The 55,454-nt window shown below is 43.9% G+C and carries 70 protein-coding genes and 3 pseudogenes (1 of these 73 only partly in view); 39 read left to right on the top strand and 34 right to left on the bottom strand.

Features of this window, described 5'->3' with window-relative positions; all coding sequences use genetic code 11:
• Positions 1-212: 212 nt before the first annotated feature.
• The 12 genes from F0316_RS18590 (at position 213) to F0316_RS18525 (ending at position 7,884) form a co-directional block, all read left to right on the top strand.
• Positions 213-848 carry a hypothetical protein gene (locus tag F0316_RS18590; protein WP_095474051.1) on the top strand — a complete coding sequence of 212 codons (636 nt, stop codon included), beginning with the start codon at positions 213-215 and terminating at the stop codon, positions 846-848.
• Between the two features lie 142 nt (positions 849-990).
• Positions 991-1,356, top strand: coding sequence for a hypothetical protein (locus F0316_RS18585; RefSeq protein WP_000969534.1), 366 nt, complete (start codon positions 991-993; stop codon positions 1,354-1,356).
• A gap of 206 nt (positions 1,357-1,562) precedes the next feature.
• Positions 1,563-1,805, top strand: coding sequence for a hypothetical protein (locus tag F0316_RS18580; protein ID WP_149560818.1), 243 nt, complete (start codon positions 1,563-1,565; stop codon positions 1,803-1,805).
• A 295-nt stretch (positions 1,806-2,100) separates the two neighbouring features.
• Positions 2,101-2,334, top strand: coding sequence for a DUF3709 domain-containing protein (locus F0316_RS18575; RefSeq protein WP_042990080.1), 234 nt, complete (start codon positions 2,101-2,103; stop codon positions 2,332-2,334).
• Positions 2,335-2,733: 399 nt separating this feature from the next.
• Positions 2,734-2,970: a DUF3709 domain-containing protein gene (locus tag F0316_RS20350; protein ID WP_059261233.1), complete on the top strand. Its 237-nt coding sequence runs from the start codon at positions 2,734-2,736 to the stop codon at positions 2,968-2,970.
• 271 nt (positions 2,971-3,241) lie between these two features.
• Positions 3,242-4,063 carry a hypothetical protein gene (locus F0316_RS18560; RefSeq protein ID WP_114773437.1) on the top strand — a complete coding sequence of 274 codons (822 nt, stop codon included), beginning with the start codon at positions 3,242-3,244 and terminating at the stop codon, positions 4,061-4,063.
• Positions 4,064-4,450: 387 nt separating this feature from the next.
• On the top strand, positions 4,451-5,059 hold the full coding sequence (locus tag F0316_RS18555; protein ID WP_149560817.1) for a hypothetical protein: 609 nt from the start codon (positions 4,451-4,453) through the stop codon (positions 5,057-5,059).
• Positions 5,060-5,205: 146 nt separating this feature from the next.
• The gene (locus F0316_RS18550) at positions 5,206-5,490 is read left to right on the top strand and encodes a hypothetical protein (protein WP_119781300.1); all 285 of its coding nucleotides are present in this window, start codon (positions 5,206-5,208) and stop codon (positions 5,488-5,490) included.
• Positions 5,491-5,636: 146 nt separating this feature from the next.
• Positions 5,637-6,320, top strand: a complete 684-nt coding sequence (locus F0316_RS18545) for an FRG domain-containing protein (RefSeq protein ID WP_000582687.1) — start codon at positions 5,637-5,639, stop codon at positions 6,318-6,320.
• 293 nt (positions 6,321-6,613) lie between these two features.
• A complete protein-coding gene (locus tag F0316_RS18535) occupies positions 6,614-6,796 on the top strand; it encodes a DUF645 family protein (protein WP_149560814.1) in 183 nt (60 codons plus the stop codon).
• Between the two features lie 178 nt (positions 6,797-6,974).
• On the top strand, positions 6,975-7,280 hold the full coding sequence (locus F0316_RS18530) for a hypothetical protein (protein WP_229380538.1): 306 nt from the start codon (positions 6,975-6,977) through the stop codon (positions 7,278-7,280).
• Between the two features lie 151 nt (positions 7,281-7,431).
• A complete protein-coding gene (locus F0316_RS18525; protein ID WP_032469029.1) occupies positions 7,432-7,884 on the top strand; it encodes a hypothetical protein in 453 nt (150 codons plus the stop codon).
• Positions 7,885-8,025: 141 nt separating this feature from the next.
• Here F0316_RS18525 and F0316_RS18515 read toward each other — a convergent pair whose 3' ends face one another.
• Both F0316_RS18515 and parS read right to left on the bottom strand, forming a co-directional pair.
• Positions 8,026-8,496, bottom strand: coding sequence for an RES family NAD+ phosphorylase (locus F0316_RS18515; RefSeq protein WP_000784954.1), 471 nt, complete (start codon positions 8,494-8,496; stop codon positions 8,026-8,028).
• Complete coding sequence (gene parS, locus F0316_RS18510; protein ID WP_000024294.1) at positions 8,496-8,948, bottom strand: type II RES/Xre toxin-antitoxin system antitoxin; 453 nt, start codon at positions 8,946-8,948, stop codon at positions 8,496-8,498. The genes F0316_RS18515 and parS overlap by 1 nt, the downstream gene beginning before the upstream one ends.
• Positions 8,949-9,174: 226 nt before the next feature.
• Here parS and F0316_RS18500 point away from each other — a divergent pair, with 226 nt between their 5' ends.
• Positions 9,175-9,708, top strand: coding sequence for a GNAT family N-acetyltransferase (locus F0316_RS18500; RefSeq protein WP_055035881.1), 534 nt, complete (start codon positions 9,175-9,177; stop codon positions 9,706-9,708).
• 116 nt (positions 9,709-9,824) lie between these two features.
• Here the strand turns inward: F0316_RS18500 and F0316_RS18490 are convergent, their stop codons facing one another.
• Both F0316_RS18490 and F0316_RS18485 read right to left on the bottom strand, forming a co-directional pair.
• Positions 9,825-10,124, bottom strand: coding sequence for a type II toxin-antitoxin system RelE/ParE family toxin (locus F0316_RS18490; protein WP_000802136.1), 300 nt, complete (start codon positions 10,122-10,124; stop codon positions 9,825-9,827).
• Positions 10,121-10,363: a type II toxin-antitoxin system ParD family antitoxin gene (locus F0316_RS18485; protein ID WP_001107719.1), complete on the bottom strand. Its 243-nt coding sequence runs from the start codon at positions 10,361-10,363 to the stop codon at positions 10,121-10,123. The genes F0316_RS18490 and F0316_RS18485 overlap by 4 nt, the downstream gene beginning before the upstream one ends.
• Before the next feature lie 210 nt (positions 10,364-10,573).
• Between F0316_RS18485 and F0316_RS18480 the strand changes: the two genes are divergently transcribed.
• From F0316_RS18480 to F0316_RS18380, 17 genes and pseudogenes are all read left to right on the top strand, one after another.
• Positions 10,574-11,131, top strand: coding sequence for a hypothetical protein (locus F0316_RS18480; protein ID WP_149560813.1), 558 nt, complete (start codon positions 10,574-10,576; stop codon positions 11,129-11,131).
• A gap of 167 nt (positions 11,132-11,298) precedes the next feature.
• Positions 11,299-11,898: an outer membrane beta-barrel protein gene (locus F0316_RS18475; protein WP_000777735.1), complete on the top strand. Its 600-nt coding sequence runs from the start codon at positions 11,299-11,301 to the stop codon at positions 11,896-11,898.
• A 160-nt stretch (positions 11,899-12,058) separates the two neighbouring features.
• A complete protein-coding gene (locus F0316_RS18465; protein ID WP_027694820.1) occupies positions 12,059-12,475 on the top strand; it encodes a lysozyme inhibitor LprI family protein in 417 nt (138 codons plus the stop codon).
• 158 nt (positions 12,476-12,633) lie between these two features.
• Positions 12,634-12,948, top strand: a complete 315-nt coding sequence (locus F0316_RS18460; protein ID WP_000248690.1) for a DUF4144 domain-containing protein — start codon at positions 12,634-12,636, stop codon at positions 12,946-12,948.
• A 152-nt stretch (positions 12,949-13,100) separates the two neighbouring features.
• On the top strand, positions 13,101-13,754 hold the full coding sequence (locus F0316_RS18455) for a hypothetical protein (protein WP_057573342.1): 654 nt from the start codon (positions 13,101-13,103) through the stop codon (positions 13,752-13,754).
• Positions 13,755-13,904: 150 nt separating this feature from the next.
• Entirely contained in the window at positions 13,905-14,297 is a 393-nt protein-coding gene (locus tag F0316_RS18450) for a nuclear transport factor 2 family protein (protein WP_055052334.1), read from the top strand.
• Between the two features lie 349 nt (positions 14,298-14,646).
• Positions 14,647-14,709: pseudogene (locus tag F0316_RS20090) on the top strand (DUF645 family protein); the annotation flags it as partial.
• The gene (locus tag F0316_RS20085; RefSeq protein WP_230078617.1) at positions 14,699-14,797 is read left to right on the top strand and encodes a Tfp pilus assembly protein; all 99 of its coding nucleotides are present in this window, start codon (positions 14,699-14,701) and stop codon (positions 14,795-14,797) included. The pseudogene F0316_RS20090 and the gene F0316_RS20085, both read left to right, overlap by 11 nt.
• Positions 14,798-14,967: 170 nt before the next feature.
• Positions 14,968-15,360: a nuclear transport factor 2 family protein gene (locus tag F0316_RS18435; RefSeq protein ID WP_055052334.1), complete on the top strand. Its 393-nt coding sequence runs from the start codon at positions 14,968-14,970 to the stop codon at positions 15,358-15,360.
• A 137-nt stretch (positions 15,361-15,497) separates the two neighbouring features.
• Positions 15,498-16,190, top strand: a complete 693-nt coding sequence (locus F0316_RS18430) for a DUF4145 domain-containing protein (protein ID WP_142629042.1) — start codon at positions 15,498-15,500, stop codon at positions 16,188-16,190.
• Positions 16,191-16,410: 220 nt separating this feature from the next.
• A pseudogene (locus tag F0316_RS20405) lies at positions 16,411-16,464 on the top strand (hypothetical protein); the annotation flags it as partial.
• Positions 16,461-16,640 (top strand): DUF3709 domain-containing protein, encoded by a 180-nt coding sequence (locus F0316_RS18420; RefSeq protein WP_149560810.1) that lies wholly within the window; start codon positions 16,461-16,463, stop codon positions 16,638-16,640. The pseudogene F0316_RS20405 and the gene F0316_RS18420, both read left to right, overlap by 4 nt.
• 336 nt (positions 16,641-16,976) lie before the next feature.
• Positions 16,977-17,420 (top strand): GNAT family N-acetyltransferase, encoded by a 444-nt coding sequence (locus F0316_RS18415; protein ID WP_011150490.1) that lies wholly within the window; start codon positions 16,977-16,979, stop codon positions 17,418-17,420.
• A 133-nt stretch (positions 17,421-17,553) separates the two neighbouring features.
• Entirely contained in the window at positions 17,554-18,003 is a 450-nt protein-coding gene (locus tag F0316_RS18405) for a GyrI-like domain-containing protein (RefSeq protein WP_001026799.1), read from the top strand.
• A gap of 152 nt (positions 18,004-18,155) precedes the next feature.
• Positions 18,156-18,467, top strand: coding sequence for a hypothetical protein (locus F0316_RS18400; RefSeq protein ID WP_149560809.1), 312 nt, complete (start codon positions 18,156-18,158; stop codon positions 18,465-18,467).
• A gap of 89 nt (positions 18,468-18,556) precedes the next feature.
• On the top strand, positions 18,557-19,597 hold the full coding sequence (locus F0316_RS18395; protein WP_057569038.1) for an IS481-like element ISVvu4 family transposase: 1,041 nt from the start codon (positions 18,557-18,559) through the stop codon (positions 19,595-19,597).
• Positions 19,598-20,419: 822 nt separating this feature from the next.
• On the top strand, positions 20,420-20,719 hold the full coding sequence (locus F0316_RS18380) for a hypothetical protein (RefSeq protein ID WP_057563739.1): 300 nt from the start codon (positions 20,420-20,422) through the stop codon (positions 20,717-20,719).
• A 70-nt stretch (positions 20,720-20,789) separates the two neighbouring features.
• Here F0316_RS18380 and F0316_RS18375 read toward each other — a convergent pair whose 3' ends face one another.
• The 11 genes from F0316_RS18375 to F0316_RS18310 all read right to left on the bottom strand — a co-directional run bounded on the left by F0316_RS18375 (position 20,790) and on the right by F0316_RS18310 (position 28,475).
• Positions 20,790-21,830, bottom strand: coding sequence for an IS481-like element ISVvu4 family transposase (locus tag F0316_RS18375; protein WP_057569038.1), 1,041 nt, complete (start codon positions 21,828-21,830; stop codon positions 20,790-20,792).
• 250 nt (positions 21,831-22,080) lie between these two features.
• Positions 22,081-22,710 (bottom strand): type B-5 chloramphenicol O-acetyltransferase CatB9, encoded by a 630-nt coding sequence (locus F0316_RS18365; protein WP_001009012.1) that lies wholly within the window; start codon positions 22,708-22,710, stop codon positions 22,081-22,083.
• Between the two features lie 142 nt (positions 22,711-22,852).
• Positions 22,853-23,029: a GNAT family acetyltransferase gene (locus F0316_RS18355; RefSeq protein ID WP_149560806.1), complete on the bottom strand. Its 177-nt coding sequence runs from the start codon at positions 23,027-23,029 to the stop codon at positions 22,853-22,855.
• Positions 23,030-23,100: 71 nt separating this feature from the next.
• Positions 23,101-24,021, bottom strand: a complete 921-nt coding sequence (locus F0316_RS18350) for an IS5-like element ISVch8 family transposase (RefSeq protein WP_149560805.1) — start codon at positions 24,019-24,021, stop codon at positions 23,101-23,103.
• A 520-nt stretch (positions 24,022-24,541) separates the two neighbouring features.
• Positions 24,542-24,901: a VOC family protein gene (locus F0316_RS18340; protein WP_149560804.1), complete on the bottom strand. Its 360-nt coding sequence runs from the start codon at positions 24,899-24,901 to the stop codon at positions 24,542-24,544.
• A gap of 211 nt (positions 24,902-25,112) precedes the next feature.
• Complete coding sequence (locus F0316_RS20400; protein ID WP_149560875.1) at positions 25,113-25,271, bottom strand: DUF645 family protein; 159 nt, start codon at positions 25,269-25,271, stop codon at positions 25,113-25,115.
• Positions 25,272-25,576: 305 nt separating this feature from the next.
• Positions 25,577-26,143: a hypothetical protein gene (locus tag F0316_RS18330; RefSeq protein WP_000551289.1), complete on the bottom strand. Its 567-nt coding sequence runs from the start codon at positions 26,141-26,143 to the stop codon at positions 25,577-25,579.
• A 185-nt stretch (positions 26,144-26,328) separates the two neighbouring features.
• Positions 26,329-26,580 (bottom strand): hypothetical protein, encoded by a 252-nt coding sequence (locus tag F0316_RS18325; RefSeq protein WP_001128284.1) that lies wholly within the window; start codon positions 26,578-26,580, stop codon positions 26,329-26,331.
• Positions 26,581-26,728: 148 nt separating this feature from the next.
• On the bottom strand, positions 26,729-27,262 hold the full coding sequence (locus F0316_RS18320) for a GNAT family N-acetyltransferase (RefSeq protein ID WP_033932142.1): 534 nt from the start codon (positions 27,260-27,262) through the stop codon (positions 26,729-26,731).
• 140 nt (positions 27,263-27,402) lie between these two features.
• Entirely contained in the window at positions 27,403-27,969 is a 567-nt protein-coding gene (locus F0316_RS18315; RefSeq protein WP_113629343.1) for a hypothetical protein, read from the bottom strand.
• A gap of 245 nt (positions 27,970-28,214) precedes the next feature.
• Positions 28,215-28,475 (bottom strand): DUF3709 domain-containing protein, encoded by a 261-nt coding sequence (locus F0316_RS18310; RefSeq protein WP_172626084.1) that lies wholly within the window; start codon positions 28,473-28,475, stop codon positions 28,215-28,217.
• A 325-nt stretch (positions 28,476-28,800) separates the two neighbouring features.
• Here F0316_RS18310 and F0316_RS18300 point away from each other — a divergent pair, with 325 nt between their 5' ends.
• The gene (locus F0316_RS18300) at positions 28,801-29,007 is read left to right on the top strand and encodes a hypothetical protein (RefSeq protein ID WP_149560803.1); all 207 of its coding nucleotides are present in this window, start codon (positions 28,801-28,803) and stop codon (positions 29,005-29,007) included.
• On the opposite strand, the gene F0316_RS18295 is transcribed toward F0316_RS18300, so the two are convergent.
• From F0316_RS18295 to F0316_RS18285, 3 genes and pseudogenes are all read right to left on the bottom strand, one after another.
• A complete protein-coding gene (locus F0316_RS18295) occupies positions 28,985-29,224 on the bottom strand; it encodes a hypothetical protein (RefSeq protein ID WP_149560802.1) in 240 nt (79 codons plus the stop codon). The genes F0316_RS18300 and F0316_RS18295 overlap by 23 nt on opposite strands.
• Positions 29,225-30,005: 781 nt before the next feature.
• Positions 30,006-30,187 (bottom strand): annotated as a pseudogene (locus tag F0316_RS18290) (DUF645 family protein).
• A gap of 309 nt (positions 30,188-30,496) precedes the next feature.
• The gene (locus F0316_RS18285) at positions 30,497-31,120 is read right to left on the bottom strand and encodes a DUF1349 domain-containing protein (RefSeq protein WP_162810208.1); all 624 of its coding nucleotides are present in this window, start codon (positions 31,118-31,120) and stop codon (positions 30,497-30,499) included.
• 234 nt (positions 31,121-31,354) lie between these two features.
• Between F0316_RS18285 and F0316_RS18280 the strand changes: the two genes are divergently transcribed.
• Positions 31,355-31,585, top strand: a complete 231-nt coding sequence (locus F0316_RS18280) for a PAS factor family protein (RefSeq protein WP_000838533.1) — start codon at positions 31,355-31,357, stop codon at positions 31,583-31,585.
• Between the two features lie 183 nt (positions 31,586-31,768).
• Here the strand turns inward: F0316_RS18280 and F0316_RS18275 are convergent, their stop codons facing one another.
• The 4 genes from F0316_RS18275 to F0316_RS18260 form a co-directional block, all read right to left on the bottom strand.
• The gene (locus tag F0316_RS18275; protein WP_033930540.1) at positions 31,769-32,029 is read right to left on the bottom strand and encodes a TIGR03643 family protein; all 261 of its coding nucleotides are present in this window, start codon (positions 32,027-32,029) and stop codon (positions 31,769-31,771) included.
• A gap of 198 nt (positions 32,030-32,227) precedes the next feature.
• The gene (locus F0316_RS18270; RefSeq protein ID WP_000686204.1) at positions 32,228-32,797 is read right to left on the bottom strand and encodes a flavodoxin family protein; all 570 of its coding nucleotides are present in this window, start codon (positions 32,795-32,797) and stop codon (positions 32,228-32,230) included.
• A gap of 153 nt (positions 32,798-32,950) precedes the next feature.
• Positions 32,951-33,502: a hypothetical protein gene (locus tag F0316_RS18265; RefSeq protein WP_000672156.1), complete on the bottom strand. Its 552-nt coding sequence runs from the start codon at positions 33,500-33,502 to the stop codon at positions 32,951-32,953.
• Between the two features lie 137 nt (positions 33,503-33,639).
• Positions 33,640-34,245: an HAD family hydrolase gene (locus tag F0316_RS18260; RefSeq protein ID WP_149560873.1), complete on the bottom strand. Its 606-nt coding sequence runs from the start codon at positions 34,243-34,245 to the stop codon at positions 33,640-33,642.
• A 291-nt stretch (positions 34,246-34,536) separates the two neighbouring features.
• On the opposite strand from F0316_RS18260, the gene intIA reads away from it, so the two are divergent.
• The gene (gene intIA, locus F0316_RS18255; RefSeq protein WP_149560801.1) at positions 34,537-35,499 is read left to right on the top strand and encodes an integron integrase IntIA; all 963 of its coding nucleotides are present in this window, start codon (positions 34,537-34,539) and stop codon (positions 35,497-35,499) included.
• Positions 35,500-35,580: 81 nt separating this feature from the next.
• Here the strand turns inward: intIA and rplT are convergent, their stop codons facing one another.
• The 6 genes from rplT to F0316_RS18225 all read right to left on the bottom strand — a co-directional run bounded on the left by rplT (position 35,581) and on the right by F0316_RS18225 (position 41,048).
• Positions 35,581-35,934: a 50S ribosomal protein L20 gene (rplT, locus tag F0316_RS18250; RefSeq protein ID WP_001138366.1), complete on the bottom strand. Its 354-nt coding sequence runs from the start codon at positions 35,932-35,934 to the stop codon at positions 35,581-35,583.
• A gap of 41 nt (positions 35,935-35,975) precedes the next feature.
• On the bottom strand, positions 35,976-36,170 hold the full coding sequence (rpmI, locus tag F0316_RS18245) for a 50S ribosomal protein L35 (protein WP_001885060.1): 195 nt from the start codon (positions 36,168-36,170) through the stop codon (positions 35,976-35,978).
• Between the two features lie 103 nt (positions 36,171-36,273).
• Positions 36,274-36,762 (bottom strand): translation initiation factor IF-3, encoded by a 489-nt coding sequence (infC, locus tag F0316_RS18240; RefSeq protein ID WP_217633082.1) that lies wholly within the window; start codon positions 36,760-36,762, stop codon positions 36,274-36,276.
• A gap of 66 nt (positions 36,763-36,828) precedes the next feature.
• Positions 36,829-38,757: a threonine--tRNA ligase gene (gene thrS, locus F0316_RS18235; RefSeq protein WP_001121787.1), complete on the bottom strand. Its 1,929-nt coding sequence runs from the start codon at positions 38,755-38,757 to the stop codon at positions 36,829-36,831.
• Positions 38,758-39,050: 293 nt separating this feature from the next.
• A complete protein-coding gene (gene gcvT, locus F0316_RS18230; RefSeq protein WP_000139210.1) occupies positions 39,051-40,181 on the bottom strand; it encodes a glycine cleavage system aminomethyltransferase GcvT in 1,131 nt (376 codons plus the stop codon).
• 243 nt (positions 40,182-40,424) lie between these two features.
• Complete coding sequence (locus F0316_RS18225) at positions 40,425-41,048, bottom strand: helix-turn-helix domain-containing protein (protein WP_001287801.1); 624 nt, start codon at positions 41,046-41,048, stop codon at positions 40,425-40,427.
• Positions 41,049-41,435: 387 nt separating this feature from the next.
• Here F0316_RS18225 and F0316_RS18220 point away from each other — a divergent pair, with 387 nt between their 5' ends.
• The 3 genes from F0316_RS18220 (at position 41,436) to gcvP (ending at position 46,168) form a co-directional block, all read left to right on the top strand.
• Positions 41,436-42,743, top strand: coding sequence for a serine hydroxymethyltransferase (locus F0316_RS18220; RefSeq protein WP_148520683.1), 1,308 nt, complete (start codon positions 41,436-41,438; stop codon positions 42,741-42,743).
• 36 nt (positions 42,744-42,779) lie between these two features.
• Complete coding sequence (gene gcvH, locus F0316_RS18215; RefSeq protein WP_000361811.1) at positions 42,780-43,160, top strand: glycine cleavage system protein GcvH; 381 nt, start codon at positions 42,780-42,782, stop codon at positions 43,158-43,160.
• Between the two features lie 143 nt (positions 43,161-43,303).
• Positions 43,304-46,168 (top strand): aminomethyl-transferring glycine dehydrogenase, encoded by a 2,865-nt coding sequence (gene gcvP / locus F0316_RS18210; RefSeq protein ID WP_148522946.1) that lies wholly within the window; start codon positions 43,304-43,306, stop codon positions 46,166-46,168.
• Positions 46,169-46,448: 280 nt separating this feature from the next.
• Here gcvP and F0316_RS18205 read toward each other — a convergent pair whose 3' ends face one another.
• On the bottom strand, positions 46,449-47,168 hold the full coding sequence (locus F0316_RS18205; protein ID WP_114736123.1) for a carbonic anhydrase: 720 nt from the start codon (positions 47,166-47,168) through the stop codon (positions 46,449-46,451).
• 216 nt (positions 47,169-47,384) lie between these two features.
• Between F0316_RS18205 and F0316_RS18200 the strand changes: the two genes are divergently transcribed.
• A complete protein-coding gene (locus F0316_RS18200) occupies positions 47,385-47,819 on the top strand; it encodes a hypothetical protein (RefSeq protein ID WP_000439044.1) in 435 nt (144 codons plus the stop codon).
• A 94-nt stretch (positions 47,820-47,913) separates the two neighbouring features.
• Here the strand turns inward: F0316_RS18200 and F0316_RS18195 are convergent, their stop codons facing one another.
• The 5 genes from F0316_RS18195 to F0316_RS18175 all read right to left on the bottom strand — a co-directional run bounded on the left by F0316_RS18195 (position 47,914) and on the right by F0316_RS18175 (position 54,280).
• A complete protein-coding gene (locus tag F0316_RS18195) occupies positions 47,914-48,261 on the bottom strand; it encodes a helix-turn-helix domain-containing protein (RefSeq protein ID WP_000422463.1) in 348 nt (115 codons plus the stop codon).
• A 177-nt stretch (positions 48,262-48,438) separates the two neighbouring features.
• Positions 48,439-49,575 (bottom strand): D-alanyl-D-alanine carboxypeptidase family protein, encoded by a 1,137-nt coding sequence (locus tag F0316_RS18190; RefSeq protein WP_000752355.1) that lies wholly within the window; start codon positions 49,573-49,575, stop codon positions 48,439-48,441.
• A gap of 198 nt (positions 49,576-49,773) precedes the next feature.
• Positions 49,774-51,447 (bottom strand): pyridoxal phosphate-dependent decarboxylase family protein, encoded by a 1,674-nt coding sequence (locus tag F0316_RS18185; RefSeq protein ID WP_002052632.1) that lies wholly within the window; start codon positions 51,445-51,447, stop codon positions 49,774-49,776.
• 15 nt (positions 51,448-51,462) lie between these two features.
• Positions 51,463-53,373, bottom strand: a complete 1,911-nt coding sequence (locus F0316_RS18180; RefSeq protein ID WP_162796741.1) for a methyl-accepting chemotaxis protein — start codon at positions 53,371-53,373, stop codon at positions 51,463-51,465.
• Positions 53,374-53,899: 526 nt separating this feature from the next.
• Complete coding sequence (locus tag F0316_RS18175) at positions 53,900-54,280, bottom strand: hypothetical protein (protein ID WP_000181107.1); 381 nt, start codon at positions 54,278-54,280, stop codon at positions 53,900-53,902.
• 197 nt (positions 54,281-54,477) lie between these two features.
• Here F0316_RS18175 and F0316_RS18170 point away from each other — a divergent pair, with 197 nt between their 5' ends.
• Together F0316_RS18170 and F0316_RS18165 are read left to right on the top strand one after the other, a co-directional pair.
• A complete protein-coding gene (locus F0316_RS18170; RefSeq protein WP_233447426.1) occupies positions 54,478-54,840 on the top strand; it encodes a hypothetical protein in 363 nt (120 codons plus the stop codon).
• Between the two features lie 91 nt (positions 54,841-54,931).
• Positions 54,932-55,454, top strand: partial view of a TolC family protein gene (locus F0316_RS18165; protein ID WP_149560799.1) — the start only. 857 nt of this gene lie beyond the right edge of the window; the window shows 523 of its 1,380 coding nt (coding positions 1-523); the start codon lies at positions 54,932-54,934; its stop codon lies beyond the right edge, outside the window.

Genomic DNA, 55,454 nt, shown 5'->3' with positions numbered 1-55,454 from the left:
CGAAGTTTGGTCAATGATTTCAGTGGGTTATTCTTGAGTTGGTTCAAATGTAAAGTGTTGAAGCTTAAGCATAACAAACGCCTCAAGAGGGACTGTCAACGCGTGGCGTTTCCAGTCCCATTGAGCTGCGGTGATTACGGTTGTTGTGTTTGAGTTTAGTGGTTTGCGTTGTCAGCCCCTTAGGCGGGCGTTATGTTTATTAAGAGGTAAGAATGAGGTTCTTAAATAAAAACAATATTATGTGGGCTTGCTTATTGATACTAGTTTATTTGCTTAGCCATGGGATTGTTAACAGCGATATTGTTATTGATTATTATAAAGGAAGTCTTATCCCAGAATTTACGGGGATGTTTTTAGAGTTGCTAATAATATTGGCTATATTTAATAAGTGGCAAGAAAGAATTGACAATCAAAATAAAATAGATAAAGAGCGTGTCTTGCGAAAATATATAATTTTTACAATTAATAAATTAAGGGCTTTTGACTCTATTCCAACTTCTTTCAGTTTTTATGGAGAAAATCATAATGAAAATCATGCTACTTTAAATAGTCTGAGAGATGAGGTTAGAGCTTTGTCTGGAAATGATGTGTATGAAAAAGTTGGTGATGATTTCATAAAACATTGCAAAATTGATGTTGATGCTATCACGGCTCTATTGCCTGTGGCGGCAGATTTATCTAAAGAGCATTTTAAATCTTGGTCTAGATTGGTCTTTTTTGTGAAAAAGCTATCATTTGATGATGTGAAAAAAGAAGATGTAAAAGAGTATATTGTTAATTTAATAGAGTATATTCGGGATTTTGATGATGCATCATTTAAAAATAAAATCTATGACGGCGCAAAATAAACATAACAAACGCCTCAAGAGGGACTGTCAACGCGTAGCGTTTCCAGTCTCATTGAGCCGCGGTGGTTACGGTTGTTGTGTTTGAGTTTGGTGTTATGCGTTGCCAGCCCCTTAGGCGGGCGTTATAACTCACGGGTCAACTATGATGGACTGGAAAAGAGAGATTGAAAACCGAGCTTCTAACGAACGGTCGTATCTAAGTAATAAATCTGTATCAGAGTTGCTTGAAATGATCCGTTGTGAAAACTACGGTACTTACCACACAATTTGGGATGTGGTCACACGCAGAGGCTCTCTTAAGGATACTGGTTGGGTTCTGTTCGATGCTTTGAGCCGTTTGAACAACGGAACGGCAAGAGTTGCTTGTGCCTCTGCACTAATAACAACATTATGTGCAACTGGACTTAAAACTAAACCTTATCACTTTTTGGATGCGGTACAGGATCACAATGAACACCTTATAGAGCTAGAAAAAGCTCTTGAGCGCAGGATTGGGGGGAAGCCCTGAGTTATAACAAACGCCTCAAGAGGGACTGTCAACGCGTGGCGTTTCCAGTCCCATTGAGCCGCGGTGGTTTCGGTTGTTGTGATTGAGTTTGGTGTTAATGCGTTGCCAGCCCCTTAGGCGGGCGTTAGCTCTCTTTCAAAGTTTATCGCGGAGTCCAAAAAGCCAAGCTGGATTTGAAATTTTTTAGCAATATTTCAGGAGATAGTATGAGCACAAGGTTTTGTGAAAAGTGTGGGAAGAACACTGAACATAAAGAAGTGATGAAACAAAAGCCATCAAAGTACGGTAAGTCCAAAAGAGAGCAGTTCAAAGCATTTCTAGATGGATTTTTTAGTAGTTCGGTAGCCTCTTTACCTGGTGGCGTTTCGTTAGAATTAACAGATAGATATGTTGTTTGTGCTGTGTGTGGCAGCGCAACTTTAGAAAATCATGGTGAACAATTCCAGTAACCTATTCGCTAAGCAGAGAGCTAACAAACGCCTCAAGAGGGACTGTCAACGCGTGGCGTTTCCAGTCCCATTGAGCCGCGGTGGTTACGGTTGTTGTGATTGAGTTTGGTGTTATGCGTTGCCAGCCCCTTAGGCGGGCGTTATGCTTAATCCATAAAAATCAGCAGGTTGTGATTGTCAGTTCCTTTGGCATTTCGTTCAGGTTTTGTCGGCAATTCAATATTGTTTGTCGCTGCCTAATGAAGCGGTAATGTGTCTGGCGTTGTAAATTCTGAGTGATTGCCTCATTGGGTTTTTGCGTCCACGCGAGGTGAGTTTTGCTCTCTCAAGTCGCTTTGAGCAATTTGGTGCCTTTACTTATGGGCTGAAAGTCTGTCGGCAATTGAGCATTGTTTTTCGCTGCCTAATGAAACAGCAATGTGTCTGTCGCTTTAAGTTTCAGCATCATTGCCTCATTGAGTTGTTGTGCCCATGCGTGGTGAGTGAGTTTGTCGGAGAGGGTTTCCACATTGGCCTAGTTGCTAAATGAAAGCCTGCATTGGTCAGTTCATAGGTAAAAAATGAGCCAGTTCAAATTCAAGAAACTCGAAGTTTGGCCAATGATTTCAGTGGGTTATTATTGGTTTGGTTCAAATGTAAAGTGTTGAAGCTTAAGCATAACAAACGCCTCAAGAGGGACTGTCAACGCGTGGCGTTTCCAGTCCCATTGAACCGCGGTGGTTTTGGTTGTTGTGTTTGAGTTTAGTGGTATGCGTTGCCAGCCCCTTAGGCGGGCGTTATGCTTAATCCATTAAAATCAGTAGGTTGTGGTTGTCGACTCCTTTGGCATTTCATTCAGGTTTTGTCGGCAATTCAATATTGTTTTTCGCTGCCTAATGAAGCAGCAATGTGTTTGGCGTTGTAAATTCTAAGTGATTGCCTCATTGGAATGTTGAGTCTGCGTGGGGTGAATGTTGCTGGCTCAAGTCGTTTTGAGCAGTTTGGTGCCTTTACTTACAGGCTTAAAGTCTGTCGGCAATTGAGCATTGTTTTGCGCTACTTAATGAAACAGCAATATGTTTGTCGCTTTAAGTTTCAGCATCATTGCCTCATTGAGTTGTTGTGCCCATGCGTGGTGAGTGAGTTTGTCGGAGAGGGTTTCCACATTGGCCTAGTTGCTAAATGAAAGCCTGCATTGGTCTGTTCATAGGTAAAAGTTGCGCCAGTTCTAATTCAAGGAAACTCGGAGTTTGGTCAATGATTTCAGTGGGTTATTCTTGAGTAGGTTCAAATGTAAAGTGTTGAAGCTTAAGCATAACAAACGCCTCAAGAGGGACTGTCAACGCGTGGCGTTTCCAGTCCCATTGAGCCGCGGTGGTTTCGGTTGTGGTGTTTGAGTTTAGTGTTAATGCGTTGCCAGCCCCTTAGGCGGGCGTTAGGCTAATAGGTGTATATTTGTGCTAGTTTTTGAAGAAGAATATCGATTACTGTCGCAGGAAGGGCATTTAACTAAATCGAGTTTGCTCTCAGGTTTAGATGCTATCCGACGAGCAAATATCGATGATTATGGAAGAGGCTTTTTTTACTCGGGTTTGTTTGAACTGTCTATTGGTTTCGAACGATTAATGAAAATTGTAATTGTTCTACAACATAAGCTAGACAATAAAAATACTAATCCGACAAACAAACAGTTAAGAAATTATGGTCACAACATCATAGAGCTTTATAAGGTATGTTGCGAAGTTGCGTCCAAGCATGAGGTACAAACTGAAATAACAGATAAACAGCAAAAGATTCTAAATGTACTATCTACTTTTGGAACAGGCTCTAGGTACTACAATCTTGACCAAATAACAGATTCATCAAAGCATGATGACCCTCTAAAAATGTGGTCTCATGTACTTTCCTATCATATTTGGGGTTTAAAGCCTAATGTTAGGCAAAAACTCGAAACGGATGCTTTTGCGTACGTAGATAGAACTGGACAAGCTGATGCTTATTATCCGGGGCGAAATATTAATGGTGAGCCAATGCTAATGTCAGAGTACCACTATCTGTATCATGCTACTGAAAAGGCAAATTATCAGGTTGTATGGTCAATAATTTCTATGTTGGAACCATTTTATGACCTATTAAACGAGTTGTGTCATAAATTACATCAACTGGCTGATTCATTGGGTAACAAACAGACGGTGCCCTATATGTATGAGTTTTTCCCTTTCTTTTTAACGCCTAGAAGTATTGTAATTAGGAAAAAAAGATGGAGTGTCGAGTATTAGCCTAACAAACGCCTCAAGAGGGACTGTCAACGCGTGGCGTTTCCAGTCCCATTGAGCCGCGGTGGTTTCGGTTGTTGTGTTTGAGTTTAGTGGTATGCGTTGTCAGCCCCTTAGGCGGGCGTTATGTTGAGAAATGGCGTTTTAAAGTACAGTAAAAATCTAAGTGAGAATGAGTTTATGAGAGTAATAATTGTTTTGTTGGTTTCAATAATTAGTGCCTCTTGCAGTAACACGCCAAGGGAGTCCAAATATAGTTCAAATGATACCTCATTCAAAAAAACCTTTTTGTTTGGTTGTAACATTAAATATCCGAATTCTGAAAAGCTATGCGAATGTCGGGCTGACGTCATATATGAATCTACCCCACCGGAGGTTAGAAGTCGGTTCATGACTGATCCTTCCGGCACGCAAATGGAAGTGGTTTCTGTAATGTTAAAGAATACTGATAAATTAGAAGCTTGTGGAAAACCACCCACTAGTAAAAATAATGGAAAAGAGCCTATTCCAACGGTGTGTTACTCAGGCTCTGATAAGCCAGTATACTATCTTGGCGAGTCTGAATTAGGAAAGTTGTTATTAACTGAGGAGCAACTAAAGCTCATTAATAGTGTTGATCACAAGGTATCGATGGATGAACTAAAAAGTAACTTCTATTCTTCTGTATCAGAAGAAATGAAGGAGTTTAGTAATGCCATAGATTCGCAGTTGAACTCTGACAGTGAAAAAAAGAAACTTAACGTTAATAAAATATTTGCTAAAGCTGCAAGTAAATCGGTTCAGTGTACTGACGAAAATATACGGAAATTTTATACCACCGAAGAGGTTGAAGCATTATATAAACTACATTATGCAGGATACTCTAAGGAGGACGCCATGGAAGCCATTTTCCAGCAGGGGGTTCTGAGACGAAATCTAGATGGAGTTAGAGAGTCTCAGCAAAGAGAGGAGCTTGGCAAATACTTTAAATGTGAAATGACAATTTGCATGAGAAACTAAATCAACATAACAAACGCCTCAAGAGGGACTGTCAACGCGTAGCGTTTCCAGTCCCATTGAGCCGCGGTGGTTTCGGTTGTTGTGTTTGGGTTTAGTGGTATGCGTTGCCAGCCCCTTAGGCGGGCGTTATGTAGCAAGAGGAATTTATGAAAATCGATAGCACCAATATCAAGTACATAAATTTGTCAGATTGCCTCCATATGAAGATTAAGATTACTGGCAAATCAAATAGAAAAGGCAGTGGTAAAACCGCCGGTGGGAAAGAAAACTGCTCTGGATTTAACATTAATAAATATGTTTTCGACGGAATGTCAGTCAATGAATACCAAACGATGATAGCTAAAAGATTTCTCAAAGAAGACCCGCAGTTTTCACTGACAAAGCACTTAAAGTACGATATCGAAAATGGTTTTTACGAACTCCGTGATTAGCTACATAACAAACGCCTCAAGAGGGACTGTCAACGCGTGGCGTTTCCAGTCCCATTGAGCCGAAGTGGTTACGGTTGTTGTGTTTGAGTTTAGTGTTAATGCGTTGCCAGCCCCTTAGGCGGGCGTTATGTGAATGGAAGATATTAATGATTATCGAGGCTGCTGAGATTCAGGGCTTAGCAAATTACATCGAGTCAATGGAAATTGCTCCATTGTTCGGGAATAAGGTTTTATTTCGCGGTCAGCCAGTAAAAGGTAATTTGCTTCCGAGTGTGGCCCGCGAAGATAAAACCAAAGACACAACTGATTTTGAAAAATATGCTTTGGAGCAAATGCGCCTAATCGGTTCTAGTTTATTAAGCCCTAAAGATGAAGATGATTGGCATGCTATTGTAAAGGCACAACATCATGGCTTGAAAACCCGCTGTTTGGATTGGACATCAAATCCAATGGTTGCGCTATGGTTTGCATGTTCAAATAGTTCAGAAATCGACTCTTACGTTTATATGCTAGTTGCTGATCGTGCTGCTCTTCCTGACAAAACTAAATCACCTTTTGAGCAGGAGCATGTTTGTATATTGCAACCAAATTATGAAAGTCCAAGAGTTAGTGCTCAACATGGATGGCTTACTGTTCATAACTATTCAAATGGGCAATTTACACCTTTAGAAGATAGTGAAGACGAGCAGATGTGGCTGTGTGAGTATCTAATCCCACAGAGAATTAAAGCTGAAATTCTTATTAGTTTAGATCGATGTGGTATTAATCAAAGTACCATTTTTCCTGATTTAGACGGGTTGTGTGGATACCTTAATAGAAAATTCACATAACAAACGCCTCAAGAGGGACTGTCAACGCGTGGCGTTTCCAGTCCCATTGAGCCGCGGTGGTTTCGGTTGTTGTGTTTGAGTTTAGTGTTATGCGTTGTCAGCCCCTTAGGCGGGCGTTAGTTTCTCTCAGGAAAAGTCATCAGAAATTCAAGCGCAAGACTCTGAAAAATCAGCCTTTAGTGTTCAAGTCGTACAATTGGGCTTTTGAGTTTTGCTTGATGCTGATTTGGTAGAAAGCGTTGAAAGTTCAGCAGTTTCAAGGTCGCTGAGAACTAGCAAGCTTCGATGCTTCAATGTTGTTGGATGCTCAACACTGGAAGTTTGGTTTCACAAATAGCTGCATCATCGCTGTGATCTGGTTTTCTTTGTCGCCGAGTCTTAACCGTGGCCAACTTAACCTTGATCGTTTTAAGTTTTGGCTGCCAACTTCACAGCTTTTGGCGTTGGACATGTGCTTGTTCGATGCATTTGCGTAAAATGACTTTCAAGCAAATGTGTTAAAAAAGTCATTGCTAAACAATAGGCTACGAAACTAACAAACGCCTCAAGAGGGACTGCCAACGCGCGGGATTTCCAGTCCCAATGAGCCGTGGTGGTTACGATGTTGTGTTTGAGTTTAGTGGTAGTGCGTTGCCAGCCCCTTAGGCGGGCGTTATGAGTAATTTTGAGGACAGCAATAGACATATGGAACGAAAAAGGCAAATTGAGTGGTTAAAGATTCAAAAGAAAGGCTTTTTCAGGCACTTTTTAGGGTGTGGTTTAGGATTTAGTATTCCAGTCATTTTAGGTGGTGCATTTGTCCAAAATGATTTTTACCTAGATTTGTCTCCAATTGTGTCGTACCGAGTTTATTTAACGACGTTATTTGGTGCCGCTTTTTTTGCTGGTTGTGACTGGTTTTTCAAAAGTAGAGAGTACAAAAAATACAAAGAAAAACTATTGCGGAAAAATCACTCATAACAAACGCCTCAAGAGGGACTGTCAACGCGTGGCGTTTCCAGTCCAATGAGCCGCGGTGGTTGCAGTTGTTGTGTTTGAGTTTAGTGTTATGCGTTGTCAGCCCCTTAGGCGGGCGTTATGCGTCTTTGGAGTCCACAAGTAAGGAGGTATTGTGTTTATAGAAAAGTATCAGTGGTTCTATGCCGCTCTTTCAGGTTATTCAGCCACTTCACTATTGGTTCTTACTAACGTGAGTCCTGCTAACTTTGGTTTTTGGCTTGTACTGGCAACAATTGCGTTCGCGATATGCTTACCTGTATATGCCACATTTTCGATGACGTATTGGATATTTCTAAAGTACAAAGTTCCCCAAAAGAATGTAGCTCTGCTAATTAATAGCCCTAAAAGTCAGAAGGCAACAATTTACAGTATGTATTTAATTGCGTTTGGTTCTTTATCTTTAATCATCCATCTAAGTTATCTCGCTGGAGTTGCAGCTGCAATTGCCTTGTACTTTAGTAAAAAGTTTCAGTCATATTGCTTATACAAAGTAGGCATCACAAATCAGTGGTTGGATGCAATAGAAAGAAACCCAGGTAACGCACCCAATTTAGAACCTAACTAAAATACGCATAACAAACTGCTTAAGAGGGATTCGCAACGCGTGGCATTTTTACTATGCGTTGAATTTAGTGATTAAGGTAGTTTGCGGTGGCTTCGGTATTGCGTTGCTCACCCCTTAGCAGGGCGTTAGGGCTCAAATCTTCTACTTGAAGATCCGTTGATCAAAGCTGAAATCCAGTTTCTCGGCTTTGTTAAATATCTCGGGCATAAGTGGATGATTTGGATTAACGACATAGTTGCGGTCTCTGGGGGAGATCGTTGATGGAACTTGAAGTGCTGCAAATTCAGGGTTTTCTGCCTTTAAAAACTGGTCTCCAATCTCTTGGGTTTGTTCACTGGCGGGTATTGCCCTCCAGTTGTTTGGGAGATCCTCATTTTCTAGTTGCACAATCAGCTCATCAGGCACATCAATTCGATAAAGGTCATATTTATGAATGAGTTCCGGATCGTTGTTTATGTGAACAAACACCTCAAGAACACACAACGATTCCGACTCAGCAAAATAAAGCGCTTCAATCCCTTTTGAATTCCATCGTCCTCCGAATAGCTTTGCTCCCATAGGATTAAAAGGCGTATCTGCAAATTTCTTCTGAGTGAGCCTGTACATCTTCATTAAGAGAAGACTCCATGCTCAACACGACCAATGAGATCTTTAACGGTTTCGAAGTCGACAGTTGTTGCAATCATATCTAGTGGACGCTTTCCGTTAAGACCATAGACATTCTCACGCATCCATTCTAATGCGCGCTGTTCATTACCAAAAAGGTCAGTGGCAAGTTTGATAAGCATGGCAAGGCGATACATAACATCACTCTCTTGAGTGCTGAACCTCTCTTCATTCTTGAGTCTACGCTTTATTGTGCTGATTGGGATAAGAGTAACGTTATGAAACTCGCTCTGAGACAATTTGGCTTTCTCAACAATATTGCGATAGACAATGGGTTTAAAACCTTGATGTATAGCGGTATTCTTTGATGTGTCTTCATCTTCAATGCCAAGTGTATACCAAAAGTTAGGTTGGTAAGATGGCTTAGGTTTAAAGCTTTTGAGTGTAGTATTAGCCATAATAGTGATCCTTTTGGTTCATATGGTCCATACATATTGGCTCAATTGGTCCTTTGGGTCAACTTTAAAGAATTTGCGCCCTAACAAACGCCTCAAGAGGGACTGTCAACGCGTGGCGTTTCCAGTCCCATTGAACCGCGGTGGTTTCGGTTGTTGTGTTTGAGTTTAGTGGTGATGCGTTGTCAGCCCCTTAGGCGGGCGTTAGTTGCTCTTTGGAAAAATCACTATGAAACATGACTTATCAGTCGATGTTAGGCCAGCACAGGAAAATGAGTTAGAGCGTGTGTTTAAGCTGATGACTGAGCATAACGAATGGACTCGATTTAATGCTCCTTACTTTCCGTATTCTCATCCGACTTTGGCTGATTTTGCGGATTCAACCTTCCAACGGTTATTGGTTGGTTCAGATATGCAGTTAGTCATTTGTAATGAATTACCCGTTGGGACGGTGAGTTGTTATTGGGAATGTGAGGAAACCCGTTGGCTTGAAGCTGGTATTGTCATTTATGACGAAAGTTATTGGGGAAAAGGGATCGCATCAATAGCATTATCTCAATGGATTTCGTATCTGTTCGAAACACAAGAAATAGAGCGGGTAGGCATGACAACATGGTCGGGAAATGATCGCATGATGTCATTAGCGACAAAGCTAGGTTTGAAGCAAGAGGCACGGCTGCGGAAAGTTCGTTATTACCAAGGGATCTATTATGATTCAGTGAAATATGGTGTGATTCGAAGCGAATGGGAAGTACGCAACTAACAAACGCCTCAAGAGGGACAGTCAACGCGCGGCGTTTCCAGTCCCATTGAGCCGCGGTGGTTACGGTTGTTGTGTTTGAGTTTAGTGTTATGCGTTGCCAGCCCCTTAGGCGGGCGTTATGCGCCGAATATTGGGTTCACATCCATGCTCTTATGAAGAATTCGGATCACCCGAATTTGTTGGCTGCCGGTTTGCTGATAAAAGATGACGTGACTCCCTTGGGGAAATTTTCTGTATCCCTCTCGGATTTCATCGCATGATTTACCAATGTCGGGATTTTCCGCTAAAAGCCAAAAGGAATCATCGAATTGCTTTAAATAAACATTTCGCTGCTCTTTTCCCCAGCGTCGTTGAGTGAATAAAGCAATATCACGTAAATCGGCTTTGGCGGCGACGGTAAGATTAAATGGTTTCATCGAATGTTTTCACTATCGAGTTCATTGATGAAGCTATCAAGGTCATAATCAGCGTCACCACTTTGCTCTCCTTCAATAAGTAGTTGACGGAGTGACTGTAGTTTGGTTTCTTGGTTTTCGAGTAGACGTAGCGCAGAGCGAATGACTTCACTTGCTGAGCCGTAACGTCCACTTTGTATTTGGCTTGTAATAAAGCCATCGAAGTGTTCACCAAGAGTGATACTTGTATTTTTAGCCATGAGCTCATCTCCATAAATACCAAAAAGTACCTAATTATGGTATCAAATGGCATTTTGGGCAAGGCGCGCATAACAAACGCCTCAAGCGGGACTGTCAACGCGTGGCGTTTCCAGTCCCCAATGGGCTGCGGTGGTTACGGCTGTTGTGTTTGAGTTTAGTGGTATGCGTTGCCAGCCCCTTAGGCGGGCGTTATACAAACGGAGGTAACTTTGAATCTGGATGACTTGGGACTTGAAACGTTGCCACTTCAAAGAGAGCTGATTGAGTCTGTTTTATTCTCATTTATGCATGAAGAAAATGTGGTTGCAGGTGTTTTACTTGGTTCACTTGCAGCGGGTACTGGCGATAGAGTTTCCGATGCGGATGTTCTTATCTTTACTCAAAACAACTTTCATAATGACTCTAATCGCTGCTTTCAGACATTCGAGTCGGGAAAAGAGATTTTCTATTGTTTAAGCGGGGCTCACAACGAAAATGCTTATTTCAGAAAGTACATTTTTGGTGACCTGACAAGTGCTGAAATTCATTGTCTAGATTTAAGTGAGCCTTTCGAGATATCAAAACCATTTAAGGTGCTGTTTGATAAAACAGGAATGGTTGAAAGCCGATTAACCGACATTCCTGCGCCGAAGCACGAAGATTTCCCAACTTATGTTCATGATAACAAAGGTTTGATTTGGGAGCTTTTCGATTGCATCAAGTGGCTAAGCCGAGATAACAACCAATTGGCTAAAAACTATTTAAAAAAGCTATCAGAAAAACTGTGAATGTTTGTATAACAAACGCCTCAAGAGGGACTGTCAACGCGCGGCGTTTCCAGTCCCATTGAGCTGCGGTGGTTGCAGTTGTTGTGTTTGAGTTTGGTGGTAATGCGTTGCCAGCCCCTTAGGCGGGCGTTATGCCACCTTCAATTAACTTTTCTATAAGGAAATAAATGAAATTATCAAATTTGGCGTTTTTGAGTTGTATGGTTTTTACGCAAAATGTGTACGCGAGTGCGGAACCGAGTATCAACGAGCCAGAACGAGAGTTTTATATTGGTCTGGGGCTTTCATTTGCGAACACTATTATGTTGGAAAGTGGTGGCATATCACTTGAAGAAAATAGTGATTTTGGTAAGTCTGGTTTTGGGCTTTCTGCTGGATATGAATTTACGACTCACAAACAGGTTAGTATTGACGTAGAGGCTGAATATCGTCAGCTTGGTAAAGTGAATTATTCAAATATTCTAGATGTTTCGGGTAGTGGGGTGTTTGTTAACGTTAAACCGAAGCTATTTGTGAACTATGAATTTGGTGATGTTTATCTTGCTCCATTTGGTGGTGTTGGTTTAGTGAAAGTCGATGCCAAATCCCCCATAAACAATATTGCAGAGTCTGAAACCGAGTTAGGTTATCAATTGGGAATAGAGCTTGGTTTTAAAGTGAACAGGTCGATGGACATAATGATTGGCTATCGCTCAGCTCAGGTCGAAGTTGACAGCGTAACTACCAGTTTTGGCAGTGGTTATCTTGGTGGTAGGTATTACTTCTAAGTACGGAGTGGCGGTGGCATAACAAACGCCTCAAGAGGGACTGTCAACGCGCGGCGTTTCCAGTCCCATTGAGCCGCGGTGGTTGCAGTTGTTGTGTTTGAGTTTGGTTGTTATGCGTTGTCAGCCCCTTAGGCGGGCGTTATGTGCTTTGGAGAAAATAATGAAAAAGTGGCTGCTAGTTATGCTTGCAAGTTTTTCTAGTGTTGTAAGTGCTGAAAACGAGTCTCTTGATTGTAAGAATGCGATGAATACACTTGAGATTAATCAGTGTGCAAGTATGGCTTTAGATTCAGCTCAAGCGGAACTAACAAAATATCTTGAAGCGAGTTTTGAGCATAATGCGAATGATCCTGATTTGGTCAGTGCAATCCAAGTGGCTCAGAAAGATTGGCAAAGTTACATGTCTTCTCATTGCAATTCGGTATATACACAATGGCGGGATGGTTCAATTCGTGGTGTTTTGGCGATATCTTGCAAAACGCAGTTAACGAGACAGAGAACACATGAAATCTGGAAGAATTTCTTAACCTATATGGATAGCACGGCGCCGGTTTTGCCAGAGCCCAGTATGGAATAAATAGTCAAGCACGCACATAACAAACGCCTCAAGAGGGACTGTCAACGCGTGGCGTTTCCAGTCCCATTGAGCCGCGGTGGTTATGGTTGTTGTGTTTAAGTTTGGTTGTTATGCGTTGCCAGCCCCTTAGGCGGGCGTTATGTTTATCGGAGAAGTTCATGGTCAATTGGCCTTGTATTTTGAAATTAGATGGTGACGATGAGCTTGTTTATTTGGACTCTGAGGCTGATTTGAATTGCGAGTGTGTGGATCTGATCGTTAGTCCGAGCGATCGAGTCATTGATTCTGAAGGTTTTGTCTATTCAATAGTTTCAAATGACTCAGCAGTTAGCTTGATTGGAAGTTCAACCCAGATTTCAGCAGAGGAAGCGTCTAGGTTGATTCAACGTCATGAGTTTTGTTTAGCGGAAGTCTGTTTGACAAAAATTCAGTTTAAAACAGTCGCTGAAGCATTTAACTGTTTGAAATATTAGGCTAAATAAACATAACAAGCACCTCAAGAGGGACTGTCAACGCGTGGCGTTTCCAGTCCCATTGAGCCGCGGTGGTTTCGGCTGTTGTGTTTGAGTTTTGTGGTATGCGTTGCCAGCCCCTTAGGCGGGCGTTAGCTGTATAGGAGTCACAAGTGACTGATGTTTTTGATGAAACTTCTTTATGGGTTGTTTTGACCTCAATAATTGCTGTGTTCCTACCATTAATAAAACTCGCACATCACATATTGCATTCAAATAAATCTCATAAGGTACAAAGCTTAGATGTTTTATTTAGAGTTGCAGGTGAAAAAAACAATATAACTAACAAGTTTATAATGGAGCAGATTTTTGCCAATCAATTTAGAATGGATGTTGATTATGAAACCATAGAGGCTTTATTAAGTTGCCAATCACCCTCGGAAGCCATAAATCTTTATCGAAATTCTGTAAGATATTTAGAGTTGAAAAATGGTGAGTTTAAATTTAAAAACAAATACCAGTTTCGTACAAGAAGACGAATAGAATATTACATTCGACCTATAGTAAATCACTTACTATATTGGGTTTTTGGTATGGCGTCTGGATTTAGTGGTTTATACCTTTATCATTGCTTTAGTATTGATACATTTTTTGATGTAAAGTACTTTTTATTCAACGGAGTATATTGGATGATTGCATCAATTTTTAGTTTCTGTACAGCAATAATTGCGATTAGATTTCTTATAGATAAAGCAAGTGTCAAAAAAGCAGAAAAATTGATTCATATAACAAAGATGAACAAGATTAATAAAAAATGGTACTACTGAGCATACAGCTAACAAACGCCTCAAGAGGGACTGTCAACGCGAGGCGTTTCCAGTCCCAATGAGCCGCGGTGGTTTCGGCTGTTGTGATTGAGTTTTGTGGTAATGCGTTGTCAGCCCCTTAGGCGGGCGTTATGTGCTAATGGAGAAAATATGAATTCCAAGGATGTTGTATTGTCATTCTGGAATGCCATGAAAACCAATGACTTTGCCAAAGCAAGTGAGTGGTTAAGCTTGGATTTCGAAGGTTTTTGGCCTCAGTCAGGCGAATTGATTCTTGGCCGAGAGAATTTTGTAGCCATTAATGCGCACTATCCTGCAAATGGTCATTGGTTATTCAACATTCACTCTGTTGTATGTGAAGGCGATAGCGTTGTAACGGATGTATCGATAACAGATGGTGTGCAAAAAGCCAGAGCTATTACATTCCATACTGTTGAGAATGGATTAATCACTAAACAAAAAGAGTTTTGGCCTGACGAGATGCCACCTCAAGCATGGCGAGCTCAATGGGTTAAAATCGTATCGAATCAACCACGCACATAACAAACGCCTCAAGAGGGACTGTCAACGCGCGGCGTTTCCAGTCCCATTGAGCCGCGGTGGTTACGGCTGCTGTGTTTGAGTTTTGTGGTGTGCGTTGCCAGCCCCTTAGGCGGGCGTTAGCTTCTTAAAGCGAAAATCATCAAAATCTGGGTTTGATTGCTTTGAAAACTCAGTTTTTAGTATTCAAATTTCACAACTTGGCTTTCGAGTTTTTCTGATGCCGATTTGGTAGAAAGTGTTGAAAGTTCAGCAGGTTCAAAGCCGCTGAAAATCCACAAGCCTCGATGCTTCAAGGTTGTCGGATATTCAGTACGGCAAGTGTGGTTCCACAAAAGGCTGCATCATCGCTGTGATCTGGCTTTCTTTGTCGCGGACTCTTAACTGTGGCCAACTTAGCCTAGATCGTTTTAGGTTTTGGCAGCCAGCTTCACAGCTTTTGGCGTTGGACGTGTGTTTGTGTAATGCTTTTGCGTAAAATGGATTTCAAGCAAATGTGTTAAAAATCCATTGTTAAACAATAGGCTATGAAGCTAACAAACGCCTCAAAGGGACTGCCAACGCGTGGCGTTTCCAGTCCCATTGAGCCGCGGTGGTTACGGTTGTTGTGTTTGAGTTTAGTGTTATGCGTTGTCAGCCCCTTAGGCGGGCGTTATGTGCTAATGGAGAAAATATGAATTCCAAGGATGTTGTATTGTCATTCTGGAATGCCATGAAAACCAATGACTTTGCCAAAGCAAGTGAGTGGTTAAGCTTGGATTTCGAAGGTTTTTGGCCTCAGTCAGGCGAATTGATTCTTGGCCGAGAGAATTTTGTAGCCATTAATGCGCACTATCCTGCAAATGGTCATTGGTTATTCAACATTCACTCTGTTGTATGTGAAGGCGATAGCGTTGTAACGGATGTATCGATAACAGATGGTGTGCAAAAAGCCAGAGCTATTACATTCCATACTGTTGAGAATGGATTAATCACTAAACAAAAAGAGTTTTGGCCTGACGAGATGCCACCTCAAGCATGGCGAGCTCAATGGGTTAAAATCGTATCGAATCAACCACGCACATAACAAACGCCTCAAGAGGGACTGTCAACGCGCGGCGTTTCCAGTCCCATTGAGCCGCGGTGGTTACGGCTGCTGTGTTTGAGTTTTGTGGTGTGCGTTGCCAGCCCCTTAGGCGGGCGTTAGCCTTCAGGAGTAAGCGAGTGGGAAAAATCACCAAAGAATTTAACCTTGAAAATGTATCCAGTGAAAAGTTCAAATTTATTTGTAATGAGTGTTCTCGAGAAACATCCCACAAAATCATAGCCTCATATCATGAGAGTGGGTCTGATGAATGTGACGGGAATAATTACATGACATGGAATGAGCGTAATCAAATCATCCAATGTTTAGGATGTGAGACAGTGTCTTTCCGTGTTGAATTCGATCATTCAGAGGATACAGATTATAGCCCTGAACATGATCTTCTTATACCCAATGTAAGAGAGAAATATTTCCCAACTCGAACTCATCAGCTCAGAGAAATAAATACATATCTACTTCCCATTGACGTGCAAAGAATATATGAAGAAACGGCATCTGCAATTAGTCATGGTTTCTTCATTCTGGCTGGAATTGGTATTCGTGCTTTAATCGAAGCTGTATGTAAGGAAAAAAATGCTGGCGGTCGTAATTTGTATGAAAAAATTGACTCATTACACAAGATGTCAGTTGTAACAAAAGAAGGTTCAGATACATTACAAAAGCTTAGAGGCTTGGGAAATGAAGCTGCACATGAAGTTAAACCGCAAAGTGAAGAGCAGTTGTATACAGCAATGCAAATCATTGACCATATGTTAGAAGGTACATACATAATACCTAAGCAGGTTCTTCAGATATTTGGTGCTGAAGGCTAACAAACGCCTCAAGAGGGACTGTCAACGCGTGGCGTTTCCAGTACCATTGAGTCGCGGTGGTTTCGGTTGTTGTGTTTGAGGCTAGTGGTATGCGTTGCCAGCCCCTTAGGCGGGCGTTATGCTTAATCCATAAAATCAGTAGGTTGTGAATGTCGATTCCTTTGGCATTTCGTTCAGGTTTTGTCGGCAATTCAATATTGTTTTTCGCTGCCTAGTGAAGCGGCAATGTGTCTGGCGCTGTAAATTCTGGGTGATTGCCTCATTGGGTTTTTGAGTCTGGGCGAGGTTAGTATTGTTGGCTCAAGTCGCTTTGAGCAGTTTGGTGACTTTACTTACAGGCTTAAAGTCTGTCGGCAATTGAATATTGTTTTGCGCTGCCTAATGAAACGGCAATGTGTCTGTCGCTGTAAGTTTCAGTGTGATTGCCTCATTGAGTTATCGTGCCCATGAGTGGTGAGTGAGTTTGTCGGAGAGGTTTTCTACATTGGCCTAGTTGCTAAATGAAAGCCTGCATTGGTCAGTTCATAGGTAAAAGTTGAGTCAGTTCTAATTCAAGGAAGCTCGGAGTTTGGCCAATGATTTCAGTTGGTTATCATTGATTTGATTCAAATGTAAAGTGTTGAAGCTTAAGCATAACAAACGCCTCAAGAGGGACTGTCAACGCGCGGCGTTTCCAGTCCCATTGAGCCGCGGTGGTTGCAGTTGTTGTGTTTGAGTTTAGTGGTAGTGCGTTGTCAGCCCCTTAGGCGGGCGTTATGAGCACCCCAATAAAATGGTTTAGTAGTAATGTTTTATAAAGAGCGAGAAGCTACAGTTGACGACTATGAGTTTCTCTTTGAATTAAAGAAATTAGCAGAGTTTGATGCGATAAAGTCAGTGTTCGGTTGGGATGAAAGCTTGCAATGGAAGTTACATTTGGCCGAGTGGAACGAGGCAAAACCAACAATCATAGAAATTAGTGGAAAGCGTGCAGGTAGTTATCTCCTTCAAAACAAAGGTGACAGCCTATACTTTGGCCGGTTTTTCTTGCTTCCAGAATTTCATGGTAAAGGGATTGGCTCAAGCATACTGAAACAGTGTATTGCGATAGCTTCAAAAGAAAATAAACGCATAGAACTGTGTTACTTACAAGGCAGTCGAGTCGCTAGTTTGTATGGTCGACATGGTTTTTCAGTCACATCTGAAAACGAAAATTTTGTATTTATGGAACGCTTGGCTTCGTGCTCATAACAAAGCGTTAAAGAGGGATTCGTGCCGCGTGGCATTTTGGGTATGCGGTAATTTTTGTGGTGAAAGTGTCTGCGGAAAGTTGGTTTGTGCGGCGCTCACCCCTTAACGCGGCGTTATGTAACTAGGAGGAAATATGAACATCAGTGAAATGGATAGCTTCGATGTTACAGGCTTTGTTATCCGTACTAATAATGCGGATGAGGTATCACCATCTACTGCAAAAATCGGAGAACTTTGGGCTAGGTTTTACGCAAATGCGGCTCCAAAGCTAAATGAAAAATCAAAAGTTTTTGGTTTGTACACAAACTACGAGTCTGATTTTACAGGGGCTTTTGACGTTATCGCTTGCTCGGATACATTATCACCAGAAATATTACCAGACTCAGTACAAGTTACTGTTGCTTCAGGTAAGTACGTGACTTTTTCTGCGACCGGTGAAATGCCACAAGTAGTTATCGAACTTTGGGGTGATGTGTGGCGCTATTTCGGATCTGAAAGCTGTCCTTACAAACGAGCTTACACAACAGACTTTGAATATTATAAAAGTGCAAGTGAAGTCGAAATCTCTATCGCTATTAAATAGTTACATAACAAACGCCTCAAGAGGGACTGTCAACGCGCGGCGTTTCCAGTCCCATTGAGCCGCGGTGGTTATGGTTGTTGTGTTTGAGTTTAGTGGTAATGCGTTGCCAGCCCCTTAGGCGGGCGTTAGGTAATTAGGAATAGGTGATCTCATTGGCTAAAAACTTCTTTTTTTCAAAAGCAAGTTTCGAGAGGAAGCTATCCGATGCGGAAGTGTTGCATAAAAAGTATATGAATGAGCCCTTATGCACACATTTGGCTGATGAACTAGCACAAAAGCTATGGCTGTGTACGGATTATGCGCATAGAGAAAAGCTGTGTAATTGTACTTTTGAAAAAGTCAGAGATTGTCAAAGACAAATTCGAGAAGCATGCAGAGCATTGGCTGCAATTAATGATATTTGTGATTCAGATAAACACGCAGGAATAGATAGAGTAAAAGTTAGTTGTATTAGTTCCGACTAGATCTGACACTTCAATTTGAAAAGAAGAGAGTTACCCACTTTGATTAAAGGTGCTTAATCACTAGTCAAAGACAAAAAGAGGTAACTCTCATGCTTCATACTAGCAATCCAATCATCAAACACAAAGCGGGCCTTCTCAATCTTGCAGAAGAACTCGGTAATGTATCTAGAGCCTGTAAGGTTATGGGGGTATCAAGAGATACTTTCTACCGTTATCAAGAGTTGGTTGAGACGGGCGGTATTGATGCTCTGATTAACCAGAGCCGAAGAGCACCGAACTTAAAGAACCGTGTTGATAGTGAAACTGAGCAAGCCGTTATCAAATACGCCATCGACTTCCCAGCTCATGGACAAGTTAGAACGAGTAATGAATTACGTAAACTGGGGGTGTTTATCTCTCCAAGTGGCGTACGCTCAATCTGGCTTCGCAATGACCTAGAGAACTTCAAGAAACGTCTTATCGCACTGGAGAAACAGGTCGCAGAGAACGGTATTATCCTAACGGACGAGCAAGTCGCGGCTCTTGAGCGTAAGAAGCACGATGATGAGGCTTGTGGTGAGATAGAAACAGCGCATCCAGGTTATCTCGGCTCTCAAGACACGTTCTATGTTGGCAACTTGAAAGGTGTTGGGCGCATCTATCAACAAACCTTCGTTGATACCTACAGTAAAGTCGCCTTTGCCAAGCTCTACACAACGAAAACACCAATCACAGCAGCGGATATGTTGAATGATAAGGTTCTACCGTTCTTTGAGGCGCATGAACTGCCAATGCTGCGAATCTTGACTGACCGAGGCACTGAATACTGTGGTCGTGTTGAACAGCACGATTACCAGCTCTACCTAGCCATTAATGATATCGACCACACGAAAACTAAAGCGATGTCACCACAAACAAATGGTATCTGCGAGCGCTTCCACAAGACCATATTGAATGAGTTCTACCAAGTGACATTCAGAAAGAAACTGTATGGTTTTATCGAAGAGTTGCAGAAAGATCTGGACGAATGGATGGACTACTACAACAATCACCGTACTCATCAAGGAAAAATGTGCTGTGGCAGAACGCCGATAGAAACATTAAAGGATGGGAAATCAATCTGGGCTGAAAAGAATCTAGCCCAGATATAATCTGACAGGCACCAAGTCGAAAAGTGGGTAACTGTCAGATCAGGTCTGAATTAGTACAAGTTAGTTTGAGAAAAGTTAGCCAAAAACAAGGTAGTTTCTCTCGAGCATTTTGCTTCAAAAGCTTTGATACACCTGCTCTTGTAGTTGAATACAATGATGGAACTTCAATTGATTTTCAGGTTGTAGCCTGTGAGGCTTTGGAGTTCCTAAAAAATAATTACCTAACAAACGCCTCAAGAGGGACTGTCAACGCGTGGCGTTTCCAGTCCCAATGAGCCGCGGTGGTTGCAGTTGTTGTGTTTGAGTTTAATTGTTATGCGTTGCCAGCCCCTTAGGCGGGCGTTATGTGCTTTTTTGTTAAACACACCTTCTCTTCTTATTTATCCCAAGAAATTCAGGTTATTACATTCTCTCTGTCATGAATTTTATCGAATGTCGTTTGGCATAATATGCCCCCAAGACGCTGACTCTTAATCTAGGTTGACCTGCATTTGTCGTAAGCAAAATCGTTGGACTATTCAGTCTATTACCCTTACTTAAACGGTTTGAGGATCCCGATGCTCTTACTGATGACCATTGTAAGAAATTCCGAATTAGAAATGTAAAGTGGTATCAGCTCTCAATCGTAAGTTTCTAGAATTGAAAATATTCCATAAAAGGCATTACAGTCAGGCACATAACAAACGCTTCAAGCGGGACTGTCAACGCATAGCGTTTCCAGTCCCATTGAACCGAAGTGGTTACGGCTGTTGGTTTAAGCTGTGCGGTAGCGTTGCCAGCCCCTTAAGCGGGCGTTAGGTTGTTTCACAAAAGGAGTAACTAATGATTAAAGTTGAATACATTCTCGATGGGCAGGAAGGTGAGTTGGACTTGGCTGGATTGACGAGCTTTTCATCCAAAGAAGAGGTTGTTGAGTCTTGGGGCAAGTCGACCACATTGGAGCATTATTTAGTTGAAGATACTTTGGCGACTTTAAAACCAGAGGTGGATGCTTTTCCAATACCGCATGCTTGTGAACGTGGTGGTGAGCGAAATGTTATTTCACCTGAGAGTCAAGCTAAGAAGTTTGGTTTTACGAAGCTTGTTGGTTGCTTCGAAGGTGACAAAATAATTATTGTATAGACTAAATTTAAATGTACTAATTCAGACCTGATCTGACAGTTACCCACTTTTCGACTTGGTGCCTGTCAGATTATATCTGGGCTAGATTCTTTTCAGCCCAGATTGATTTCCCATCCTTTAATGTTTCTATCGGCGTTCTGCCACAGCACATTTTTCCTTGATGAGTACGGTGATTGTTGTAGTAGTCCATCCATTCGTCCAGATCTTTCTGCAACTCTTCGATAAAACCATACAGTTTCTTTCTGAATGTCACTTGGTAGAACTCATTCAATATGGTCTTGTGGAAGCGCTCGCAGATACCATTTGTTTGTGGTGACATCGCTTTAGTTTTCGTGTGGTCGATATCATTAATGGCTAGGTAGAGCTGGTAATCGTGCTGTTCAACACGACCACAGTATTCAGTGCCTCGGTCAGTCAAGATTCGCAGCATTGGCAGTTCATGCGCCTCAAAGAACGGTAGAACCTTATCATTCAACATATCCGCTGCTGTGATTGGTGTTTTCGTTGTGTAGAGCTTGGCAAAGGCGACTTTACTGTAGGTATCAACGAAGGTTTGTTGATAGATGCGCCCAACACCTTTCAAGTTGCCAACATAGAACGTGTCTTGAGAGCCGAGATAACCTGGATGCGCTGTTTCTATCTCACCACAAGCCTCATCATCGTGCTTCTTACGCTCAAGAGCCGCGACTTGCTCGTCCGTTAGGATAATACCGTTCTCTGCGACCTGTTTCTCCAGTGCGATAAGACGTTTCTTGAAGTTCTCTAGGTCATTGCGAAGCCAGATTGAGCGTACGCCACTTGGAGAGATAAACACCCCCAGTTTACGTAATTCATTACTCGTTCTAACTTGTCCATGAGCTGGGAAGTCGATGGCGTATTTGATAACGGCTTGCTCAGTTTCACTATCAACACGGTTCTTTAAGTTCGGTGCTCTTCGGCTCTGGTTAATCAGAGCATCAATACCGCCCGTCTCAACCAACTCTTGATAACGGTAGAAAGTATCTCTTGATACCCCCATAACCTTACAGGCTCTAGATACATTACCGAGTTCTTCTGCAAGATTGAGAAGGCCCGCTTTGTGTTTGATGATTGGATTGCTAGTATGAAGCATGAGAGTTACCTCTTTTTGTCTTTGACTAGTGATTAAGCACCTTTAATCAAAGTGGGTAACTCTCTTCTTTTCAAATTGAAGTGTCAGATCTAGTCGGAACTAATACAACTGATTTGTTGCTGGTTGGCAACTAACGCCCGCCTAAGGGGCTGGCAACGCATAACACTAAACTCAAACACAACAACTGCAACCACCGCGGCTCAATGGGACTGGAAACGCTACGCGTTGACAGTCCCTCTTGAGGCGTTTGTTATGTGCGTGCTTTTGACTGCCAATTGAGATAAAGCCCTTCAATGTCTGATGAACACAGAGACTGCATACTCTCTTTCAACCACGATTCTGGCCAATTCCACCATGCCATTTCAAGTAACATCGCTATTTCCACATCAGAAAATCTAAACTTGATATGTTTAGCAGGATTTGAACCGACCACTTCATAAGGTGCAACATCCTTAGTCACTACTGAACGACTGGCGATTATCGCTCCATGTCCAATTTTAACCCCAGGCATTATCATAGCCTCAGTGCCAATCCACACATCATGACCAATAATTGTGTCTCCTGAACGCGTAAAACCATCGCGTGCATCTGCAAAATTATCATTATCCTGATAGAAAAATGGGAATGTACTTATCCAATCACTGCGATGCCCTTGATTACCGGCCATCATAAATACAGCACCAGAGCCTATAGAACAAAAACTCCCTATGACTAACTTATCAACGTCATCTCTTTCTGGATGTAAATATCGCACACAATCATCGAAACTGTGCCCGTGATAATAACCAGAATAATAACTGTGTTTTCCCACAATAATGTTCGGATTTGTTACTTGCTGATCTAAGGGAATCCCAGAAAATGGAGACGTAAAGAAGTTCATTTTTAAATTTTCCTAAAAGCACATAACGCCCGCCTAAGGGGCTGGCAACGCATAACACTAAACTTAAACACAACAACCGTAACCACCGCGGCTCAATGGGACTGGAAACGCCACGCGTTGACAGTCCCTCTTGAGGCGTTTGTTATGCCAAAAGTACTCGCCTCATCAACTGCGCACTATCTCCATAACTGTTACACACTTCATGTTCTACACTTGTAAAACCCTGTTTTTGCCAAAATTGCATCGAATTCTGAACAGAAACTAGCAAGATTTCTTTGTAACCTGAAGCTGTCGCAACATTCACTAAATGCTCAATCATTTCTGAGCCAATACCTTGGCTTTGTTGCGTAATTCGTTTTCGAAGCCGAGTAGCCCTACTTAGATTGATAGTTAGCCAATACGGCAAGTTTTAGGCATACCAAGCCCTGTTATCTTATTTAACGCTTTGATCATCGCGTAAGTTTCACCAACTTGTGCGTTGTAATTTCTTAGACTTAATCGTCCACCAAGCAACTGTTTCACGCGATACATCGCCGTCTCGGATAGTGAACGCTTGTGGTAGCCATACCGCTCTTTCCAATGTTTATTCGAACCGAATAACTTTTGACAACCCACCGCTAAGTTTCTTGGATGACCTCGCTCCCAGAATGCTGCGCCTTCTCGTGGAGGGATGAGCGCTATCGCTCGTTTAATGCGGATTGCTGCGTGGCAACCCCTTGTGTCATAAGCACCATCGCCTGATATCTCAAGGATTTTTCGCCGTGTTTGCTTGAGCAAGTTAGGCAGCACCTCTGCATCAGTGACCGAAGATAAGCTCAACTCTGCGGCAATAATTTCGTGTGTACTCGTATCTACTGCGAGATGTAATTTTCGCCACACTCTGCGTTTACCATCCGTGCCATGTTTTTTGACTTTCCACTCACCCTCACCATAAACCTTGAGGCCAGTAGCATCGATAGCAAGGTGCTGAATCGGTCCTTTGGTTTTTGTTTTGAAACTCACGTTAACGTCTTTGGCTCGACGACTGATACAACTGTAGTGTGGGCAGCGCAGTGGGAGTTGGGCAAGTTGAAAAACGGAATCCATAAAGCCTTGCGAAGCACGCAGTGGCATGGAAAAGATACGCTTTACCATCAAAGCAGTAGTGATGGCTAAATCACTGAAAACACGAGGTCTCCCACGCTTGTTTTGCTTCCCTTGTTTCCACTCACTTATCGCTTCTTCGTCAATCCAAAAAGTCAGAGAACCACGATTGATGAGAGCTTGATTGTATTGTTTCCAGTTGTTTGTTTTGTAACGTGGTTTCGGCATGAGGCTACAGAGTGAATGAATGTAGCCGATCAGATCGTAAGCTATTGATTTAGTTCCATCGATTTACGCAACAAAGCCCAATACCTTTGCCAAACGTATGATTCGATACTGCCAAATCGTGGAGGAATAAAATTGAGCCTTCTGTACCTTTCGGTAATTTATTGAACAATTTCGGAGGAGTTCTACTATTCCAAGAATGCGCTAACAAATACCCCATTAATTGTTCATCATCTCGATAGGTAAAACAGCTACTTGGCGATCTTAGCCACTTATCTCTCAATACTTCCAGGCTCTCTGGTTCAACCAAATTATAGACTTCTGCTTGTAGTTTCAATATCTCAGACCAAGTGGTTTCCACGATAGATTCTATTGACATACTCCGACCTAAAATACTTTGGGCATAACGCCCGCCTAAGGGGCTGGCAACGCATAACACTAAACTAAAACGCAACAGCCGTAACCACCGCAGCTCATTGGGACTGGAAACGCAACGCGTTGACAGTCCCTCTTGAGGCGTTTGTTATGCGCGTGCTTCAGACCAAACAGCAAATTCATTACCACTTGGTTCTGTAAAATGAAAACGACAACCACCAGGAAACTCAAAGATAGGACGGATGATATGACCGCCATTTTTCACGACTTTTTCTAAAGTGGCTTCAATGTCTGAACTGTAGAAAATTAACAATGCGCTACCATTTTTAGTCCGACTAGAAAGCTCAGCCTTGAAAAAACCACCGTCTAACCCTTCATTTGAAAATGCTGCATATTCAGGTCCATAGTCAACAAAGCTCCAGCCAAAAACCTTTGAAAAGAACGCTTTCGTTGACTCTAAGTCTTTCGCTGCAAATTCTACATAATTGAGTTTTCCATGCTGATTCATTGTTAACTCCTGTCAATTTTTCCAATTAGCGCATAACGCCCGCCTAAGGGGCTGACAACGCATAACAACCAAACCCAAACACAACCACCGAAACCACCGCAGCTCAATGGGACTGGAAACGCCGCGCGTTGACGGTCCCTCTTGAGGCGTTTGTTAGCTTCGTAGCCCATTGTTTAACAATGGCTTTTAACACATTTGCTTGAAATCTATTTTACGCAAAAGCATCACACAAACACACGTCCAACGCCAAAAGCTGTGAAGCTGTGAAGCTGTGAAGCTGTGAAGCTGGCTGCCAAAACCTAAAACGATCTAGGCTAAGTTGGCCACGGTTAAGAGTCCGCGACAAAGAAAGCAAGATCACAGCGATGATGCAGCCTTTTGTGAAACCAAACTTTCAACACTTTCTACCAAATCGGCATCAGAAAAACTCGAAAGCCAAGTTGTGAAATTTGAACGCTAAAAGCTGATTTTTCACAACAAATGAGCTTAGATTTTGATGGTTCTAGTCTTTAAGAAGCTAACGCCCGCCTAAGGGGCTGGCAACGCATGACCACTAAACTCAAACACCACAACCGAAACCACCGCGGCTCAATGGGACTGGAAACGCCACGCGTTGACAGTCCCTCTTGAGGCGTTTGTTAGAATTATTTTCAACGATATCTGAGACTATTTAATCTAGCTCTTAACTTTCATCCCAAAATTAGACAAAATCTCTCTAATATCCGTTTCGGGCTCTTCAATATCCACATAATTTACTGCACTATCGGACAGGAAATGCTGCATTAGAGGGTCGATAACTTCATATATAAACTTGACTGATTCTCGTCTGAAATCTGTTCCGTCATTAGGCAACGCGAAATGCTGAATCGTATTTCTTAATTTTCCAAACGATTTATATGTTTCTATATTTGGGACCTTATAACCCGTTGCCGCCCAAAGTTTTTCTGGTAACTCACTATATTGTAAGGTAGCACCCTTTTCAAACATATGCTCAATAGATAAAAGCTCTCCATTAACTGAAGTTGATTTCGGGATATTTGAGAATATAAGTAATGGATGTTCTTGAGCTATAAAAGACTTTATCAGCAATTCTGCAGCTTGAGCTGATTGAAGTACCCCAAAAACTCCTTCGTCCAAATATGTATCATAGCTCGAATATAGGGCGTTTTTTTGAGCTTGAGCTAATATACCTAATCCCAGGACTAACAAGTGGTCTGAAACATTTTTCAAATCGTTATGCATACTTCCTCTGATAATTCTAACGCCCGCCTAAGGGGCTGGCAACGCACTACCACTAAACTCAAACATAACAACCGTAACCACCGCGGCTCAATGGGACTGGAAACGCCACGCGTTGACAGTCCCTCTTGAGGCGTTTGTTATGTGCCGATGCTCGAACATCAGGACAACAACTAATGTGAAGACTACTACCAACCAAGAAATAAGGTTTTAATACGACTTGGCACAGTCGCAGGTCTAATATTTACGATATCTGAACTTTGAAAATTGTATTTATCAGGAGATTCATCAACAGTTGGCTCAAAAGCTACCTTGTCTCGCACACTTAAATCGTAGAGTATGACTCCAGACCTCAATCTCACATCAACTTTGTACAAATCCCAGTGTAAATTAGAGCCACATTTTGACCTTAACTCATCTGGAATCTCAATTAGCGGCATTACTCTCTCCGTTTCAACTCGTATGCACATAACGCCCGCCTAAGGGGCTGGCAACGCATAACACTAAACTCAAACACAACAACCGAAACCACCGCGGCTCAATGGGACTGGAAACGCCGCGCGTTGACAGTCCCGCTTGAGGCGTTTGTTAGTTGCGTTCTTCCCATTCGCTTCGAATCACACCATATTTCACTGAATCATAATAGATCCCTTGGTAATAACGAACTTTGCGCAGCCGTGCCTCTTGCTTCAAACCTAGCTTTGTCGCTAATGACATCATGCGATCATTTCCCGACCATGTTGTCATGCCTACCCGCTCTATTTCTTGTGTTTCGAACAGATACGAAATCCATTGAGATAATGCTATTGATGCGATCCCTTTTCCCCAATAACTTTCGTCATAAATGACAATACCAGCTTCAAGCCAACGGGTTTCCTCACATTCCCAATAACAACTCACCGTCCCAACGGGTAATTCATTACAAATGACTAACTGCATATCTGAACCAACCAATAACCGTTGGAAGGTTGAATCCGCAAAATCAGCCAAAGTCGGATGAGAATACGGAAAGTAAGGAGCATTAAATCGAGTCCATTCGTTATGCTCAGTCATCAGCTTAAACACAAGCTCTAACTCATTTTCCTGTGCTGGCCTAACATCGACTGATAAGTCATGTTTCATAGTGATTTTTCCAAAGAGCAACTAACGCCCGCCTAAGGGGCTGGCAACGCATACAACCAAACTCAAACACAACAACTACAACCACCGCAGCTCATTAGGACTAGAAACGCCACGCGTTGGCAGTCCCTTTGAGGCGTTTGTTAGGACTGTTCTTTTTTTTGAGCACTGACTTTAAAATCTTTCCAGACCGTATATAGGAAATTTAGAACTAATGGCAATAGCACAACTAAAATCAATGTTGTCGAGTCATTGGACGATTTAAGCTCTCTCAGTATCGAGTCTTGGAAAGCCTTTTGTTGAGCAACCATATTTTTTTCAATTTTGTCCAGATCAGTTTTTAGAAATTTAACCTCATCAGTCAGTCTTGCAATTGTAAGAATTTCGTCAGGCTTTGTGGGATTAATTGCTTGTCGTAGCCCGATGGTTTGGGCATTTATATTTTCAATTTTGGCTTCCAAATTCGTAATTTTCTGATTAATTACAACAAATTCAGATTTTTCGGTAGGTGGAATAGAAGCTATTTTTCCATCAACTAACTTAGCTAGCTGACTTTGAAGCATTTCTAGCTCAACCTTATTTTGTATTTCTCTTAACTTCACTAATTCAGCATCTACAGTAAATAGTGAGCTTGATTGCTCATAAATTGCAAATGTCATTGCAACTACCATAGTCAAAACCGCAAAGATTCTAGATACATTGTTTCCCATTTTTTCCTCTTAAGTCCTAACGCCCGCCTAAGGGGCTGGCAACGCACTACCACTAAACTTAAACACAACAACCGTAACCACCGCGGCTCAATGGGACTGGAAACGCCACGCGTTGACAGTCCCTCTTGAGGCGTTTGTTATGCTTAAGCTTCAACACTTTACATTTGAGCGAACTCAAGAATAATTCACTGAAATTATTGACAAAACTTCGAATTTTCTTGAGTTAGAACTGACTCAACTTTTACCTATGAAATAACCAATACAGGCTTCCATTTAGCAACTAGGCCAATGTGGAAAACCTCTCCGACAAACTCACTCACCACGCATGGGCGCAACAACTCAATGAGGCAATGACACTGAAATTTACAGCGACAGATACATTGCCGTTTCATTAGGCAGCGAAAAACAATGCTCAATTGCTGACAGACTTTAAGCCCATAAGTAAAGGCACCAAACTGCTCAAAGCGACTTGAGAGAGCAGAACTCACCTCGTGCAGACTCAACATTCCAATGAGGCAATCACTCAGAATTTACAGCGCCAGACACATTGCCGCTTCATTAGGCAGCGAAAAACAATATTGAATTGCCGACAAAACCTGAACGAAATGCCAAAGAAACCGATAACACAACCTACTGATTTTTATGGATTAAGCATAACGCTGCATTAAGTGGTGAACAACGCATAGTTGTGAACCTTAACTCTTGCTCGGAACACCGAGCGTTGTGAATCCACTTAAATGCTTTGTTAACCCTGTGTGCTGCGATGCACACGAAATATAAACCGTTACCGCAAGGTAACAACCTAAATTAACTCTCATAAGGAGAAATATTATGGATAACACAGAGAAATATATAAACATTAATGACCTTTTGGAGTGTGAATATCCTTACCAAAAAGCTGCTTTAGATTTATTCCCTAAACTTTACGCCACCTGTAAAGATGTGGAGATGGCGAAAGGTTTGACTTTAGAAATTATTTCTTGGAGTTGTAGTGTACCAAATCTATCACATGTAACTATTGATCCTGTAAAATGGTGAAAATCATTTTATACTCAAAAGCACTTACTTTTATTTTATGCTTCAATTGGTAAACATCACCTTCAGATACAAACTTTTCACCTTCCTTAGTTCGATAGGTTACAGGTAACTTAATAAGTAATGGATTGTCTGGAGTATTTAAAAATAGTTCTAATTTAATTGGTAAACCATTAATCTGAATACATTTTAATGGAGCTTTAGGATCAATATTACGCATAATTTCAATTCCCTTTAAAATGGAGAAACATAATGTTTGAAAATATTACAGATCGAGAGTTAAATCTACTTATCGCCTTTTGGGGTCTGATGTATATCAACCTACTGAGCATTATCCCTAGATTTATTGGTGGGTAAGAAAAGAATAATACTCCAAGATCCAAGGGATATTGTCAAAGATGTAGCAATATTTTGAACTGTGGTGTAGAAAGGATACTTAGATAAATCTTTAGGTGGAGACAAATAATCTGCACCAGCTAAGAATGCAAGGCAAGTTGCTATACCTAGAATAATAAAAGCAAGTATAACTATGCTTAATTTTTATTGTAGTAATCTCCGTAATCATACTTTAACTTATACATTACACATGTTACAGGTATGACTATAGCCGCTATTACACTTATTTCCATAAGAACCTCCAGTTTGTATTGATGAGGAGATTATATCGTGCAATAGATTGCACAACAATTGGAAATTAAATGAAGTACAACGTACTTCTAAAAAATAACCCACACACACGTATGTGCGATGCACATCGAAGGTGACTTACTCTGTAACGCAACGTTACGAAAGGTGATGTTTTCACACGTACGTGTGAGAGGGTTAACGCCCGCCTAAGGGGCTGGCAACGCATTACCACTAAACTCAAACACAACAACCGTAACCACCGCGGTTCAATGGGACTGGAAACGCCACGCGTTGACAGTCCCTTTGAGGCGTTTGTTAGCTTCGTAGCCTATTGTTTCCCAATAACTTTTAAACACCTTTGCTTGAAAGCGATTTTACGAAAAAGCATCACGCAAACACACGTCCAACGCCAAAAGCTGTGAAGTTAGCTGCCAAAACTTAAAACGCTCAAGGCTAAGTTGGCCACGGTTAAGAGTCCGCGACAAAGAAAGCACACTTTCAGCGATGATGCAGCCTTTGTGAAACCAAACTTTCCGTGTGGAGCATCCAACAAAATGGAAGCATCGAGGTTTGTTAGCTTACGGCGGCTTTGAAACTGCTGAAATTTCAATACGCTCTACCAAATCAACATCAGGCAAAACTCAAAAGCTAAATTGTGCAACTTGAACGCTAAAAGCTGAATCTTCAGAATAATTAAACCCAGACTTTGATGAATTTTGCTTCAAGAAGCTAACGCCCGCCTAAGGGGCTGACAACGCATAACACTAAACTCAAACACAACAACCGAAACCACCGCGGCTCAATGGGACTGGAAACGCCACGCGTTGACAGTCCCTCTTGAGGCGTTTGTTATGTGAATTTGAGCCTAGTGAGCTAACCATTTACAAGGCTCCAGGCTCATTTCGGTAAATTTTGCTGTAAACGATGATTCTGAAGGACTACACGCATAAACTCCAAAACTGGCCACTTTTTGTATCGGCAAAGGGGGATTACATTTACCCATTTCTATCGTAGTCTCTCCCAACTGATGTAAGTGAAAGATACGCATCTGGTTAAAAACCAAGCCATCAAACGAGGATTCGATAAGAAAATCTGGCCCTCTACGACTTAAACGATACCAAATCTCTTTAGGAAGCGGGATATCGGTAGTTGCCCAATCTGAATACCCTAAATTTGTAACTACACTACCAAGTCTAGAAAATGATTGATTTTCGTACTCTATCGAAGCTTTAAACCAATTTTCATTATCGATATAAACGATCAATCCACATTGATCAAACAGCTGTTGATAAGCAAAACTTACCTTAGCGGTAAATGTGAAATTGTCTTTTGAGTCAATCAATAATGCAGGAGCATTTTCATTACGAAAACCATAATAAGAACGTTGCCAAAAATCTGTTTTCGGCTCAGTAGTTATCGACACAAACTCTGAAGTGACTTCACTCACTTTCGGTTCAGAAATCCACTTCCCAGCAGTAAAATTTACCATTACCAATCTCTTTGTTGTTCACAAAATTCACATAACGCCCGCCTAAGGGGCTGGCAACGCATTACACCAAACTCAAAAAACAACAACCGTAACCACCGCGACTCATTGGGACTGGAAACGCCACGCGTTGACAGTCCCTCTTGAGGCGTTTGTTATGTGATTGTTGCTCACGACTTGCATCTAACTTATCGATATAATCAATAAGCACCCAACACCATAATAAGGAAAAATTATATGAAATCTCTTATTTCTGAAACTTTAATCAACCTTGCAAACCAAGAACCAGAACAACATGCTGAAACTCGGCAACTTCTGTATGAACAACTGGATTTGTCTTTCGAGAAACAACTCGCTTTGTATTCTTGCGTTCTAGGACCAGCAAGCTCTGGAAAACTCGAAAACAGCAGAGACTTCACTAAAGCAATTGATAGCGCGATTAGAATAATAGAAATGCCTGAACACTAGTATGTTCGCCATCTATAATACAGCCCACACCAGAAGGGCTGTTTTTGTTTATGCTCAATCACATAACGCCCGCCTAAGGGGCTGACAACGCATTACCACTAAACCCAAACACAACAACTGCAACCACCGCGGCTCAATGGGACTGGAAACGCCACGCGTTGACAGTCCCTCTTGAGGCGTTTGTTAGGTGTGGAGAGGCTGTCTATGCTTATACTGCGTTTTACAATAACCTCTAGATACATCTACACCACGTAACTTGACATGTTTGGTACTACGTCCTGAAACGCGTTTACGCCATAGTTTGAAACTGCTTGAGTTAAGTCGGCTGCGCATAAACCTAATAACATCAGACTCATTTAAACCAAATTGAAACTCTATCGCCTCGAATGGAGTACGATCTTCCCATGCCATTTCTATAATTCTTGACTCAACTTCTTGGTTCATGTCCACATTAAATAGCCAAATTTCGGAATGACCAGTTTTACGTTCAAGCATGACGTTTGGTTCAGATATCTAATGAACACCTAACGCCCGCTTAAGGGGCTGGCAACGCTACCGCACAGCTTAAACCAACAGCCGTAACCACTTCGGTTCAATGGGACTGGAAACGCTACGCGTTGACAGTCCCGCTTGAAGTGTTTGTTATGTTTTGGGCTTAAGTTTAGAAACCAGACCCACAACCCTCTGCCCTAAATACTTCGCTGAAAGTAAGTCAACCTCGTCAGCAACACCATCAACTGATTGAGAAACAACACCAAGCTGGCAGCCAAAACGATTTAAACCTTGATCTTTATAACCATGAGCCAAATCTAGGCCAACCCAATACATACCGTGTTGATTTGCCAAAGTAACCAAATAATTTAGCGTACTTGATTGATCGCCATTCGGAGCGCTACCACTTGTAAAACCAGCCGCCACTTTACTTGACCACATTTGCTCACTCCAAAACTCACTACTTGCGTCAGCAAATGCTTTGAATTGAGCAGAAACGCCACCCATATATGTAGGTGAGCCCATTATGATGGCATCACATTCGAGTAGACTTTCGAAAAGTGTGGGGTTGATAAACCGACCCTCTACAATTTCCTTTCCGTCAATACGATGTTCAAGAACAACTGCATTCGGCTCTGCGCCACAGATCCCTTTGATAACTTCTTGCGCCAACTTTCCTGTAACATCTGTTTTAGTAAAGTAAATTACCGCTATTTTCACTGATGTGTCCTTTTTCTACGGAAAAACATAACGCCCTGTTAAGGGGTGAGCAACGCAATACCGAAGCCGCCGCATACCACCTTAAACACTTAAGTCAACGCATAGTAAAAGTGCCACGCGTTGCGAATCCCTCTTAAACAGTTTGTTATGTGCCTATTTATCAAATGCTGATTTATATAGGTTATAGCTAGAGTTTAGCGATTGTGCTAAGTCAGAAATTTCAATTAGAACAAGCCCGATATCGTCTCTTTCTGTCACGATATAGGCTTCAAACCAAAAACTTAAGGTATTACCGAGCTGGACTGTATCACCTACAATCGGCGGTAAACCAATAGTTCGTATTTGAACATTATCACCAGACCTTGATAGATCACGAACCCACCAAGAAAGAAATTCTAATGCTTGCAGCCCTAATGCATCCTTTTGAATCTCAAATACAACATTAATTAAAATTTCATTATTAAGGTTTCCTCCACTCCTTCTATACATTGATATTGGTAAATCAGCATATTCTCTAGGAAAATAAATCTCGTTTAATGTAACAATATCTTCTTTCGAGTAATGATGCTTACCTACTTCGGCAGTCCTAATTCCAGGTATAGCTTGAAATGCTTTCTTAAGTGCTACTACCTCTGAAGGCATATCATTTGCGTAAACAGAACTAACCATAAAGGCAAAAGAAATAAGTATTAATCGAAACTTCAAAATTACTCCTTGGCACATAACGCTCGCCTAAGGGGCTGGCAACGCATTACCACTAAACTCAATCACAACAGCCGAAACCACCGCGGCTCAATGGGACTGGAAACGCTACGCGTTGACAGTCCCTCTTGAGGCGTTTGTTATACGAACATTTCCTCGTATGTACAGATTGCTTTTATTGCACCACTTAGATCATTTTTGCCATTGAAGCTATGCTTAATAGCAATGACGTCACAACCACTTGACTTTCCAGCTAGGATACCCGCTGTAGAATCTTCAAACACTATTGTTTGTGCTGGTGAAGCTGCTAATTTGGCAAGAGCTAAAGTGTAAGCTTCAGGGTCAGGTTTATGCTTAGTTACATGCTCTTGTGTGATAACAAGGTCAAAAGCATTATCTAGCTGCAACGAGGTTAGAATTTTCTCTACCATCCATGTTGCTGCTGAACTCACAACACCACATTTTTTGCCCGATAGTTTCAACTGTTCTATATAAGCCTTCGCTCCAATATTGAGCTCAAGCTCGTCATTGAGCATTTGTTCGTAGTGAGCGCGAAAGTAGCGATTGAACTCTGTTAAATCAGGAGCAATATTAGCTTTTTTAAAGAAGTGCCCCGTTACAACCTGCCAACTTTCACCCATAACATCTTTATATATATTGTTATCTACGTGCGCGCCATAATCAGAGCACGCCAATGCTAACGCTTTGCCCTTTAAAGGCTCTGAGTTTACTAATGTTCCGTCCATATCGAACAGATAAACTTCATAATCTTTCAATTCACTCTCCGTGCTAAATTTTACGAGTTCGTATAACGCTTTCTAGACAGCTTCTTACCTTTCCAACAGGTAGGCTACCGCTATCTAATTAATAGACTACTGGGTGCATACTACCATAACAACCTTCTAAATCAGTATGTTGAGCATCACACCATTCAAAAATCTCAGCTTATAGATTGCTGATGTCTGCATAGCCTCTTGACATAAAAACAACCAACAAATACTGTATAAATAACCAGTTAAATATTCAGTGAGAACTATATGAAATCCCAGTTTTTGTTAAGTGTTCGCGAATTTATGCAAACTCGATACTATGCCAAAAAAACCATAGAAGCTTACCTTCATTGGATCACTCGTTACATCCATTTTCATAATAAAAAGCACCCTAGCTTAATGGGAGATAAAGAGGTCGAAGAATTTTTAACATACTTAGCCGTGCAAGGTAAAGTGGCCACAAAGACTCAATCACTAGCCTTGAACTCACTCAGTTTTCTATACAAAGAAATTCTAAAAACACCCCTTTCTCTTGAGATCCACTTTCAACGCTCGCAACTAGAACGAAAGTTACCGGTTGTACTGACTAGAGATGAGATTCGACGTTTACTTGAAATTGTCGATCCTAAGCATCAACTTCCCATCAAGTTACTCTACGGTTCGGGGTTAAGGTTGATGGAGTGTATGCGCTTGAGAGTCCAAGATATCGATTTTGATTATGGTGCAATCAGAATCTGGCAAGGTAAGGGGGGTAAAAATCGCACGGTAACATTAGCAAAAGAACTCTATCCGCATCTCAAAGAGCAAATTGCGCTAGCAAAACGCTATTACGATCGAGACTTGCACCAAAAAAACTACGGCGGGGTTTGGCTGCCCACAGCCTTAAAAGAAAAGTATCCAAATGCACCTTATGAATTTCGTTGGCACTATCTTTTTCCGTCTTTTCAGTTATCTCTAGATCCGGAATCCGATGTGATGCGTCGCCATTATATAAACGAAACGGTACTACAAAAAGCGGTGAGAAGATCGGCTCAAGAAGCGGGGATTGAAAAGACCGTGACTTGCCACACTCTCAGACATTCATTTGCAACACATTTGCTTGAAGTGGGGGCTGATATACGTACCGTACAAGAGCAACTAGGACATACCGATGTAAAAACGACACAGATTTACACTCATGTTCTTGATAGAGGTGCAAGCGGTGTTTTAAGCCCATTATCTCGTCTTTAGCATGGGTTCTTTGCGAAATCATGAGATTTCACAGATAGAAAAAAGGGAGCATAAATGCTCCCCTTTCTTAATAACACGCTATTACAGAGCGCCTTTCGCCTTTTCAACCAGAACAGCGAATGCTGCTTTGTCGAATACTGCGATATCAGCAAGGATCTTACGATCGATCTCGATAGATGCTTTCTTCAGACCGTTGATGAAACGGCTGTAAGATAGACCATTTTGACGAGCCGCTGCGTTGATACGTGCAATCCACAGTTGACGGAATTGACGTTTCTTAGCGCGACGGTCACGGTAAGCGTATTGACCAGCTTTAATAACTGCTTGGAACGCTACACGATAAACACGTGAACGTGCACCGTAGTAACCTTTAGCTTGTTTTAAAACTTTCTTATGACGTGCACGAGCTTGTACACCACGTTTTACGCGAGGCATTATGTCTCTCCTAAACTAAACGAATATTAAACTAAAAAGAATTAAGCGTATGGAAGCATACGTGCTACAGCAGCCAGTTCGCACTTAGGCAGAATGGCGTTTGGACGCAGCTGACGCTTGTTCTTAGTAGTACGCTTAGTCAGAATGTGACGTTTAGTAGCGTGCTTGTACTTAATACCACCAGCAGTTTTCTTGAAACGCTTAGCAGCACCTTTGTTGTTTTTCATCTTAGGCATGATGAATAACTCCGCATTGTAGTAGTTAAATAACAGTGTAATCAGGGCGAATAAAACCCAGCCGCCTTTCAACGGCTAGGTTTATTACTTGTAATGCCGTTAATTACTTCTTTTTAGGGGCTAACACCATGATCATCTGGCGTGCTTCAATTTTGGTCGGGAAAGACTCAACCACTGCGAATTCGTCAGTGTCCTCTTTCAGTCGATTCAAAACGTCTACACCGATGTCTTGGTGAGCCATCTCTCGGCCACGGAAGCGAATAGTTACTTTCACTTTGTTGCCTTCTTCTAGGAAACGGATCAGGTTGCGTAGTTTTACCTGATAATCTCCCACATCAGTCCCAGGACGGAATTTGAGTTCCTTAATCTGGATCTGCTTTTGCTTCTTCTTCTGCTCTTTTGTAGCCTTGCTCTTCTCAAAGAGGAACTTGCCATAGTCCATCACACGACAGACTGGTGGCTCGGCGTTAGGGCTGATCTCAACGAGATCCAAACCAGATTCTTCTGCTGTAGCCAGTGCTTCTTGGATCGAAACGATACCTACAGACTCACCGTCTGCGCCAGTTAAACGAACTTCACGAACGCCACGAATTTCACCGTTTAAACGATGCTGGTTTTGCTTGACCGGAACTTGGCCACGTCTTCCGCCTTTAATAGTTTATTCCTCCAGATTAAGCTTACGGCTTGCAATCTCAGCTTGGATATGTGCAATAAAATCATCCAATTTAAATTTACCAAGATCTTTACCTTTACGTGTACGTACTGCGATTTCGCCAGCTTCCATCTCTTGGTCGCCACAAACCAACATGTACGGAACACGCTTCAAAGTGTGTTCGCGGATTTTAAAGCCTATTTTCTCATTTCTCAAGTCTGCTTTTGCTCGAATGCCACATTTTTGTAGCTTTTGAGCGACTTCATGAGCATAGTCGGCTTGTTTATCCGTGATATTTACAACAACAGCCTGCTCTGGCGCCAACCAAGTTGGGAAGAATCCTGCGTATTCTTCAATCAGAATACCGATAAAGCGTTCAAGTGAACCCAAAATCGCACGGTGGATCATCACCGGAATTAAGCGTTCATTGCTTTCACCAACGTAAGTGGCACCTAAACGTGTAGGCAAGTTGAAATCGAGCTGCACTGTACCACATTGCCACGCACGATCTAAACAGTCGTAGAGTGTAAACTCAATTTTCGGACCATAGAACGCACCTTCGCCTTCCTGAATTTCAAATGGAATGTCCATTGCCTTCAGAGAATCGATCAGCGCTTGTTCTGATTTGTCCCAAATTTCATCGCTACCCACGCGCTTTTCAGGGCGAGTAGACAACTTCACCACGATATTTTGGAAGCCAAAAGTCGTGTAAGTGTCATACACCATCTTGATGCACGAAGTCACTTCTTGTTGAATTTGATCTTCAGTACAGAAGATATGCGCGTCATCTTGAGTAAAGCCACGCACACGCATGATACCGTGTAGTGAACCTGATGGCTCGTTACGATGACAGGAACCAAACTCAGCCATGCGCAATGGCAGATCACGGTAAGATTTCAAACCTTGGTTGAAAATCTGGATGTGACCCGGACAGTTCATCGGCTTGATCGCGTATTCACGGTTTTCTGATGAAGTGGTGAACATCGCATCAGCGTATTTGTCCCAGTGACCTGAACGTTCCCAAAGCACGCGATCCATCATCAATGGACCTTTTACTTCTTGGTAACCGTATTCGTTCAATTTTTGACGAATAAAAATTTCCAGATCACGGAAGATTGACCAACCATTGTGGTGCCAGAACACCATACCCGGCGCTTCTTGCTGCATATGGAACAGATCAAGTTGCTTACCGATTTTACGATGGTCACGTTTTGCTGCTTCTTCAAGGCGAGTTAAATGCGCTTGGAGAGCTTTCTTATCATGGAACGCGGTACCGTAGATACGCTGCAGCATTTTGTTATCGCTGTTACCACGCCAGTATGCACCTGCAATGTTCAGCAATTTGAAGTTTTGACAAAAGCCCATGTGGGGTACGTGTGGACCACGGCACATGTCAATGTATTCTTCGTGATGGTAAAGACCTGGGCGATCATCACGCGCCACGTTTTCATCAAGAATTTCCATTTTGTAGCTTTCGCCACGCGATTCAAAGGTATCGCGCGCTTCCTGCCAGCTCACTTTCTTTTTGACAACCGCGTATTTGGTTTTCGCTAACTCAACCATGCGAGCTTCGATTTTCTCAAGATCTTCTTGAGAGAGAGACTGCTCGAGATCGATGTCGTAGTAAAAACCGCTGTCGATGGTTGGACCAATCGCCATTTTCGCATTTGGGTAAAGCTGCTTCAGTGCATGGCCAAGCAAGTGCGCACATGAGTGACGCACGATTTCTAAACCATCGACTTCATCTTTCGTGGTGATGATTTCTAGGCTGGCATCGTGTTCAATCAGATCGCAAGCATCAACGCGTACACCATTCACACGACCGGCAATGGTTGCTTTCGCAAGACCTGGGCCGATAGATTGGGCAACTTCGAGAGTAGATACTGGGTTGTCAAAATGACGCTGACTACCGTCAGGAAGAGTAATAATAGGCATGTATTATCCTTACAGTGGTGTTGCACACCAAGCAACACTTGTGTGAAAAAAATTACGCTTAAATTCATTTTGTTATGAATTGCAGCGTAACGAGTTCAAAAAATTCGGTACAAATTTTGGTACAAATACGGATGCACCAGCTTAAGTACGTCGCAGCATCATAAAGCAATATGCTGAAATGACAACCGCTTTCTCGGTCAGTTGAGACTGCAAACCTCCGTTGCAAAAAGCACAAAGGAAGGTTTCCCTTCCTTTGCTAATAAGCGTTACTCATAAGAATGACACTGAAGAAATTATGCTCCGCGATAATAACGCTGAGGCACAAAAGGCATTTTTTCGACAGTCATTGGCAGCATCTTCCCGCGCACATCAGCAAACACTTCACCGCCTAAAGCGGCGTGCTCAGTGCTGACATAAGCCATGGAAACTGGTTTGTCGGCCGTTGGGCCTGCAGTTCCACTGGTCACGATACCAATCTTGTTGCCCTGCGCATCAAACAGTTCAGTGCCTTCGCGTACTGGCGCTTTGGTTTGTCCTACCAAACCGACGCGTTTACGGCTGACTTGTTTGGTTTCAATCTGGCTGAGAATGATCTCTGCACCGGGGAAGCCGCCCTCACGCGCGCCACCTTTGCGGCGAACTGGCTGAATAGCCCACAGCAAGCTTGCTTCGACTGGCGTTGTGGTTGGGTCGAGATCGTGTCCATAGAGACACAAACCACACTCCAAACGCAGTGAGTCGCGCGCACCAAGGCCTATCCACTCCACTTCTTCAAAATCCGTCAGTTTACGAGCCAGTGCCGCCGCTTTATCAGCAGGCACTGAGATTTCGTAGCCATCTTCACCGGTGTAGCCACTGCGACTGACAATACATTCTGCACCATCGATCTCAAGGAGTTGAACATCCATAAACAGCATCTTGGCAACGGCAGGTTGCAAACGTGCGAGCACCTGCGCCGCTTTGGGGCCTTGCAGCGCGAGCAGAGCGCGATCTTCAATCACTTCCATCTCAACATCCGCAGGCAGATGCGCTTTTAGATGCGCAATGTCTTGCGCTTTACACGCCGCGTTCACCACCACAAACAGATGATCCCCCATATTGGCCACCATCAAATCATCCATAATGCCACCTTGGGCATTGGTGAAAAACGCATAACGCTGTTTGCCAACAGGGAGATCAATAATATCAACCGGAACCAAGGCTTCTAAGGCGGCAGCAGCTTGAGCACCGTACAAACGCAGTTGCCCCATGTGGGAAACATCAAACAGACCTGCTGCTTCACGGGTGTGTATATGCTCTTTTTTCACCCCAAGGGCGTATTGCACTGGCATATCGTAGCCCGCAAAAGGCACCATCTTTGCGCCAACTTCAATGTGTAGCGCATGTAGCGGTGTCGTCAGTAAGGTTTCGTGTTGTTCAGTCATTCTTGTTCTCCATATAAGCCAAAGCTGCGCTTTTGGCGCAATCTACCGTGGCAAGATTCCTTTAGTGAGGAAACTATGTTTCCGATAATAAACAAGCCGAGCCCGTTTTAGAGGATTCACCAAATTTAAACAGTGCTCACCATCACAGTTAACAACATTGTTAAGGAATGGTTATCAAAAACCACCACCAACACACTCCACGTCTTGGGTTGTTATACGCGGATGTTTCGGATAGGAAACTCACTATCTTGCGGTGACCCAAAGGATCAGCGCATCCTCTTCACTCACTGAAACCAGCATGTGTCCCATGTTGGCGTCGTAATACACACTGTCCCCTTCCACCAGATGTACCGGCTCATAAAATTCGCTGTAAAACATCACCTCACCTTCGAGGATCAGCAAAAACTCTTCACCATCGTGACGCACCCAGTCGCTGTATTCTTCAAACGCTCTGGCACGCACGCGGCTTTTGAACGGCATCATCTTTTTGTTAGAAAGCTGGGTTGCCAGCAATTCATGTTCATAGGTTTGGGTTGGGTGCGGTTTTCCTGCTTCTTTACGGGTAATATCACGCCGCCCTGTCGCTACAATTTTCTTCGGTGGCTCAAAGAGTTGTGGCATATCAATCTGCAAACCATGCGCCAATTTTTGCATAGCCTGAAAGGTTGGCGAAATCTGTTCGTTTTCAATTTTGCTCAGTGTAGAGCGAGCGAGCCCAGTACGCTGGCTCGCCTCTTCAAGCGTGATACCTAATCGCGTGCGAATATCTTTGATCCGCTGACCCAGCTTGAGAGGCTCGATGCCTTGCTCGCCCGATTCGCGCGCCAAAGTGATGGATGGGTACTCATCATAAATGTCTTCTGACATGCTTTCCCTCTGGTTATAAAACTTCCTGTCTACCAAGCATTGTGGCATGAAGCGATTTGTTGATTAAAGAGTACACAGAGAAATAAAAGTACTTTTGCTAAGCAGATCAGAAACCGTGTTTCCTATAGGAAATTTTTGATTGATTGTTCTGTAAGCAAAGAGTATGTTACCGACTTGTTAGATGAAGAGATGCAATCACTCGCTGCTTTAGGCTGAATGACCAGTCAATTTCCGCGAGTTTTCGATCCCGCGCATTGGGGTTATATTGCCAAGGTTTAGGGCAATCAAGATTAGGAATGACTCAGCCGATCGTGATAGCTATCGCGATCAGAAAAAGGAGCGATAACCCCATGTTAGTGTGGTTATCAGATTGGAAGGCCATCTACTATGAATGCAAATCTAAACAAAGCTTATCCCAACGTTAGCCTTGAGAACTTCTTCTCTACCCCACTGGCGGCGACCAACGATGCGGTATTTGCCGCCATTCAAGCTGAATACACCCGCCAAAATGAACAGATCGAACTGATTGCCTCTGAAAACATCGTCTCTAAAGCCGTAATGCAGGCGCAAGGCACTTGCCTGACTAACAAATACGCCGAAGGTTATCCCGGCCGTCGTTACTACGGCGGTTGTGAGCATGTTGACAGCGTTGAGCAGATTGCTATCGAACGCGCCAAAATGCTTTTTCAGTGTCAATACGCAAACGTTCAACCACACTCAGGCGCTCAAGCGAATGGCGCGGTCATGCTTGCTCTGCTGCAACCGGGCGACACCATTATGGGTATGTCGCTAGATGCAGGCGGCCACCTAACCCATGGAGCGCGCCCTGCTCTTTCAGGTAAATGGTTCAATGCGGTGCAATACGGTGTGGATCGTCAAACCCTCGAAATTAACTACGATTCTGTTCGTGCACTGGCGTTAGAACACAAACCAAAAATGATCATCGCAGGCGGCAGTGCCATTCCACGCGTGATTGATTTTTCTAAATTCCGCGCGATTGCTGACGAAGTTGGCGCGCTGTTAATGGTCGATATGGCGCACATTGCCGGATTGGTAGCAACTGGCGCACATCCAAGCCCGCTGCCGCATGCTCATGTCGTCACCACTACCACACACAAAACTCTACGTGGCCCGCGCGGCGGCATGATTTTGACCAACAACGAAGAGATCCATAAAAAGATCAATTCTGCGGTGTTCCCCGGTTTACAAGGTGGCCCACTGATGCACGTGATTGCCGCTAAAGCAGTGGCATTTGGTGAAGCGCTCGGCCCTGAATTCCGTACTTATATTGATTCGGTGATCGATAACGCAAAAGTGCTGGCTGAAGTGTTGCAAACTCGCGGGTGTGACATTGTGACTGGCGGAACGGATACGCATCTCATGTTGGTCGATCTTAGACCTAAAGGTTTGAAAGGCAACCAAGTTGAACAAGCCTTAGAGCGTGCCGGGATCACGTGTAACAAAAATGGCATCCCATTTGACGAAGAGAAGCCTATGATTACATCGGGCATTCGTTTAGGTACGCCTGCCGGAACCAGCCGTGGTTTCGGTCGTGAAGAATTCAAACTCATCGGTGAGTGGATTGGGGATGTTCTGGATGGTTTGGTGGCCAGCCCAGAAGGCAACCCTGACGTTGAGCAACAAGTGCGTAAACAAGTGAAAGCACTGTGCCAACGCTTCCCGCTCTATCAATAGCTTTTTATCAGTACGATATTTTTTGGAGAATACGCAATGGACAAGACACTGAAGTTCACAGAAAGCCATGAATGGGTTCGCGACAACGGTGACGGTACAGTAACCATCGGCATCTCTGAGCACGCCCAAGAAATGCTCGGTGACGTAGTGTTTGTAGAGTTACCTGAAATCGATGCCGAAATTGATGCGGGTGACAGCTTTTCACTGGTTGAGTCGGTGAAAGCCGCTTCTGACATCTATGCACCAGTGACAGGTGTCGTCATTGAAGTCAACGAAGATCTGCAAAACAGCCCAGAGCTGATTAATGAAGAGCCTTACGATGGCGGCTGGATCGTGAAAGTGAAAATGTCCGATCCTGATGAACTCAAAGATCTAAAAGACGCGGAAGAGTACCTAGCTTCAATCGAAGAAGACTAAACACAATATGCATGAGAAAGCTGCCCTTCAGGGCGGCTTTTTTTCAAAGTCACTCACCGCAAATGAGTGATGTTTGATCGCCAAGTGAGTGGTGATTCCACCAAGGTTGTTCGCATGCTCACATGGAAAGAAGGTAAAGGACAATGACAGAATTACTTCACAGCCTAAGCACACAAAATGAGTTCGTTGCACGCCACAACGGGCCAGATAAACAAGAACAAGCCACCATGCTTAAAACGGTGAATGCGGACAGTTTGGATGCGCTGATCGCCCAAACCGTGCCTGCACAAATCCGTTTAGAAGCGCCAATGCAGCTCGCGCCCGCTCAAAGCGAAGCTGATATGCTGGCAACGATGAAATCGTTCGCCAAACTTAACCAGCTTAAACGGACTTTCATCGGTCAGGGTTACTACAACACCTTCACGCCTAACGTCATTTTACGTAACGTGATGGAAAACCCGGGCTGGTACACCGCTTACACTCCTTATCAGCCAGAAATCTCGCAAGGCCGTCTTGAATCGCTGCTTAACTATCAGCAGATGGTGATGGATTTAACCGCGATGGAGATTGCGAACGCGTCACTGCTGGATGAAGCGACAGCAGCGGCCGAAGCGATGGCCCTGTGTCAACGCGCAGGCAAGAGCAAAAGCAACTTGTTCTTTGTTGCCGATGACGTGCATCCACAAACCATTGAAGTGGTGAAAACTCGCGCCGCATTCCTCGGCTTTGAGGTGAAAGTCGATTCGATTGACAACATCACTCAACAAGAAGCTTTTGGCGCACTGCTGCAATACCCGGGTACAACCGGTGAAGTGCGCGATCTGACTGACATCATCGCCAAAGCACAAGCCAACAAAACCTTAGTCACCGTGGCGACCGATTTACTTGCCAGCGTGCTGCTCAAACCTGCCGGTGAAATGGGTGCTGATGTGGTGATTGGTTCAGCACAGCGCTTTGGTGTGCCTATGGGTTACGGCGGTCCACACGCGGCGTTCATGGCAACACGTGATGCGCACAAACGCACCATGCCGGGACGTGTGATCGGTGTTTCGATTGATGCGAAAGGTAACCAAGCATTGCGTATGGCAATGCAAACCCGTGAGCAGCACATTCGGCGCGAAAAAGCGACCTCAAACATCTGTACCGCACAAGCGCTGTTGGCCAACATGGCCGCGTTTTATGCGGTGTACCATGGCCCACAAGGTCTGCGCACTATTGCGCGCCGCGCTCACCACCTCACCGCGATTCTTGCTGCTGGCTTAACCAAAGCGGGTTACGAACTGGCGCATCAGCATTTCTTTGATACGCTGGCGATCAATACAGGTGCAAAAACCGATGCTCTGTACCAAGCTGCGCAACAAGCGGACATCAACCTGCGTAAACTGCCTAATCAGCTTGGCGTGAGCTTTGATGAAACCACGACAGTGGCTGACGTTGAAGCGCTCTTTGCGATCTTTGGTATTAAAGAAGAGGTTCATGCACTTTCAAACCGTATTGCGACCAATGAGCTCGCCGCGATTCCAGAAAGTTGCCGTCGTCAAAGCGCGTTTTTGACTCACCCTGTGTTTAACACACACCACAGTGAAACTCAGATGCTGCGTTATATGAAGCATCTGGAAAACAAAGATTTCTCTCTGACTCACGGCATGATCCCGCTAGGCAGTTGCACCATGAAGCTCAACGCTACCGCGGAGATGATTCCCGTCACTTGGCCTGAGTTTGGCGCACTGCATCCGTTTGTACCAAAAGCACAAGCAGCGGGCTATGCGGCATTGGCTGAAGACCTGAAGCAAAAACTGTGTGAAATCACGGGGTACGATGCTTTCTCACTGCAACCCAACTCTGGAGCTTCCGGTGAATATGCAGGTTTAGTGGCGATTCAGCGTTATCACCAAAGCCGCGGCGAAGGCCACCGCAATGTTTGCCTCATTCCAAGCTCTGCACATGGCACCAACCCAGCCACAGCGGCAATGGTGTCGATGAAAGTCGTGGTGGTGAAATGCGATGAAAACGGCAACATTGATATGGTTGACCTTGCGGACAAAATTGAAAAGCACCAAGACCATCTTTCCAGCATCATGATCACCTACCCTTCAACGCATGGTGTGTATGAACAGCAAGTGCGTGAAGTGTGTGAAATGGTGCATGCAGCAGGTGGTCAAGTTTACCTTGATGGTGCAAACATGAACGCGCAAGTGGGGCTGACCTCACCGGGCTTTATCGGCTCAGACGTATCACACCTGAACTTGCACAAAACCTTCTGTATTCCACACGGCGGCGGCGGCCCAGGCATGGGACCTATCGGTGTGAAATCGCACCTAGCACCTTTCCTGCCAGGACACATTGAAGGTGGCGTAGAGGGTTCTGATTTCGCGGTTTCCGCAGCCGATCTTGGCAGCGCGTCCATTCTGCCGATCTCTTGGGCCTACATTGCGATGATGGGTGCAGAAGGTCTGGCTGAAGCCACCAAGCTGGCGATTTTGAATGCCAACTATGTGATGGAGCGTCTGCGTCCGCATTACCCGATCCTTTACCGTGGTGCAAATGGTCGAGTGGCGCACGAGTGCATCATCGATATCCGTCCTCTGAAAGAAGAAACTGGGATTAGCGAAGAAGATATTGCCAAACGCTTGATGGACTACGGCTTCCACGCGCCAACCATGTCATTCCCAGTCGCGGGCACCTTAATGGTTGAGCCAACGGAATCGGAAGATTTGGCGGAGCTGGATCGCTTCTGTGATGCATTGATTGCGATTCGTGGCGAGATCGACAAGGTGAAAAATGGCGAATGGCCGCTTGAAAGCAACCCTCTGGTACATGCGCCACATACCCAAGCGGATCTGCGCGAAGAGAAGTGGGAGCGTCCATACTCACGTGAAATCGCCTGCTTCCCATCGGCGCACACCAAAGCCAGCAAATACTGGCCAACGGTGAATCGTGTCGATAACGTGTACGGCGATCGTAACCTCGTCTGTTCATGCCCAAGCATTGACAGTTATCAGGACTAATCGGTCATCCGGATGATCATCCGTTTAACAAAGGCGAGCCAGAGTGCTCGCCTTTTTCATAGTTTTTTCGAGCCGTCATCAAATCGCAGCAAAACAGACATCTTCTCGTCAAATCACAAAGTTAACGTTGACAGGCGGCAGTAAAGGATGACCAGCCACACGGCTTATCATCGCTGTTGTGAGACTTTTCTCGTCCCAATTTAACTTCTGTGAATTTAATTTCTGCGAAGATTTTGGCGTCCTCTTGGACGCCATTTTTTATGCCTGCTAAGCCTTGTATTTAGTCGGCTTGCAAGACAAGACGAGCATTATGCAGTTGTACGGGTCGATTATTGTGTCCCATCACGGCACTAAGCTGCTGCTCTTGTTGATTCGACACATGGGCTGGCTCTTTTAACACAATCCAACGTACACCTTCACTGCAAGGCGGCGTAGTCAATGAGCCATTGAAACGATAGTAGTGCTTCGATTCTGGGATCCAATCAGCCAAAGGGATCCCTTGCGTGAGCTGAGTCGAATTCCCTTTGGTCGGCATATCCGCCGTGAGAGCCTTAAGCAGCGGATTTTCCGACCCCACTTGGTACATCACCGCAACAACCGCCAGATTGCCTTGCTCGTCGGCATGAACAAAATGCGCTTCCAGTGGGAATTGTTTTCCTTTTAGCAAATTTTCAGAAGGGGTATGAAAGTGAAACTGCTTAAGCTGAAACGTTTTGCCATCGATCTGCAGTGGGTTATTACCACTGACTATCGCTTGTAAAGTGTGCCCGTTATTGAGCAGCCCAACCACTTGCCCTTGATAATTGAGCGTGAAAGGCTGTAGATCCGCTTCTACGCTTTGCGCGACATCAATCGGGCTTTGATTTTTACCCTCTGCGCAAAGTGGGGCAACTTTGCCCCAATGCTCCGGAGCATGCTCTCCTTCATACCCCCACTCGGAAGCCTGTACGCCGAAGCTCATACTGGCTGCCATCGCTAATACCCACGTTGTCTTTTTCATAGTCCCTCACTTAACTGGTTGATTGAATCATGGTTTAGGTTTGACATGATGCAGAATAGTATTGGCAGACAAAATGAATATGTTCGGAATATAAGATTCTAGAAACTCATCACGGCCGAATGTAATCGACAACTTACTCAAATAAGATTGACTGGCACTCACTCAAAAACTCTTTACAATGTCGCCTCCTGTTATGACCCAAAGAAGAGTAATGCCATGGAGCGTGACTACACTTATCAATGCCTGCGTGCAATGGATAAACAAGAGCTAACCGAATTCAGTTTGCGCATTTTGCACCGTTTGATCAGCGAAGAGACTTTACGCGAGTTGTACCGCTTTGATGATGAAGAATTTGAAGGCGAAGAAAAAGCACACATGGCACATATTGATGCAATGGTGAAAATGCACGCGATCGCTTTAGGCCAGCTACCTGCGATGTTTGAAGGCTCAGATCAAGCGATGCAAAATACCCAGCGCATGACACGCCTTTTGATGTGGCACTTTTATGCCATTGCCTTTCATTTAGAGCAGAGTGTGGATTTAGAAACCCATTGTGCGGAAGTGGAAAAACTGATCGCAACACAACCAGAAAATGCTCTGGCATGGTCAACCCAGTTGACCGAACTCTTATATCGTTACGCGGAATTGTAAGTCTATCGATAAAAAGTGGCAGATCTTTTACTGCCACTGGATGAGAGAGCGTCTATAAAGCCAACCGTGAGGAGCGAGCCCTTAACCAGTCAGATTATTTGGCGAGATGGGTGTACTCGATGATCACCTGATTTCCTTCGACATAGACACGTTTAATATCCCCATCGACGGTAACGCGGTTTTGCAGATGCACAAGCTTTTCACCAGAGCGAGTTTTGCGTTTTAGTGTAGGTAATACGTTGTGCGGCTCAACGTGGAGGTGCTGGCAAAAACGACTGACGAAAGACATAGACAGCGGCGCATCACCACGCAGTAGCTCCGAAAACTCCCCCTGACTCACACCAAGGCGCTTAGTCATCTCCATCTGAGTCATGTGCATTTTGGCTTTCTTAGTCATCCAGACGTCGTACAGTGCCTTACGGTCTTCTTGGTTCAGTTCCATTTCTGCCTCTCCTCGTCGTTGTTGCGAATGGCCGATACCATGCCAGAATTTTTAGAGCAACGTGTCAATCTGATGTGAGTTTGCGATGTGTGTTGATCATCGAACCACAAACTGAGATCAAAATCCCAGTTTGTAGTGAGAATACTATCGATAAGGGTAATTGACCAAAGACTGCGATCAAAACCAACCAGAGAAGAGCAGCTTGAACCAATCCATCAGACGTTTAAAGATCCCGCCCTGTTCGACAGATTCTTGGCTAACCAATTTGGCCTCGCCGACCTTTTCTTCATCAATGTAGTAGAAAATCGAGCCTACTACATCACCTTTGGCGATCGGCGCTTCGAGGTTTTTATCCAATTGGATCACAGCATTGAGTTTTTTCACGTCGCTGCGCGGCAGTGTTAAGTAGACAGTATCAGCACTGCCCAAAGCCACTTCATTTTTATCTCCATACCAGAGACGCTGATTTTGGATCACCGAGTCTTTTTGATGTGGTGTCACCGTTTCGTAAAAACGGAAACCATAACTGAGCAGTTGTTTACTTTCTGCCTCACGACTCTTCACGCTTTTTGACCCCATCACCACTGAAATGAGGCGCATCTCGCCACTGGTGGCCGAGCTGGCTAAGCTGTATCCCGCACCACTGGTGTAACCTGTTTTCATGCCGTCAACATTCATACTGCGATCGCGCAGCAGACCATTACGGTTGTGTTGAGTGATGCCGTTGTAAGTAAATGAAAGCTCACTGTACAGCGGGTAGATTTCCGGTAGATCGCGAATAATCGCACGGCCCAGTAACGCAATGTCATAGGGTGTGCTGTACAGAGCGGGATTATCCAGCCCGTGAGGGTTAGCAAACGAGCTATTGTTCATCCCCAATTGCTGCGCCCACGAGTTCATTAGACTCACAAACGCTCCTTCCGATCCAGCGACATGCTCGGCAATCGCCACACTGGCATCATTCCCTGATTGCACGATCAAGCCACGGTAAAGATCCATCAAATTGACGTAAGTGCCCACTTCAATGAACATTTTTGATGAATCTGGAAATTTCTTGGCCCATGCGTTATTGCTGATCCGCACTTGGTCATCCGCATGGATATTGCCACGCTTCATCTCTTGCCCTGCGACGTACGAGGTCATGAGTTTGGTTAAGCTGGCCGGATTGAGTTTTTGATGTGCGTTGTGTTCGACCAGAACTTTACCTGTATGGAAATCGATTAGAACATAACCGTTAGCGGCCAATTGTGGCGGCTCGGGTACGACGGTCAAAGCGGAAAAACCTAACGTTGGCACAAATGCCATACAAGCCATTGAAAACCTGACGAGAAACTTGGTGCTGGTCATAACGTGTCCCCCCAATAAAATACTAAGCAAGCAGTATAACCAACTGCGACTTTAGCACAGCTTCTCTTTACTAACTCTTACAGTTGCAGGCCGAGTACTTACATTGTGTTACAGATCCCAACCGGCTTAGCGCACCACACTCAGCCGGTCAGTCATGAAGAATGCCTATCTGAGGCTCATTTCTGCAATGAAAGCATCCAAATGAGTGCGCATGGTATGCGGGTTCATCAATACCACTTTTTCTCCCGGCAGATGCAAGCAGTGTCCCTCAGGGTCGTAATGGGTACGCGTTAGTGATTCAACCCAGTTACTGTTTAAGGTTTGCCCCTTACGCGCAAGAAAGTGGCTACGATGATACAGAGTGTGAGTCACCATCTTCTCGACATAGTCTGGATGTTGGCAGAGATCCATCTCTAGAGCGAACGCGTCATGAGCCGATTTTACACTCGGGGGGTAGAGACGAAATGCCACGCTCGGACCATGATTTTGTTCTGCAATCAGTTTGCAGTGCGTCAGTGTCGCCAACTGCGCACGCAGATAACTGGCGTTTTGTAAGCCATGCGCGAGGATGGTTTGATAGCCATCAATCCCCATCATTTGCAATGCTGAATAGGCAGCAAACACCCCAACTGCACTGCGTGAGCATTCTATCGTGGCTTGTAAATGCGTTTCTTGTTGCCGCGCGGTTTCAAAATAGGAGAAATAGCTGGGATCAGATTTGAGTGCCTGTAAATCATGCCTATTTTTTATCATCACCAAACTGGAGGTGTAGGGTACATAACCCCATTTCTGGAAATCCACGGTAAATGAATCCGCCCACTGCAGCGCACGAATTTTAGGTAGCCATTCGGTGATGGCCGATAAGGTCGCAGCATTAATCGCCAACGGGTTACGCTGTAAATCGTAACTTGCGAAAAACAGCAAACTCCACCCTACCGCTGCATCAACATGGATATGCGGTTTACGACGCACTCCGTATTGATGGCAGAGCGATTCACGGATGTCATACACCGCTTTGATATCATCCAGCGCAAACGTATCGGTCGTACCAAACGTGAGCATGATGGTTGGCACAACTTGCTCCTGCTCAAAGCAGCGACTGAGTTGGCGATGCAGATCAATCAAGTCAATTTCGTTATTGTCATTGACTCGGACACGGATCACCTGTGATTGCACACTGATCCCGAGCAGCGCCAAGTTTGTCATGTTCGAGTAGTGTCCTGCCTCAGAATTCAGCATCCGCAAGGAACCTGTCGAGATACCTTGAGAAATGGAACTGGGTAATGCTTTGCGCAGCCCAAGCAGGTATCCGTATAAATTACAAAACGTCCCCCCTTGGGTAAAAATTCCAGTCGCCTGCTCGGTAGAATAGCCCGCCAGTGAAGCAATTTGCCGTACCACCAACTTTTCTAACTCCGCCGCCATACCCGAATATTCGCCGTACACCAAATTGGGATTAGCAATCATCGCCAGTAATGCGCCGTGAATAGCGGGATCACTCGGGGTTGAAATCACATTCTCGACCGAGCGAGGATCGTCCCAATTTTTCGAATGCTGAGCGGCATAAAGAGCCACTTCATCAAATGGCTTGCCTTGGTAACGTGAAAAAGGGGGCACTTCCTCTCGGGTAGTCAGTTGTTTAAACAGATGATGATCGTAAACGGGTGACTCTCGACGCGACTGCAAAAGCGGTTGGATTTCCAACGAACGATACAGCGGCCACAATGCCGGATCGCGGGAAAAAAACTTCGCTTTTACGGCGAAGTAATGTTGCTCGAAACGCGGATTAAGCTGGTTGGCAGACAGCGCCAACCAGCGATCAGATAACACATGACTCATGATTGAACACCTTAATTAACGCAGTTTAAATTTGCCTACTAGCTGTTCTAATTCATGATTCGAGTGAGAAAGCGATTCTGTCGCGCCTACGGTCTGTCTTCCGCTGACCACAAGAGACTCGACTATCTCACGTATGGAGAGCATGTTACGGCTAAGCTCTGCGGCCACCGTACTTTGCTGCTCTGTCGCCGCCGCAATTTGTGTGCTGAGATCATCAATGTCGCTCACCGATGCACTCATCATATTCAGGCTGCCTGACACTTCAGAGGTTTTATCCGCCGTCGTTTGACACTGCTGCTTAGTACGCTCCATTGCACCCACAACGCTGTCGGTACCTTCCAGCAATTTCGTCAACATATCGGAGATTTCCGTGGTGCTATTTTGCGTTCTTGCCGCTAAGGCACGCACCTCATCGGCCACCACCGCAAAACCACGACCTTGTTCTCCCGCTCGCGCCGCTTCAATGGCAGCATTTAAAGCCAGCAGGTTCGTTTGTTCTGAGATTGCGCCAATCACACTCAACACTTCGCTGATTTTGTTTGCATCACGATTCATGTTAGAGATGCTTTCGGACATATTTTCCACATCGTTGACCAGAGAAGTCACCGTAGATACGGCATTATTCACAATCACCAAAGATTGCTGCGCTTCTTTGCTCGCGGCTTCTGTGATCTGATTTGATTGCGTGACGCTTTCCGCAACCGTGCGCGCACTCTCACTCATTTGCGTGATCGCAGTAACCACCTGATCGGTTTCGGAAGAGTGGGAAATCAACATCTGTTCGTTCTCTTTCGCCGTCTGGCTTAACTGCTCAATACTGCTTGAGATGATCTGAGTTGCATCGGAAATCTGCAGCATCATGTTTTGTAAATTACCTGAAAAACGGTTGAAGCCTTCACTGATCTGCGCCAAGTCATCATTACCATTCACTTCTAAGCGGCGAGTTAAATCCCCGCTGCCTTGAGCCAAATCCAAAACCGCGACTTTCAAACGCAGCAAAGGTTTATAAATTTGATTGATAATGAAAATAATCACCCCAACGCTGATCCCGATAAGTACTATCCCAGTTGTGATCGCATTCGCTACGGCGACATCGACATCCGCTAATGCGGTGGCTTTATCAACAAACACCATCAAGGTCCAGTACATATCATCGGTTAGATTGACGCGTTTGTAGTAACCATCAAATTCAATCCCTAGATACGGGAACGAAAGATGTCCACTCTCTTGACGGTGAAACCCAGCTTCCATTTCGCGAAACGATGGGCTGACTTGGGAAGGGGTGCGGCCAATATCGTTAGGATCATCACTGGCAAAAAACACCGCATTTTTATCGGTCAGTGTCGCTGCGCCTCCGGCAAAACGCATGTTACTCACTTGAGTGATGATGTCATCAAGCTGGAAGTCACCCAGCAAAGCCCCCACAAATTGGCCTTGATGAAGAATCGGGCTCACCGCACTGATCACTTTTTTGCCAGTGACTTGATCTTGATAAATCTCAGTCAAAAATGGGCTACGACGACTTTTGGCCTGTTGATACCAGTCACGGTCAATAAATTTAAACCGATTTGTCGTCACTCCCCCCTCTTTGTCCATCGACATATAAGAGCGACCATCTTCGTAGGCCGCAATCACATTGGTGATCTGCGCCGCTTCCGCCAAAAGTCGTACTTTATTGAGGTTATCGGTATCCGATAACTCGGGAGTAAACAAGTTCGCACCACGAGATACGGCCTCGTAACGACTTTTCACCCAAAACTCGAGTTCTGACACATGGTAATTGAGCTTGTTTTGCGTTTCGGTCGTTAATGAATCAATCATCTCTCGTTTGAGAGAGAGCATATTAATCGTACCTAACACCATCAGCGATATGGTCACTAAAATGACCACACTGGCGTATATTCTTCCTTTGAATCCTAGAGTCATGACTCCCCCTGCCGTTTTCATGCATGTGATTGCGGTTCCTCTTCAGGTGGGGTCGAGTCTTAGAGTAATAGAATGAAATGACACGAGAGCCACCTAGCCAACCTTTAAAAGTTGGTGCATAGATTCAAGATATGCAAGCTCTATCACAGAAATATCCAGCGCTTTGAAGGAAAAAATTAAATTAAAACCATGAATATCAATAATATTATCATTCGTGAATTTTATGCGACGAGGGTATCTAAAGGTGTCAGTTCACCTTTGTTGAGTGCCAAACTGCGATACCCAAACAACTTGGAGTTGCAGGTAGGCGGCAAGTGAGTGAATCCCCATGAGCATAGACAAACTATGTGATTGGGGTGAACGAACGTAGCCAACACCGCTGCAGCTTCAAGTAGGACGGGTATACCCATTAAGAGAAAATATCGTAGGCCAGACACCCTTAAGCTTTATAAAAAATAAGGCGTTAGCCGATTGAACTCTGCTAACGCCTTAAATTATGAAAGCATTCTGTTGTTATGCTGAAGGATTACTCTTCATCCATTTCGCAATCAGTACAGCTTTGCAGAGCGATTTCGTGTTCAAAAACAATCGCGCCATTCCCTTCTGCCACGAGTTCTGCGATTTCATCCGCGACTTCTTGCTCATCTTCCGCTTCTACTTGATTTGCCAGTTCTTCTTCTGAGTAACCGTAGAAGTTCAGTAATAAGTAATCGCGCGCTTCTTCTTTAGTACAAGTCACGTTCACGGAAAGATCTGGCTCAACGTTGTCTTGTGCAATCAGCTCTGCCACTTGCGCTAATACATCCTCTTTCATTGCTGCCGTTAACCAGCCCAGATCCGTGCTTACCGTGGTTTTCTTACAGTCAAAGCAAGGTAGTTGATGAAAGTAATATTGAAAATTGGTCATAGGTTATTTCTTCTTTCAGAATGAGTAGCAAGATTATGCGTGATTTCTCGCAAATTACTATCTCAATATACCCCAAACATCACTTGACCTTCCCCTAGGGTAAAGCTTTAAATTACGGCTAAGTTTTTCATTCAAGGCACAAAATGCGCTTATCTCCTCTTCGCATCTTCTGGATCTCCATCATCAGCATGTTTGCCATGCTGAGCTCCAGTATTGCTTCAAGCGCGCCTTTAATGACTTGGCAAATGATCAGTGCCTCCACTCACCAATCTGAAGCAGAAACTGAAGCACCTTCCGGTTGCGTGATGATGGATAGCAGCCAAATGTCTCACACCATGCCGATGAGCCACTCCTCAATGGAGGAAGGTTCAAACCATTGCATGAGTGATGCTCCCTCGATCCATAACTGCTGTACCGCTGCATGCGTGAGTGTGTTCGCGTTTTTACCGCAAACTGCCTATAGCCTACCAGCACAATACCAACTGGCTTTGATTCCCTATGAATCCGCCAAATCCGTGGTGCAAAGGCAGCAATCCCTCTATCGACCTCCAATAGCTTAATTCAATCACAAATTCGTTGTGTCACTGTGCTCCTGTGAGCCGTGACGTGTGTTTTCACGTCTTTTTTGACGTGCAGATTGGATTAGAAAAAATGAAACCGAGCCTATTGGCGCTGTGTATCAGCGTTTCCGCTCTGGTCGTAACGCCTGTGATGGCGCAGTCTTCTGCGACTTCTTCAGGGCAGTTACTGTCCCAAAGCGATCCTTTGACTCTGCTTATTGAACAAGCGCTCGCCAACGATGCAAGCCGTAAGCAGTTTTATGCCCAATCCCAAGCCATGCGAGAAACCGGCGTTGCCGCGACTACCCTCATGGACCCCAAACTCAAAGTTGGTTTTGGTGGTTTGCCGGTCGATAGCTTCAAATTTGATGAAGATGCGATGACCAATATTTCCGTTGGTTTAATGCAACAATTTGAGCGCGGCGACACCTTAGATTTGCAAGGCAAAAAAGCCTCACAACAGGCCGATGGCATGGCTTTGCAAGTCGAAAATCGGGAACGTGAAGTCGCCAACGGAATCACTCAACTCTGGTTGGAGTTGGGTTATCAGCAGCAAGCAGAACGTGTGCTCCGTGAAAATCAGCGCTTAATGCACGAGCTGGAAAGCTTCATCA

The sequence above is a fragment of the Vibrio cholerae genome (assembly GCF_008369605.1).
Taxonomy (GTDB): Bacteria; Pseudomonadota; Gammaproteobacteria; order Enterobacterales; family Vibrionaceae; genus Vibrio; species Vibrio cholerae.
The sequence above is the reverse complement of the archived record's forward strand: the minus strand, read 5'-3'. Positions and strand labels throughout refer to the sequence as shown.

Coding starts and splice junctions, on each gene's coding strand:
- F0316_RS18580 (WP_149560818.1), top strand. CDS start 1,563: ATGAGCACAAGGTTTTGTGAAAAGTGTGGGAAGAACACTGAACATAAA.
- F0316_RS18415 (WP_011150490.1), top strand. CDS start 16,977: ATGTTTTATAAAGAGCGAGAAGCTACAGTTGACGACTATGAGTTTCTC.
- F0316_RS18170 (WP_233447426.1), top strand. CDS start 54,478: ATGCTGAGCTCCAGTATTGCTTCAAGCGCGCCTTTAATGACTTGGCAA.
- F0316_RS18500 (WP_055035881.1), top strand. CDS start 9,175: ATGAAACATGACTTATCAGTCGATGTTAGGCCAGCACAGGAAAATGAG.
- F0316_RS18320 (WP_033932142.1), bottom strand. CDS start 27,262: ATGAAACATGACTTATCAGTCGATGTTAGGCCAGCACAGGAAAATGAG.
- rplT (WP_001138366.1), bottom strand. CDS start 35,934: ATGCCTCGCGTAAAACGTGGTGTACAAGCTCGTGCACGTCATAAGAAA.
- F0316_RS18325 (WP_001128284.1), bottom strand. CDS start 26,580: ATGCCGCTAATTGAGATTCCAGATGAGTTAAGGTCAAAATGTGGCTCT.
- F0316_RS18460 (WP_000248690.1), top strand. CDS start 12,634: ATGGTCAATTGGCCTTGTATTTTGAAATTAGATGGTGACGATGAGCTT.
- intIA (WP_149560801.1), top strand. CDS start 34,537: ATGAAATCCCAGTTTTTGTTAAGTGTTCGCGAATTTATGCAAACTCGA.
- F0316_RS18550 (WP_119781300.1), top strand. CDS start 5,206: ATGAAAATCGATAGCACCAATATCAAGTACATAAATTTGTCAGATTGC.
- F0316_RS18380 (WP_057563739.1), top strand. CDS start 20,420: ATGATTAAAGTTGAATACATTCTCGATGGGCAGGAAGGTGAGTTGGAC.
- F0316_RS18275 (WP_033930540.1), bottom strand. CDS start 32,029: ATGAACCAAGAAGTTGAGTCAAGAATTATAGAAATGGCATGGGAAGAT.
- F0316_RS18530 (WP_229380538.1), top strand. CDS start 6,975: ATGAGTAATTTTGAGGACAGCAATAGACATATGGAACGAAAAAGGCAA.
- gcvH (WP_000361811.1), top strand. CDS start 42,780: ATGGACAAGACACTGAAGTTCACAGAAAGCCATGAATGGGTTCGCGAC.
- F0316_RS18260 (WP_149560873.1), bottom strand. CDS start 34,245: ATGGACGGAACATTAGTAAACTCAGAGCCTTTAAAGGGCAAAGCGTTA.
- F0316_RS18310 (WP_172626084.1), bottom strand. CDS start 28,475: ATGTTGAGTCTGCACGAGGTGAGTTCTGCTCTCTCAAGTCGCTTTGAG.
- rpmI (WP_001885060.1), bottom strand. CDS start 36,170: ATGCCTAAGATGAAAAACAACAAAGGTGCTGCTAAGCGTTTCAAGAAA.
- F0316_RS18200 (WP_000439044.1), top strand. CDS start 47,385: ATGGAGCGTGACTACACTTATCAATGCCTGCGTGCAATGGATAAACAA.
- F0316_RS18435 (WP_055052334.1), top strand. CDS start 14,968: ATGAATTCCAAGGATGTTGTATTGTCATTCTGGAATGCCATGAAAACC.
- F0316_RS18365 (WP_001009012.1), bottom strand. CDS start 22,710: ATGAACTTCTTTACGTCTCCATTTTCTGGGATTCCCTTAGATCAGCAA.
- F0316_RS18545 (WP_000582687.1), top strand. CDS start 5,637: ATGATTATCGAGGCTGCTGAGATTCAGGGCTTAGCAAATTACATCGAG.
- F0316_RS18225 (WP_001287801.1), bottom strand. CDS start 41,048: ATGTCAGAAGACATTTATGATGAGTACCCATCCATCACTTTGGCGCGC.
- F0316_RS18395 (WP_057569038.1), top strand. CDS start 18,557: ATGCTTCATACTAGCAATCCAATCATCAAACACAAAGCGGGCCTTCTC.
- gcvP (WP_148522946.1), top strand. CDS start 43,304: ATGACAGAATTACTTCACAGCCTAAGCACACAAAATGAGTTCGTTGCA.
- F0316_RS18535 (WP_149560814.1), top strand. CDS start 6,614: ATGTTGTTGGATGCTCAACACTGGAAGTTTGGTTTCACAAATAGCTGC.
- F0316_RS18475 (WP_000777735.1), top strand. CDS start 11,299: ATGAAATTATCAAATTTGGCGTTTTTGAGTTGTATGGTTTTTACGCAA.
- F0316_RS18485 (WP_001107719.1), bottom strand. CDS start 10,363: ATGGCTAAAAATACAAGTATCACTCTTGGTGAACACTTCGATGGCTTT.
- F0316_RS18190 (WP_000752355.1), bottom strand. CDS start 49,575: ATGGCTTGTATGGCATTTGTGCCAACGTTAGGTTTTTCCGCTTTGACC.
- F0316_RS18220 (WP_148520683.1), top strand. CDS start 41,436: ATGAATGCAAATCTAAACAAAGCTTATCCCAACGTTAGCCTTGAGAAC.
- F0316_RS18450 (WP_055052334.1), top strand. CDS start 13,905: ATGAATTCCAAGGATGTTGTATTGTCATTCTGGAATGCCATGAAAACC.
- F0316_RS18280 (WP_000838533.1), top strand. CDS start 31,355: ATGAAATCTCTTATTTCTGAAACTTTAATCAACCTTGCAAACCAAGAA.
- F0316_RS18285 (WP_162810208.1), bottom strand. CDS start 31,120: ATGGTAAATTTTACTGCTGGGAAGTGGATTTCTGAACCGAAAGTGAGT.
- gcvT (WP_000139210.1), bottom strand. CDS start 40,181: ATGACTGAACAACACGAAACCTTACTGACGACACCGCTACATGCGCTA.
- F0316_RS18355 (WP_149560806.1), bottom strand. CDS start 23,029: ATGATTGAGCATTTAGTGAATGTTGCGACAGCTTCAGGTTACAAAGAA.
- F0316_RS18375 (WP_057569038.1), bottom strand. CDS start 21,830: ATGCTTCATACTAGCAATCCAATCATCAAACACAAAGCGGGCCTTCTC.
- F0316_RS18465 (WP_027694820.1), top strand. CDS start 12,059: ATGAAAAAGTGGCTGCTAGTTATGCTTGCAAGTTTTTCTAGTGTTGTA.
- F0316_RS18175 (WP_000181107.1), bottom strand. CDS start 54,280: ATGACCAATTTTCAATATTACTTTCATCAACTACCTTGCTTTGACTGT.
- parS (WP_000024294.1), bottom strand. CDS start 8,948: ATGGCTAATACTACACTCAAAAGCTTTAAACCTAAGCCATCTTACCAA.
- F0316_RS18205 (WP_114736123.1), bottom strand. CDS start 47,168: ATGAAAAAGACAACGTGGGTATTAGCGATGGCAGCCAGTATGAGCTTC.
- F0316_RS18180 (WP_162796741.1), bottom strand. CDS start 53,373: ATGACTCTAGGATTCAAAGGAAGAATATACGCCAGTGTGGTCATTTTA.
- F0316_RS18515 (WP_000784954.1), bottom strand. CDS start 8,496: ATGAAGATGTACAGGCTCACTCAGAAGAAATTTGCAGATACGCCTTTT.
- thrS (WP_001121787.1), bottom strand. CDS start 38,757: ATGCCTATTATTACTCTTCCTGACGGTAGTCAGCGTCATTTTGACAAC.
- F0316_RS18340 (WP_149560804.1), bottom strand. CDS start 24,901: ATGAATCAGCATGGAAAACTCAATTATGTAGAATTTGCAGCGAAAGAC.
- F0316_RS18350 (WP_149560805.1), bottom strand. CDS start 24,021: ATGCCGAAACCACGTTACAAAACAAACAACTGGAAACAATACAATCAA.
- F0316_RS20350 (WP_059261233.1), top strand. CDS start 2,734: ATGTTGAGTCTGCGTGGGGTGAATGTTGCTGGCTCAAGTCGTTTTGAG.
- F0316_RS18185 (WP_002052632.1), bottom strand. CDS start 51,447: ATGAGTCATGTGTTATCTGATCGCTGGTTGGCGCTGTCTGCCAACCAG.
- F0316_RS18300 (WP_149560803.1), top strand. CDS start 28,801: ATGGATAACACAGAGAAATATATAAACATTAATGACCTTTTGGAGTGT.
- F0316_RS18405 (WP_001026799.1), top strand. CDS start 17,554: ATGAACATCAGTGAAATGGATAGCTTCGATGTTACAGGCTTTGTTATC.
- F0316_RS18330 (WP_000551289.1), bottom strand. CDS start 26,143: ATGCATAACGATTTGAAAAATGTTTCAGACCACTTGTTAGTCCTGGGA.
- F0316_RS18315 (WP_113629343.1), bottom strand. CDS start 27,969: ATGGGAAACAATGTATCTAGAATCTTTGCGGTTTTGACTATGGTAGTT.
- F0316_RS18295 (WP_149560802.1), bottom strand. CDS start 29,224: ATGCGTAATATTGATCCTAAAGCTCCATTAAAATGTATTCAGATTAAT.
- F0316_RS18490 (WP_000802136.1), bottom strand. CDS start 10,124: ATGAAACCATTTAATCTTACCGTCGCCGCCAAAGCCGATTTACGTGAT.
- F0316_RS18195 (WP_000422463.1), bottom strand. CDS start 48,261: ATGGAACTGAACCAAGAAGACCGTAAGGCACTGTACGACGTCTGGATG.
- F0316_RS18555 (WP_149560817.1), top strand. CDS start 4,451: ATGACTGATCCTTCCGGCACGCAAATGGAAGTGGTTTCTGTAATGTTA.
- F0316_RS18590 (WP_095474051.1), top strand. CDS start 213: ATGAGGTTCTTAAATAAAAACAATATTATGTGGGCTTGCTTATTGATA.
- F0316_RS18585 (WP_000969534.1), top strand. CDS start 991: ATGATGGACTGGAAAAGAGAGATTGAAAACCGAGCTTCTAACGAACGG.